Below are 56,929 nucleotides of genomic sequence, written 5' to 3' on the forward strand. Positions count from 1 at the left end.
GCACAGGGCCCCCCGCAAGAGGTTTTTGAAGAATCACCGCCCAGAGCCTTTCGCACCATGAAGAAGATCTCCCATTTCATCAACGGCCAGCATTTCGATGGCCGCAGCAGCCGCTACGCCGACGGCTTCAATCCGGCCACGGGCGAAATCTGCTCGTCCATTCCGCTGGCCTCGACCGAAGACGTGGCGCTGGCCGTCGCGGCCGCCAAGGCGGCGTTCCCGGCCTGGTCGGAAACCCCCGCGCTCAAGCGCGCCCGCATCCTGTTCAACTTCAAGGCGCTGCTGGACCAGCACCAGGACGAACTGGCCGAGCTCATCACCCGCGAACACGGCAAGGTGTTCTCGGATGCCAAAGGCGAAGTCATGCGCGGCATCGAGATCGTGGAATTCGCCTGCGGCATTCCGCAACTGCTCAAGGGCCAGTATTCCGACCAGATCGGCGGCGGCATCGACAACTGGAGCATGCGCCAGGCCCTGGGCGTGGTGGCCGGCGTAACGCCGTTCAACTTCCCGATGATGGTGCCGTGCTGGATGTTCCCGGTGGCCATTGCGTGCGGCAACACCTTCGTGCTCAAGCCGTCTGAACGCGACCCGTCGGCGTCCATGCGCCTTGCCGAACTGCTGACCGAAGCCGGCCTGCCCCCCGGCGTCTTCAACGTGGTCCATGGCGACAAGCTGGCCGTGGACGCGCTCATCGGGCACCCGGACGTCGAAGCCCTGTCGTTCGTGGGCTCGACCCCCATCGCCGAATACATTTATTCCGAAGGCACCAAGCGCGGCAAGCGCGTGCAGGCGCTGGGCGGGGCCAAGAATCACTTGGTTGTCATGCCCGATGCCGACCTGGACCAGGTTACCGATGCCTTGATGGGCGCGGCCTATGGCTCGGCCGGCGAACGCTGCATGGCGATCTCGGTGGCCGTGGCGGTGGGCGACGTGGCCGACAAGGTTGTCGAACGCCTGGCCCCGCGCGTGAAGGCGCTGATCGTCAAGGACGGCATGAACGCCGACGCCGAGATGGGCCCGCTGGTTACCGCGCAGCATCGCAACAAGGTCATGGGCTACATCGAAGACGGCATCGCGGCGGGTGCGGACCTGGTCGTCGATGGCCGTGGCCTGACCGTGCCCGGCAACGAAAAGGGCTACTTCCTGGGCGGCACGCTGTTCGACAACGTCAAGCCCGCGATGAACATCTATCGCGAAGAAATCTTCGGACCGGTGCTGTGCATCGTGCGCGTGCCCGACTTCGCCAGCGCGGTTGAACTGATCAACGCGCACGAGTTCGGCAACGGCGTGGCGTGCTTCACGTCGGACGGCGGCGTAGCGCGTGCCTTCGCGCGCCAGATCAAGGTCGGCATGGTGGGCATTAACGTGCCCATTCCCGTGCCCATGGCATGGCATTCGTTCGGCGGCTGGAAGCGTTCGCTGTTTGGCGACCACCACGCCTACGGCGAAGAAGGCATCCGCTTCTACTCGCGCTACAAGAGCGTGATGCAGCGCTGGCCCGACAGCATCGCCAAGGGCGCGGAATTCACCATGCCCGTGGCGAAGTAAGCCACGCGCGCGCCTTTACGTTTTCATCGCACTGTATTCAAGAAGGATGCATTACCCGGCTTTTGCATAGGGCGCGGCTTCGGCCGCGCCCGGCCAGTACCACGACACAGCAACATCAAACAACACAAGGGGATGCCTGATGCGCATCGGTATAGGCGGCTTTCAGCACGAAACCAATACGTTCGCGCCTTCGCGCGCAACGTGGGAAGATTTTGCCGAGAAAGGCGGCGGTTGGCCAAAACTGGTCAGCGGCCCCGCGATGTTCCAAGCCGTGGCAGGCGCCAACATTCCCGTGGCGGGCTTCATCGAAGCCATGAGCCAGCACACGCTTGTGCCCACCACCTGGGCCGCGGCCAGCCCGTCGGGCCCGGTCACCAAAGACGCTTTTGAACGCATCAGCGCGTTGATCTTGCAAGGCTTGTCCGACGCCCTGCCGCTGGACGGCGTCTACCTGGACCTGCATGGCGCCATGGTCACCGAACACCTGGACGACGGCGAAGGCGAACTGCTCAAACGCGTGCGTGATCTGGTCGGCCCCGATGTGCCCGTGGTCGCCAGCCTGGACCTGCACGCCAACGTCACGCGCGCCATGGTGCGCCACGCCGACGCGCTGGTCTGCTATCGCACGTATCCCCACATCGACATGGCCGAAACCGGGCAACGCGCCGCCGCGCTGCTGTCCCTGCGGCTGGCCGGCATGCCGCGCCCGTACGCATCCCTGCGCGCCCTGCCCTACCTGATTTCACTGTGCTGGCAGTCCACCGACATCGAACCCTCGCGCAGCCTGTACGCGCAAGTGGGCGAGATTGAATCGCGCGGCGCTACCAGCTTGTCATTCGCCACCGGCTTTCCCGCAGCTGACTTCCCCGAATGCGCGCCCACCGTGTGGGCCTACGGCGCGACGCAAGCCGAAGCCGACGCGGCCGCCGCTGAAATGGCGCGCGCCGTGCTGAACGCTGAACGCGACTTCGGCGGCAAGCTCTACACGCCCGATGAAGCCGTGGAAGAAGCCATGCGGATCGCGCGCGACGCCAACAAGCCCGTCGTCATCGCCGACGCACAAGACAACCCCGGCGCGGGCGGCAGTTCGGACACCACGGGCATGCTGCGCGCCTTGATCCGCCACGATGCGCGCGACGCCGCCATCGGCCTGATCGTGGACCCCGCCGCCGCGCTCGCCGCGCACCGCGCGGGCGTTGGAAACAAGGTACGGATTGCACTAGGTGGACACTCGGGTATTCCCGACGACGAGCCGCTGGACAGCGAATTCATCGTCGAGAAAACGTCAGATGGACGCTTCGATACGCACGGCGCTTTCTACCGCGGATTCCACATGGACCTGGGCCCCAGCGCCTGCCTGCGCATCGGCGGCGTACGCATCATCGTCGCGTCGAACAAGGTGCAGATGGCGGACCAGGAGATGTTCCGGTTCGCCGGCGTGGAACCCACGCGCGCCGCGATTCTGGTGGTGAAGAGCTCTGCGCATTTCCGCGCGGATTTCACGGCCATCGCGCAAACGATCCTGGTCTGCGCCGCCCCCGGCTCCATGCTGATGGATGCGGCAAAACAACCATGGACACGGTTGCGTCCCGGCATCAGAATGGCGCCTTGCGGGCCGGTGTTTTCCGGCCGGGCCGCAACCGCCTGACCCTCGTACGCCGCCATCGAGCGGCGCGTTAACGACGTAGCGGCCGACCGTGCCGCTCACACCGCTTCAAGGGGAATCTCCATGCTCAAGTTTGTCCGAGCGGCCGCGCTGGCCGGTGCAACGTTGATGATGGCTCACGGCGCGTACGCCGAAACCGTCATCAAGTCCGTCATGCACTCGCCGTTGCGCCTGACCGACCCGCACGCCACCACCGCGTACATCACGACGTGGCACGGCTACATGATCTACGACACCTTGCTGGCCACCGACGCCAACAACAAGATCCAGCCGCAAATGCTTGAGAAGTGGGAAGTCTCGCCCGACGGCAAGACCTACACGATGACCTTGCGCGACGGCCAGAAGTGGCATGACGGCAAGCCCGTCACGTCCGAAGATTGCGTGGCCTCGATCAAGCGCTGGGCCGCCGGTGACGGCATGGGCCGCACGCTGCTCAAGTTCACCGACAAGATTGAAGTCATCGACGACAAGAGCTTTCGCATCGTCATGAAAGAACCCACGGACCTGGCGCTGCGCGCCCTGTCCAAGCCCACCGGCACCGCGCCGTTCATGATGCCCAAGCGCATCGCCGAACAGGCCATCGGCAAACCCATCACCGACATGACCGGTTCGGGTCCGTTCAAGGTCATCGAATTCAAGCCGGGCGTGAAGACGGTGTACGCCAAGAACGCCGACTACGTGCCGCGCAAGGAACCCGCCAGCGGCCTGGCCGGCGGCAAGGTCGTGAACGTGGACAAGGTCGAATGGGACGTCATGCCCGACGCGCTGACGACCGCCAATGCGCTGCTGGGCGGCGAGATCGACTTCGTCGAACAGTTCCCGTATGACCTGCTGCCCATGATCGAAGGCAACCCCGACCTGAAGGAAGAATCGCTCAGCCCGGTCGGCTACTTCACGATGTACCGCTTCAACTTCAAGTACCCGCCCTTCGACAACAAGAAGATCCGCCAGGCCGCCATGTACGCCATCGGCCAGGAAGATGTGATGAAGGCGCTGGTGGGCAATCCCAAGTACTGGCAGACCTGCGCATCGCTGTGGGGTTGCGGCACGCCGATGGAGTCCGATATCGGCAAGGACATCGTGGTGCCGTCGAACATCGAAAAAGCCAAGGCGCTGCTGAAGGAAGCGGGCTACGACAACACGCCCATCCTGGTCATGCACGCGACCGACGTGGGCACGCTGTCGGCACAACCGGTGGTGATGGCACAGGCGCTGCGCAAGGCCGGCTTCAACGTCAACCTGGCCGCGATGGACTGGCAGAGCGTGGCCACGCGCCGCGCCTCGAAGGCCGCGCCGGCTGAAGGCGGCTGGAACATCCACAACACCAACTGGTACGCCACCGACGTGATGGACCCGGTACGTTCCGCGCCCGCCGCCGCCAACGGCGACAACGCCTGGTTCGGCTGGCCCGACATGCCGAAGGTGGAAGAACTGCGCACCAAGTTCGCCCTGACGTCCGACCCTGCCGAGCAGAAGAAGATCGCCGACGAACTGCAGCGCATCGGCATCGACGAAGGCCTGTACGTGCCGCTGGGCCAGATGTCCGTGCCCACCGTCTACTCGACCAAGCTCTCCGGCCTGGTGCATGCACCGGTCTTTGCGTTCTGGAACGTCAAGAAAGCTCCTTAAAGGGGCAAGCAGTTCAGGGGGAAATACATGCTGGCATTTGTCTCACGCCGGCTCCTCGCGACCATCCCCGTTTTGGTGATGGTCGCGGTGGTGGTCTTCGCGATATTGCGTTTCAGCCCGGGCGATCCGGCCATCATCATGGCGGGCGACGGCGCCACGCCTGAACGTATCGTCCAGATACGGCAGACGATGGGCCTGGACCAACCGGTCATCAAACAGTTCTTCATCTGGGGCGGCAAGCTCCTGCAAGGCGATCTGGGCACCTCGCTCATGTCGGGCGTGCCGGTCACCAAACTGATCGCGCAGCGCCTGGAACCGTCCATGAGCCTGGCGGTACTGACGTTGATCTTCACGTTGCTGGTGGCCATTCCGCTGGGCATCCTGGCGGCGTGGCGGCAAGGCAAGTTGCTGGACCGCGCCGTGATGGGCTTTTCGGTGCTGGGTTTTTCAGTGCCGGTGTTCGTCACGGGTTACCTGCTGATCTGGCTGTTCGCCATCAAGCTGGGCTGGTTCAACGTGCAGGGCTATGCGCCGCTGGCCAAGGGCTTCTGGCCCTATCTGCACCGGCTCATCCTGCCGTCACTGGCCCTGTCCACGGTGTATGTCGCGTTGATCGCGCGCATCACGCGCACCAGCGTGATCGAGGTCATGGGTGAAGACTTCATCCGCACCGCGCGTTCCAAGGGCCTGGGTGAAACCGGCGTGCTGCTCGGCCATGCGCTGCGCAACGCGGCCGTGCCCATCGCCACGGTGGTGGGCCTGGGCATCGCGCTCTTGATCAGCGGCGTGGTCGTGACCGAATCGGTGTTCAACATTCCCGGCCTGGGCCGCTTGGTGGTCGAAGCCGTGCTGGCGCGCGACTACCCCGTCATCCAGGGCCTGACGTTGTTCTTCGCGTTCGTCTACGTGTTCATCAATCTGGTTGTCGATTGCGCCTACACGGTGTTCGACCCGCGAATCAGGTACTAGGGCAGAGCCATGCAAACGCCAACCGATGCCGCCGCGCAAGCGGCCGCCGACCTTCCCGGAGGCGGCACTCCTCACGTCACCGCCTGGCGGCAAGTCCGCCAGGGCCTCAAAAGCTGGCCGGTCATGCTGGCGCTGGTGGTGCTGGTCGCCATCGTCGCCATCGCCGTGTTCGCCCCGCTGCTGGGCACGGTGGACCCCACATTCATTGACCCGGGCTCGCGCCTGAAGCAGCCCTTTACCAACTTCCTGCTCGGCACCGACGCCTTTGGTCGCGACGTCTGGTCGCGCGTAGCCTACGGCGCGCGCATCTCGCTGATCGCGGGCCTGGGCGCCGCGGTGGTCAGCGTCGTCCTCGGCCTGATCATCGGCGTCATCGCCGGCTGGTTCCGGTCGCTGGACGGGTTCATCATGCGCACCATGGACGCCATCATGGCCATCCCCGGCATCCTGCTGGCGATTGCCCTGGTGTCCGTCACCGGCGCCAGCATCATGACCGTGCTGATCGCCATCACGATCCCGGAAATTCCTCGGGTGGTGCGGCTGGTGCGCGGCCAGATCCTGACCGTGCGCGGCGAACCCTATGTGGAAGCCGCGCTGGCGCTGGGCACGCCCTTGCCCCTGCTCTTGTGGCGTCACATGGTGCCCAGCACCATCGCGCCGCTGACGGTGCAAGGCACCTACGTGTTCGCCTCCGCCATGCTGACCGAGGCCATCCTCAGCTTCCTGGGCGCGGGCATCCCGCCCGAGATCGCCTCGTGGGGCAACATCATGTCCGAAGGCCGCATGTACTTCCGCATGCTGCCCGGCCTGATTCTCTTTCCCGGCCTGTTCCTGTCGCTGACCGTGCTTAGCGTGAACATCCTGGGTGACGCCCTGCGCGACGCGCTGGACCCGAAAATGGTGCGCAGGATCTGATGCCGATGACCTACTCTCCTATCCCCCCCGCGGGCGACACCTCGTCCGCCATCCTGGCCATTCGCAACCTGTCGGTGGAAGTGGCCGGCGCGGGCAACCGCGTCGTGCGCAACCTTAGCCTGGACGTGCATGCTGGTGAAACGGTGTGCGTGGTTGGCGAATCCGGCTCCGGCAAATCGGTCACGTCGCTAGCCGTGATGGGCCTCTTGCCGCCCGGCGTCCTGTCGATCAGCGCGGGTTCCATCCGCGTGGAAGGCGAAGATGTTGCCACCGCGTCGCAACGGCGGCTGCGCGAAATGCCCGCGACCCGCATGGCCATGGTGTTCCAGGAACCCATGACCGCGCTGAACCCCGTGCACACCGTGGGCAAGCAGGTGGACGAAGTGCTGCGCCTGCACCGCAAGGGCATGAGCGCCGCCGAACGCCGCGCCAAGGTGCTGGACATGTTCCAGTCGGTGCACCTGCCGGATGTCGAACGCATCTTCGAGGCTTACCCGCATCAGCTTTCGGGCGGCCAGCGCCAGCGCATCGTGATCGCGATGGCGCTGATCCTGGAACCCAAGCTGCTGATCGCCGATGAACCCACCACCGCGCTGGACGTGACCACGCAAAAGCAGATCCTGGCGCTGATCAAGGAACTGCAGGTCAAGCACAAGACCGCGGTGCTGTTCATCACGCACGACTTTGGCGTGGTGGCCGAGATTTCGGATCGCATCGTGGTGATGAACCGCGGCGACCTGATCGAAAGCGGCACGCGCAATGAAATCCTGGCCGAACCCAAGCAGTCGTATACGCGCCGCCTGGTGTCGTCCGTGCCCAGCCTGGTGCCCAACCGCCGCGAGGCGCCCGACGGCCAGCCCGTACTGCACGTCAAGGGCCTGGGCCGCACCTATGCCGGGAAAAGCTCGCTGTTTTCCCGCACGGCCGCGCAGAACGTGATTGCCGCGTCCGACGTGAACCTGACGCTGCGCAAGGGAGAAATCCTGGGCATCGTGGGGGAATCCGGTTCGGGCAAATCCACGGTGGCGCGGTGCATCGTGCGCCTGATCGAGCCCACCGCCGGCCACATGATGATGGGCGGCGAAGACCTCAGCACGCTGTCCGGCTCGGCCTTGCGCCCGGTGCGCCGCCGCATCCAGATTGTGTTCCAGGACCCCTACCGTTCGCTGAACCCGCGCCGCACGGTGGGTGAATCCATCATCGAAGGCCTGCTCAACTTCGGCATGCCGCGCGACCAGGCCGTGAAGCGCGCGGGCGAAACGCTGACCGTGGTGGGCATGAGCCCCGACGCCATGCGCCGCTACCCGCATCAGTTTTCTGGTGGCCAACGCCAGCGCATCTGCATTGCGCGCGCGCTGGTGATGGACCCGGAAATCCTGGTGGCCGATGAAGCCGTGTCGGCGCTGGACGTGTCCGTGCAGGCGCAGGTGCTGGAACTGCTGGAACAGGTGCGCCAACGCACGGGCGTGGGCGTGCTGTTCATCACGCACGACTTGCGCGTGGCCGCGCAGATTTGCGACACGATCATGGTCATGCAGCGCGGCAAGGTCGTTGAGACCGGCTCGGCCGAAACCGTGCTGACCGACCCTCGGCATGAATACACGCGCACCTTGATCGACGCGGCCCCGGGGCGCGACTGGGACTTCCGCAACTTCCAGCCCGTTGCCACCACGCTGGCGCAAGCCGCGGCGTCTTGATGTGCTGATGCGCTGATCACCCGAACTGCCTTCCTTCGCAACACTGGAACCGAGATGTCACAACCGCATGAATTGTCCGCTCAGGAACTGCTGCAGGCGTATCGCGACAAGACCCTGTCGCCCGTCGAAGCCACGCGCTCCGTGCTGGAACACATCGAGCGCTGGGAACCCCACCTGAAGGCCACCTATGCGCTGGACCCCGAAGGCGCACTGGCGATGGCTCGCGCCTCTGAGGCCCGCTGGATGAAGGGCGAGCCGCAGTCGGCCGGCGGCTACTCGCTGGACGGCGTACCCGCCACCATCAAGGAAAACATCGCCACGCGCGGCACGCCCGTGCCCTTGGGCACCGCCGCCACCGAGCTGACCCCGGCGGCAGCCGACGCGCCGCCCGCCGCCCGCATGCGCGAGGCGGGCGCGGTGCTGCTGGGCAAGACCACCATGCCCGACTTCGGCATGCTGTCCTCGGGCCTGTCCAGCTTTCATGAACTGACCCGCAACCCCTGGGACCTGAGCAAGAACCCGGGCGGCTCCAGCGCCGGCGCGGGCGCGGCCGCAGCGGCCGGCTATGGCCCCTTGCACATCGGCACCGACATCGGCGGTTCGGTGCGCCTGCCGGCCGCCTGGTGCGGCATTGCCACGCTGAAACCCAGCCTGGGCCGCATCCCCATCGACCCGCCCTTCATGGGCCGCTGCGCCGGCCCCATGACGCGCACCATCACCGACACCGCGTTGATGATGGGCGTGCTGTCGCAGCCCGACGCGCGCGACCACATGAGCTTGCCCTTCCAGGACTTTGACTGGCTGAACCTGGCGCAAGACGTTAAAGGCCTGCGCATCGGCCTGCTGATGGACGCCGGCTGCGGCCTGCCGCTGGATCCGGAAGTACGCGACGCCGTGCAAGCCGCCGCGCAAGCCTTCGAAGCGGCGGGCGCCATCGTCACGCCGATGCTGCCGTGGATGACGCCCGACATGCTCGAGGGTGTGGACCGCTTCTGGCGCACGCGCTCGTCCATAGACCTGGCCGCGCTGCCGGAAGCCCGCCGCGCGAAGATACTGCCGTTCATCCGCGCCTGGGCGGAAAGCGGTGGCGGCCAAAGCGGCGAGGCCGTGTTCAAGAGCTACTACGAAACGCTGAACGTGCGCGCCAAGACCGTGGCCGCCTGCGCCCCCTTCGATTACGTGCTGTCGCCCGTGGCGCCGGTGGTGGCGTACAACGCCGAATGGCCGTCGCCCACCAATGAAGTCGCCACGACCATGCACCACATCGGCTTCACGCTGCCCTTCAACATGAGCGAACAGCCCGCCGCATCGGTTAACTGCGGCTACACGCGGGCGGGCCTGCCGATCGGTTTGCAGATTGCCGGCGCGCGCTTTGACGACCTGGGCGTGCTGCGCGTGGCACGCGCCTGGGAACAGATGCGCCCCGCGCAGCATCCTTGGCCGCAGCCCCCCAAGACGAACTGAGCTTCCCCTACCCTTTCCACAGGAATTCCCATGCGTTGGCTCTTGGCAATGATCAAGCACGAGACGAATACCTATTCGCCCGTGCCGACCCCGCTGGAACGATTTTTCCGCGGCAGTCCTGAAATCCTGGCTGGCGACCGCGCCATCAAGGCCTACGAGAACACCGACAGCGGACTGGGCGGGTATATCGAAGTAGCCCGTCGCGTGGGCGCGGAAATCGTTGTGCCCGTGGCGGCCGAGTCCTGGCCCAGCGGCCCCACCAGCGCCGACACCCACGAACGCCTGTGCAAGCTGGTGCTGGACCACGTCAAGCTGGGTGGCTTTGACGCCATCTTGCTGGACCTGCACGGCGCCATGGTGGCCGAAGGCGTGGAAGACGCGGAAGGCGACCTGCTGCGCCGCCTGCGTGAAATCGACCCGACCACGCCCGTGGCCGTCACGTTGGACATGCACGCCAACATCTACGACGACATCGTCAAGAACGCCACCGTCATCAGCGGCTTTCACACCTATCCGCACGTGGACATCCGTGAAGCCGGCGTACGCGCGGCCAACGTCATCGTCCGCACGCTCAAGGGTGAAATCAAACCCGTCATGAGCTGGGCCAACAAGCCCATGCTGCCGCACATCATGTGCCAGGGCACGCACGCCGCGCCCAACAAGCCGTTGCAGGAACGCTGCAAGGAACTGGAAGCGGGCGGCGTGCTGGCGGCGTCGGTCTTCGTGGGCTTTCCGCATGCGGACATCCGCGAAGCCGGCTTGAGCGCCGTGGTCTGTACGGACGGCAACCTGCAAGACGCTGAGAAGCACCGCGACGAACTGCTGGAACGCGCCTGGGCAGGCCGCGCCGACTGGGTCTTCCACCCTGAGCCCCTGGAACCCACCATCGCGCGCGCCAAACAGATCGAGCAAGGCCCCGTCGTGTTGCTGGACCACTTCGACAACACCGGCTCGGGCGGCACCATGGACACCACCACGGTGCTGGCCGAAGTGCTGCGCCAGGAACTCGACAACGTGGTGTTCTACGCCATTTGCGACCCCGACGCCGCACAGCAGGCCGCCGCCGCGGGCGTGGGCAATACCATCACGATCAAGCTGGGCGGCAAGCTGGCCATGCCCGCCATCAAGCAACCCAGCGAACCGCTGGAGGTGACGGGCCGCGTCAAACTGGTATTTGACGGCGTCTACCTGAGCCGGGGCCCCATGTACCGGGGCGTGCGCAACGACACGGGCCTGACCGTCGTCATCGACACCGGCCGGGTCGAGATCGTGGTGGTGTCGCGCCCCCAGGAACCCTTCGATATCAACTGCCTGCTGTCGGCCGGCATCGACCCGCTGCAAAAGCGCTATGTGGTGCTGAAAAGCCGGGTGCACTGGCGCGCGGGCTTTTCAGATATGGCGACGGAAGTCATCGAATGTACCGGCGTGGGCGTCACCACGTCCGATTACAGCCAGCTGGAATTCAAGAACGTGCGCCGCCCGATCTACCCGTTGGACCCGCTGTAAGGCACGTTATAAATCGCTGAATCCGCGCTAAAACCGCAGGATTGTCGACAAAAAGGCCAGCGCTGATCGCTGGCCTTTCATTTTGAAACCTCCCGTAACTGCGCGCACGGTCATGTGTCCCTTCGCGTCGGTATACTCCGGCGCGGGCCCTTACAGGCCCATGAATGCGTATATGCCGGCAGCCGCGCGTGGGCGACCACGCAGCGATGGCTTGGTGCCTAGCCTGCCGGGTATGACTCGACAATCAACGAAGAAGCAAAACGATGAAAAAGAGCGTAGCGATCACCCTCGGCGTGGTCATAGTGGGAGCGGGAAGCTGGATAGGCGCCACTTGGTACACCGGCAAACGCATAGAGGAAAGCTCGCAACGCCATCTGGCCGAAGCCAACGAAAAGCTGGCCAAGCTGACGCCGTTGTTCGGTCTGCGCATTGATCAGATCAAGTACGAACGCAGCCTGTTCTCGACCCAGGCGCGCTACGGCCTGTCGCTCGTGAAGAACGACAAGACCCTGGACGACATGCCCGCCGGCATGATTGAGTTCGACGCGGTCATTGAACACGGCCCCTTCCCCAAGACCGCGCTGTCGCGCGGCGCCTTCGCGCCCAAGCTGGCTTTCGTGCACGCCGAAATCGCCAAGACGGACAACCTGAAGGAAGTGTTCGCCCTGACCAAGGACGTCTCGCCCCTGATCAGCGACGCCATGATCAGCTACAGCGGCACCACCAGCTCCACGTCCAAGATTGCGCCGGTGTCGACGACCCTGGAAGGCAATTCGATCGACTTCAGCGGCATGCTGATCACCGGCACGTTCGACCGTTCGCTGGAAGCCGTCACCGCGCACGGCGTGATGGACAAGCTGGCCATCGACGGCTCGAAGAGCAATGACCCCGTCGTCATGGCCATCACCGGCATGACCATGGACGTCAACAGCCGCATGGGCAAGTTCGGCGTGTCCATGGGTGACTCCGATCTGAAGATCAAGCGCATCGACGTCACCCGCAAGGGCGACGACATCAAGCTGTCGCTGGACAACTTCGGCTACGGCGTGAAGCTGGCCGAAGACGACAAGAACATCAACGTGCAAGCCGCCTATCAAACGGGCGACATCACCGTGAACGACGTGGCGCTGGGTAACGGCCAGGCCGTGATCAAGCTGGCCAAGCTGGACGGCCAGGCCGTCAAGCAACTGTCCGACACCTACAACCAGCTGCTGCGCCAAATCATGGCGCAAACCGAAGACGAAGGCCTGAAGGACGAGCAGATCCAGACGATGTTGGACGCCGGCGGCAAGCTGCTGGCGGGCAACCCGTCGTTCAGCATCGACCCCATCAGCTGGAAGACGCCCAAGGGCGAAAGCAAGCTGAACTTCACGCTGGACCTGGCCAACCCGGCCGACATCAAGAACCTGACGCCGCAAGAGATCGCCGTCCAGGCCATCAAGCGCATCGACGCCACGCTGATCATCTCCAAGCCGATGGTGCAGGATCTGGCCGCGCAATACGCGATCAAGAAAGAAGGCCTGACGCCTGAAAAGGCGGCCGAAGAAGCCGACGAAAGCGTGCGCCAGATGGCAGGCATGGCCGAAATGCTGAACGTGGGCAAGAACGACGGCGACAACATCGTCGGCAAGTTCACCTTCGCTGACGGCATGGGTAACTTGAACGGCAAGGAAATTCCCGCCGACGAGCTGTTCAGCGGCCTGCTGGGCGCCACCGGCATGGGCGGCATGGACGATGATGACGAAGCCATGCCGGATATGGGCCAGGAAGAACCGGCCGCGGACGCAACGCCCGCCGTCGGCGTGATGCAGGATTTCGACCTGGACATCATCAGCAGCCTGCTGGACGACATGGGCATCACCGCCAACAAGCATGATGGCAATGAAGGCCCCGTGCTGCTGCTGGATGCCGGCAACACCGGCGCCAGCGAGCTGCGCCTGGAGTTCCTGTGCAACGACTTCACCGAAAAGTGCCTTGACCTGGTCATGACGGCCACGTACAAGACCAAGAAGCCGATGCCGCTGAAGGCCATCAATAGCTGGAACCAGGAATACCGCTGGACGCGCGCCTATCTGGACGACAAGAACCAGGCCGTGCTGCAGATGGACATGAACGCGGAAGGCGGCATCGGCAAGGACAACCTGCAGATCCTGCTGAACACCTTCATCAGCATCGCCGAAGACTTCAACACGGCAGTGCAGGCAGCGCCGGCCAAGTAAGGCTGATACCCGATCGGGCAAACGCCCAGCAAAAAGCCTCCATCTTGCGATGGAGGCTTTTTTATCGCCATTGCGTTACGCGTAAGCTTCGATCGGCAGGCAGGCGCAGACCAGGTTGCGGTCGCCGTAGGCGTTGTCCACACGGGCCACCGGCGGCCAGTACTTGGCCTCGCGCAGTGACGCCACCGGGTAGGCGGCCTGCTGGCGCGGGTAGTCGTGCAGCCATTCTTCGGCCAGCAGCATCTGCGCGGTGTGCGGCGCGTTCTTCAGCACGTTGTCGTCGCGGTCACGTTCACCACGTTCGACCTGGGCGATCTCCTCGCGAATCGAAATCATGGCGTCGATGAAGCGGTCAAGCTCGGCCACGCCCTCGGATTCCGTGGGCTCGACCATCAGCGTGCCCGCCACCGGGAAGCTCATGGTGGGCGCGTGGAAGCCGTAGTCCATCAAGCGCTTGGCGATGTCTTCGGCGCTGATGCCGCTGGTTTCCTTCAACGGACGCACGTCCAGGATGCACTCGTGCGCCACGCGGCCATTGCGGCCCGCGTACAGCACCGGGTAGTGGTCGCGCAGGCGGGTGGCGATGTAGTTGGCGTTCAGGATGGCCACTTCGGTGGCGCGGCGCAGGCCGTCGGCGCCCATCAGCGCGATGTACACGAACGGAATCGGCAGAATGCCGGCCGAGCCGAACGGCGCGGCCGAGACCGGGCCGACCTTGGCGTCGCCAGGCAGCTTGCCCTGCTCGTTCACCACGCCCGGCAGGTACGGCGCCAGATGCGCGCGCACCGCCACGGGACCCACGCCGGGGCCGCCGCCGCCATGCGGAATGCAGAAGGTCTTGTGCAGGTTCAGGTGCGACACGTCGGACCCGAACTTGCCCGGCTGGGCCACGCCCACCATCGCGTTCATGTTGGCGCCGTCCAGGTAGACCTGGCCGCCGGCCTGGTGGACCAGGTCGCAGATTTCGGTGACGGCTTCCTCGAACACGCCGTGCGTGGACGGGTAGGTGATCATCAGCGCGGCGAGCTTGTCGCCCACCTGTTCGATCTTGGCGCGCAGGTCGGAAAGATCGACGTTGCCGTTGGAATCAGACGCCACCACCACCACGTCCATGCCGGCCAGTTGGGCCGACGCGGGGTTGGTGCCGTGGGCCGAGGCCGGGATCAGGCAGACGTTGCGCTGATGCTGGCCGTTGGCCTGGTGGTAGCCGCGAATTGCCAGCAGGCCGGCGTATTCGCCTTGCGCGCCCGAGTTGGGTTGCAGGCTGATGTTGTCGTAGCCGGTGATTTCGCATAGCGCGGCGGACAGGCGGTCGATCAGTTCGTTGTAGCCCTGGCTTTGCGAGGCGGGCGCAAACGGGTGGATCAGCGCGAACTCGGGCCAGGTGATGGGGATCATCTCGGCCGTGGCGTTCAGCTTCATGGTGCACGAACCCAGCGGGATCATCGTGCGGTCCAGCGCCAGGTCCTTGTCGGCCAGCTTGCGCAGGTAGCGCAGCATGTCGGTTTCGGACTGCACGCTGGAGAAGACCGGGTGCTTCAGGATGGCGCTTTCGCGCGCGACCGATGCAGGAATGCCGCTGGCGGCGGCCGCGTCCAGCGCGTCGATGTCGAGTTCGACGTCGTCGCGTTCCAGGCCGGCGGCGAACACGTTGACCAGCGCTTGCAGGTCGGCAACGGTGACGGTTTCGTCCAGCGACACCGCCAGGCGTGCGCCATCGACGCGGCGCAGGTTGATGTGCTCGCACTCGGCGGCGGTCAGGATGGCCGGGGTGGCGGCGCCGGTTTCCAGCAACAGCGTGTCGAAGAAGGTGTCGTTCACGACCTTCACGCCCAGCTTGATCAGTTCACCACGCAGGATGGCGGTGCTGCGCTGCACGCGCTGGGCGATGCGGCGGATGCCTTCCGGACCATGCCACACGGCGTACATGCCGGCCATCACGGCCAGCAGCACTTGCGCCGTGCAGATGTTGGACGTGGCCTTCTCGCGGCGGATGTGCTGTTCGCGCGTTTGCAGCGCCAGGCGCATCGCCGGGTTGCCTTGCGCGTCTTTCGACACGCCGACCAAACGGCCGGCCATGTTGCGCTTGAAGGAATCCTTGCAGGCCATGAAGCCGGCGTGCGGGCCGCCAAAGCCGAACGGCACGCCGAAGCGTTGCGCCGAACCAATGGCGATGTCCGCGCCCCACTCGCCCGGGGCGGCCAACAGGGCCAGCGCCAGCAGGTCGGTGGCGCAAGCGACCACGGCGCCTTGCGCGTGGGCGGCTTCAGCCAGTTTGCGGTAGTCGGACACGGAACCGATGCTGTGCGGGTATTGCAGCAGCACGCCAAAGCACTCGGGCAGGCCTTCGGCCTCGTCACCGACGGCGATTTCCAGCCCCAGGCCTTCGGCGCGCGTACGCACGACTTCAATGGTCTGCGGATGCACGTGGCGCGAAATGAAGAACACCGGGCTTTGCGACTTGGCGCCACGGCGAGCCAGCGTCATGGCTTCGGCGGCGGCGGTGCTTTCGTCCAGCAGCGAGGCGTTGGAGATGTCCAGCCCGGTCAGGTCGGCGACCATGGTCTGGTAGTTCAGCAGGGCTTCAAGACGGCCCTGCGAGATCTCCGGCTGATACGGCGTGTAGGCCGTGTACCAGGCGGGGTTCTCAAGAATGTTGCGCAGCACGACGTTGGGCGTCTGCGTGCCGTAGTACCCCTGGCCGATGTAGTTGCGAAAGACCTTGTTGCGGCCGGCAATCTGCTTCAGCTCGGCCAGCACGTCGGTTTCGCTGCGCGAGGGCGGCAGCGCCAGCGGGGCCTGGCTGCGGATCTTGGCGGGCACGACTTCGTCGATCAGGGCGTCCAGGCTGGCGCTGCCAATCACTTGGAGCATGGCGGCCTGGTCGGCGTCGGACGGGCCGATGTGGCGGGGGATGAAGTCGGTATGGGTGTCTAGGGCGCGCGACATGGAGAGATCTCGGGGTGGTGGTGCATTTCGCGAGCCGGGCGCGCCACGAGGACGGCGCCCCCGGCTCGAACCGGCTTAACCGTTGGCGACGGCTTCGTAGCCGGCGGCGTCCAGCAGCTTGTCGGCGTCGGCGGCGTTCACCGGCTTGATCTTGAAGATCCAGGTGGTGAAGGCCGATTCGTTGATCAGGCTGGGGTTGTTTTCCAGTTCGTCGTTGAAGGCAACGATTTCACCGTCGACCGGGGCGTAGATGTCGGAAGCGGCCTTGACCGACTCGACCACGCCGGCGGTTTCGCCCGCCTTCAGCTTGGCGCCGACATTCACGTCGCCAACGAAAACCAGGTCGCCCAATTGGTCCTGGGCGGTGTCGGTGATGCCGACGACGAACACGTCGCCTTCAGCTTTGACCCATTCGTGGGACGAGGTGTACTTGCGATCGGTGGGCAGGCTCATGGGAAATCCTCTAGGGAATACGGGGTAGATGAATGGTGTTGCGCGCCTCGCGCGAACGCCGCGTGCGTATAGGCAGGCGGCCGGTCGCGCGAAGCTTCGAGTTTACGAGTGTTCGACGGCTTTGCCGTTACGGACGAAGGGCAGCTTGCAGACCAGGGCGGGCACCCATTTGCCGCGGATATCGACTTCGACCGTGTCGCCCGGACGCACACCTTGCGGCAGGCGGGCAAAGCCGATCGACACGCCCAGCGTGGGCGACATGGTGCCGCTGGTGAGTTCGCCCGTGCCGGCCGGCGTGCGCACGGCCATGTGGGCGCGCATCACGCCGCGCTCTTGCAGCTTCAGGCCGACAAAGGCGGCGGGGGTGGCGAATTGTTCCAGCGCGTCGCGGCCGATGAAGCGGCGCTCGGCGTTCTTCAAGGACACGGTCCAGGTCAGGCCGGCCTGGTCGGGCTGGGTCAGCTCGTCCATGTCCTGGCCGTACAGGTTCATGCCGGCTTCCAGGCGCAGCGTGTCACGCGCGCCCAGGCCCGCCGGGCGCACGCCCTGGGCGGCAAGGTCGCGCCACAGTTGCACGACGTCGGCGGCGGGCAGGACGATTTCAAAGCCGTCTTCGCCGGTGTAGCCGGTGCGCGCGACGAGCGTGTCGTCGCCCACGCGGGCGGCGACGAAGGGCGTCAAGGGTTCGGAGACGGCCTGCCAGGCCGGGCGCGCGGCCCAGACCTTGGCGCGGGCGTTGGGGCCTTGCACGGCCACCATGGCCAGGTCGCGGCGCGGGGTGATGGCGACGTCGAAGTTGCCGGCCTGCTTCACGCGCTGCATCCAGGCCACGTCTTTGTCGGCGGTGCCGGCGTTGACCACCACGCGCCATTCGTCGGCGGCGAAGAAATAGATGATCAGGTCGTCGATGACGCCGCCCTGCGGGTTCAGCATGCAGGAATACAGCGCCTTGCCGGGCACGGTCAGCTTGGCGACATCGTTGGCGACCAGGCGTTGCAGGAAGGCGTAGGCGTCGGGGCCAGCGACGTCGACATTCAGCATGTGCGACACGTCGAACATGCCGGCATCCTGGCGCACCGCGTGGTGTTCCTCAAGCTGCGAGCCGTAGGCCAAGGGCATGTCCCAGCCGCCGAAATCGACCATTCGGGCGCCGGAGGCGATGTGTTCGTCGGCCAGCGGGGTGCGTTTGAGGGTTGCGGACATGCGCGAGAACTCCGGGACGGCAATGCTTTGCCAGGGTTACGGAATGCCGGTCGTGACAAGGCTGATTGCGCTTGCACGGCATCGGCTGAATCTTCCGCCCCTCTGTCCTTTTGCCTGAGAGTTGCCCCGCGCGTGGCGGGTTTGCACCTTCGGCGCCTGGGCTGCTCGCTGTGTCCCGAATTTCGGGGCGGCGCCAGGTCTCTCCAGAGTACTGTTTTGCCGCATCCACACGGTGAAAAACCGGGACGGGGCAAGCATGTGCGGTATCGGTTACCTGAGCGATTCTGGGCGAATTGCGCCTTCGGCGGCGGCCCACTGAAACGGCCGCTCTCTCCCGCAAACATGCGTGACAGCGGCGCCAAGCATACAACGAAAACAAGCCTCGGAAAAGCGCGATTTCGGGGCTCGGCCCCTGGGCAAACCACTGCCGGGACCCGCGCCCAGCCTGACGCCAGCGCCGAAACTAACCCAGCGCCGTGTCCAGCAGCATCATCAGCACAAAGCCCAGCATCAGCCCGCACGTGGCGTAGACCTCGTGCCCCTTGCGGTGCGATTCGGGAATGATTTCATGGCTGATGACAAACAGCATGGCGCCCGCCGCGAAGCCCAGGCCCCAGGGCAGCAGCAACGCTGACCAGCCGACGATGGCGGCGCCCAGCACGGCGCCCAGCGGCTCGACCAGCCCCGACAACATCCCCAGCGCCACGGCGAAGGTTCGCGTGTAGCCGGCTGCCAGCAACGCCACCGCCACGACCAACCCTTCGGGAACGTCCTGGATGGCGATGCCGGTAGCCAGCGCGGTGCCGGCCACCGGATCGCCGCCCGCAAAGCCGACCCCGATGGCCAGGCCTTCGGGCAGGTTATGCAAGGTGATGGCGATGACGAACAGCCAGGCCCGGCGAATGCGGCGCGACTCGATGCCTTCGCGGCCCTTGATGAAGTGCTCGTGTGGCAGCGTGCGATCCATGATGAGCAGCACGGCGGCGCCCAACAGAATGGCCGCCCCCACCGTCAGCCCCGCGCCCCAGGGGCCCATGCCCTGGCTTTCGGCCGCCGCGATGCCCGGGGCCACCAGCGAAAACGCGCAGGCCGCCAGCATGACGCCGGCGCCGAAGCCGAACATGCTGTCCTGGACCTTTTGCGGAATGGTGCGGGCGAACAGAATGGGCAAGGTGCCCAGCGCGGTGGCGGCGGCGGCCACCAGGCCGCCCAGCAAGGCGTCGGCCACGTGCGGCGCGCGCACATCCAGATAGGCCCACAACTGGTGCAAAGCCAGGCATGACACCAAGACCGCCAGCGTCCAGACACTGATGCTGGTGGCCGCGGGACGCACGCGATGACGACTGAAGGTGTTCATGGGGCGGCTGCCTCCGTCACAGAGCGGGCTTAGCCCTTCGCAGCCGCATAGCGGCGAGCCACTTCGGACCAATTCACGACATTGTAAAAGGCGCCAATGTATTCAGGGCGACGGTTTTGGTACTTGAGGTAATAGGCGTGTTCCCAGACGTCCAGGCCCAGGATCGGGGTGTTGCCCTGCATCAGCGGGCTGTCCTGGTTGGCGCTGCTTTCCACCACCAGCTTGCCGGCGGGCGTGACCGAGAGCCAGGCCCAGCCGCTGCCGAAGCGGGTCAAGGCGGCTTTGGTGAAGGCCTCGCGGAAGGCGGCCAGGCCGCCCAGTTCGGCGTCGATGGCGGCGGCCAGCGCGCCATCGGGTTCACCGCCGCCTTCGGGCGACATCACGGACCAGAACAAGCTGTGGTTGGCGTGGCCACCGCCATGGTTGCGGACCGCGCCCCGTATGGCTTCCGGCAATTGGTCCAGGCGCGCGACCAGAGCTTCAACGGGTTCTTCCGTGCTGATCCCGGCGCCATCCAGCGCCGCGTTCAGGCTGGTGACGTAGGTTTGATGATGCTTGCTGTAGTGGATCTCCATCGTCATCGCGTCGATGTGAGGCTCCAGGGCGTCATAGGCGTAGGGCAGCGTCGGAAGGGTATAGGGCATGCATGTCTCCGTGGGACTGGTGCCTTTGCATCGAAAGGTGCCAGTCGAAATCGAAAACATAAATGATATGTATTTTTATTTGATAAAACAATGACGGCGTGGATGTTGGGCCATTACCGCAACATTAGCGCGCCATCACCGCGCCATCACTGCTTCATCACAGCGATGACGGCAACACCCAACTACAACACCAACTACAGCGCCTTGCCGCAGGCCACGCCCGAAGCCCAGGCCCATTGGAAGTTGTAGCCGCCCAGCCAGCCCGTCACGTCCACGGCTTCGCCAATGAAATAAAGGCCGGGGGTGGTTTTGGCTTGCATGGATTTCTGGTCCAGGCCGCGTGTATCGACGCCGCCGCGCATCACCTCGGCTTTTTTATAGCCGGCCGTGCCGCTGGGCACCAGCGTCCACTGATGGATGTCTTGCGCCAACGCGCGCAGCGTTTTGTCCGGCGCGTCGGCCAGGCGCATCGCGGCAAGGCCGGGCTTGCCGCCCTGCTCCGCCAGATGCAGCCAGCGGTCGGCCAGCCGCTTGGGCCATAACCCCGCCAGTACGGTATGCAATTGCTGCCGGTTGCCCGACTTGGAAGCCAGCAGTTCTTCGGCCAGGTCGCGGCCCGGCGCCAGATCGATGACGATGGGCTCGCCCGGTTTCCAATAGCTGGAAATCTGCAAGATGCCCGGCCCGGACAAGCCACGATGGGTGAACAGCAGGTCTTCCAGGAATTCGCCACGCGTCTTGCCCTGCCCCGTGTGCAGGCCCACTTCCAGCGCCACGCCCGACAGTTCGGACAGCGCCTGCCATTGCGCCGGGTCGAAGGTCAGCGGCACCAGCGCGGGGCGCGGCTCGACCACCTTCAAGCCGAATTGGCGCGCAATCTTCAAGCCAAAGTCGGTAGCGCCCAATTGCGGGATCGCCATGCCGCCCGTGGCCACCACCAGCTTGGCCGCGCGGATCACGCCCTGGCTGGTGCGCAGTTCGAACCCCTGCTCCCCATGGCTGATCTCGGCCACCGAACAGCCCATGCGCCACTGCACATTGCCCGCGTCGCACTCGGCGCGCAGCATGTCGATGATGGATTCGCTGGAATCGTTGCAGAACAACTGGCCACGATGCTTCTCGTGCCAGGCGATGTGATGGCGCTTCATCAGCGCCAGAAAATCCTGCGGCGTATAGGCCGACAGTGCCGAGCGGCAGAAATGCGGGTTATCGGACAGAAAATTGGCGGGTCCGGTCCCGATGTTGGTGAAGTTGCAGCGGCCGCCGCCCGAAATGCGGATTTTCTCGGCCAGGCGCTCGGCGTGGTCGACCAGCACCACGCGCAAGCCGCGCTGGCCGGCTACCGCTGCACACATCATGCCAGCGGCGCCGGCGCCGAGTACGGCTACATCAAACATCAGGACTCCAGACCCGCCGGGTCTTATTCTTCGATCAGGCAATCAACGTAGTAGCGCTTTTCGCCATCCGGACCCAGTTCATCGGCCAGGCCGTGAATATAGGTTTCGAAGCCGGGGAAGCGCTCGTTGAATTCACGCGCGAATTGCAGGTACTGCACGATGGTGCGGTTGAAGCGTTCGCCCGGAATCAACAGCGGAATGCCCGGGGGATACGGCGTCAGCAGCACGCCCGTGACGCGGCCTTCCAGCTTGTCGATGTCAACACGCTCAACCTCGCGGTGCGCCATGCGGGCGAATGCGTCCGACGGCTTCAGCGCCGGCACCATGTCGCTCAGGTACATCTCGGTGGTCAGGCGGGCGACGTCGCGCGCGCGGTAGGCTTCGTGGATTTCCTGGCACAGATCGCGCAGGCCCATGCGCTCGTAGCGGCGATGCACGCGGCAGAAGTCCGGCAGGATGCGCCACAGCGGCTGGTTGCGGTCGTAGTCGTCCTTGAACTGCTGCAACGCGGTCAACAGCGTGTTCCAGCGGCCCTTGGTGATGCCGATGGTGAACAGGATGAAGAACGAATACAGGCCGGTCTTTTCGACCACCACGCCGTGCTCGGTCAGGTATTTGGACACCAGCGCGGCCGGGATGCCGGTTTCGCCAAAGCTGCCCGACATGTCCAGCCCCGGCGTGATGACCGTGGCCTTGATCGGGTCCAGCATGTTGAAGCCTTCGGCCATTTCGCCGAAGCCGTGCCAGTGGTCGTTGGCTTCCAGGATCCATTCGTCGCGGTTGCCGATGCCTTCGGACACCAGGCGGTTCGGGCCCCAGACCTTGAACCACCAGTCGTTCTTGCCGAATTCCGATTCCACCTTGCGCATGGCGCGGCGGAAGTCCAGCGCTTCGCGGATGCTTTCCTCGACCAGCGCGGTGCCTCCGGGCGGTTCCATCATGGCGGCGGCCACGTCGCACGACGCGATGATCGCGTACTGCGGCGACGTCGACGTGTGCATCAGGTACGCCTCGTTGAAGACGTTGCGGTCCAGTTTGCGGGTCTCGGATTCCTGCACGATGATCTGCGAGGCCTGCGAGATACCGGCCAGCAGCTTGTGCGTGGAGTGCGTGGCGAACACCATCGCGTCCTGGCTGCGCGGGCGGTCCTGGCCGATGGCGTGCATGTCCTGGTAGAACTCGTGGAACGAGGCGTGCGGCAGCCAGGCTTCGTCAAAGTGCAGCGTATCGACATAGCTGCCGAGCTGTTCCTTGATCATTTCCACGTTGTAGATGACGCCGTCGTACGTGCTTTGCGTCAGCGTCAGGATGCGCGGATTCTTGTTCACCGCTTCGCGCGCGAAGGGGTTGGCTTCGATCTTCTTGCGGATGTTGTCCGGGTGGAATTCTTCCAGCGGGATCGGTCCGATGATGCCCAGGTGGTTGCGCGTGGGGCGCAGGAACACCGGGATCGCGCCCGTCATCGTGATGGCGTGCAGGATCGACTTGTGGCAGTTGCGGTCCACCACGACAACGTCACCGGCCGCGACGTTGGCGTGCCACACGACCTTGTTGGACGTGGACGTGCCGTTGGTCACGAAGAAGCAGTGGTCGGCGTGGAAGATGCGGGCGGCGTTCAGTTCGGACTCGGCCACGGGGCCGGTGTGGTCCAGCAGTTGGCCCAGTTCGTCCACGGCGTTGCAGACGTCGGCGCGCAGCATGTTTTCACCGAAGAACTGGTGGAACATGCGGCCCACGGGGCTCTTCAGGAAGGCGACGCCGCCCGAGTGGCCCGGGCAGTGCCAGGAATACGAACCGTCTTGCGCGTACTTGACCAGCTCGCGGAAGAACGGCGGCGGCAGCGAATCCACGTAGCTGCGCGCTTCGCGGATGATGTGGCGCGCCACAAATTCGGGGGTGTCCTCGAACATGTGGATGAAGCCGTGCAGCTCGCGCAGGATGTCGTTCGGAATGTGTTCCGACGTGCGCGTCTCGCCATACAGATAGATGGGGATGTCGGCGTTGCGGAAACGCAGTTCGCCGATGAACATACGCAAGTTCTTGATCGCGCTGGCCACGTCCTCGGGCGAGTCCACGTCGAACTCTTCATCGTCGATCGACAGGATGAAGGCGCTGGCGCGGCTTTGCTGTTGCGCAAACGAACTCAGGTCGCCATAACTGGTTACCCCGATCACCTCGACGCCCTCGGCCTCGATCGCTTCAGATAAGGCACGAATACCCAAACCGGACGCGTTCTCGGAACGGTAGTCCTCGTCGATGATGAAAATGGGGAAGCGAAATTTCATGCAGGCGCTCCTGGGGGCATGGCGGGTTCGGACGCGTAACGCGGCGCGAGTGTACTGCTAGTAAAAATCCGGCTGATGACAGACGGCGCGAGCCCCCGCCGACAGGCGGGAATGGCCGAATTGTAGGGCTGTTTTTCTTTCAGTCCTACGGGAAATCCCCAGATAGGCCGAACGGCCGTTGTCATCGCGCCAAAAGCGGCGGCTTTCGGCGCGGCGGCAGCGGCTACCAAGGGGAAAACCTACCGGATGGTGCAAGCCTCACCGGCCCGCAAGGCCGAGGTGAACTGCTCGAAGTAGGCGGGAATGGACTCGGTGGCCCCGTCCCGGATGCGGCGCTCGACCTTGGCGATGGCGCCAAAGCAGACTTCGGCCCCGGGGGCGCCGCATACGAGCACGACGGGGTCGTCGTCGTCGCAGACTTCATACAGGCCGCCATGCGCGCGGCGACCCACCTCGTAAAGGTAGGCGGCGGCGCCGACGGTCTGCATGGGGGTCAGGGGCAGGCTGCCCAGGTGGGCGGCCTCTAGCGCGTCATCAAGCGCATGGATGCTGGACAGGGAGTAGTCCAGCACGGCGCCGGTGGATTCGGCGACTTCGACAAAGTGTTGCGCGGCGTCCGCCACCCGCTCGACAAATGCACCCTGCACTTCGTCGAGATTGGCGTCCTGGTTTATCTTGAGGAAACCGAACATCGTTGGCTCCTTTGTGAAAACCGCAAGCGGCAATAGCCCGATTATAGGCGGCGGCTTTGCCTATACTGCCCCGCAAGGCCCACCAACGTTACCTATTCCCAACACTTGACGCCCATGCCCCTACCGCTAGTCAGACGCCTGACCACCCCGGATGCCCCGTCTTTACGACGCCTGCGCCTGGATGCGCTGATTGAAACGCCCGAATCGTTCGGATCAAGTTACGAAGAGGAACACACGCTGACACTGGAAGATATCCAGGCGTGGATCGCGCCGCAGAACGATGGCGCGATGTTCGGCGTCTTTGACGACGAGTCGCTGGTGGGCATCGTGGGCGTGGGCCGCCAGCGCAAGTTGAAGATGCGCCACAAGGCGCACATCTGGAGCATGTATGTCGCGCCCGCGCAGCGCGGCCTTGGCTTGGGCCGGCTGCTGATGCAAGCCGCCATTGCGCACGCGCGCACCATGCGCGGCATTCGCCAGGTGCAGTTGAGCGTCACCGCCAACAACGCGGCGGCAGCATCGCTGTACGCCAGCCTGGGGTTCGCGGAATACGGCACCGAGCGCGAATCGCTGTGCGTGAACGGCCAGCTTTATGACGAGACCTTGATGGCGCTGCCGCTCGACGGCAAGTAGCGCGCACGGGCGAGGATCGTTCAAGGTCTTGTCCGGCCTCGCAGCCCCGCCAGGCCCTGTCAGACCCGATCAGGCCCGATCAGACCCAATCAGGCCCGGTCATGCCGCCGAACCGCGCCGCCGCGCGCCATAGGCGCACACCTGATTGCGCCCGCCATCCTTGGCTTTGTACAGCGCCTGGTCGGCCGCCTTGATCACCGCTTCGGGCGCGCGCAAGGCGTCGCCCCGCTCGGCCACACCGATGCTGACGGTGACACGCATCGGTCGCGCATTGCGTCCACCACGCGCGCCGCGCCGACGCTGGCCGAGCTGGTCCGCCTTGGGCCGCGCCGGCTTATCGCGCAAGCGCATCTGGTACGCCTCGATGGCTCGCCTGACCGACTCCAGATGCGGCATGCTTTCGGCCGCCGTCTTGCCGGGGAACACCAGCGTGAATTCTTCGCCGCCGTAGCGATACGCCTGGCCGCCGCCCGGCACGCGCCGCAATTGCGAGGCCACCATGCGCAGCACCTGGTCGCCCACGTCATGCCCGTGGGTATCGTTGAACGCCTTGAAATGGTCCACGTCGGCCATCGCCAGCGTGTACACGCGGCCCATGCGCTGCAAGCGTTCGTTCAGCGCGCGCCGCCCCGGCAGACCGGTCAGCTCGTCGCGAAACGCCATGTGAAAGCCTTCGTGCGCCAGCGAGATGCACAGCGCGGTAAGCGCCGCGGCCGACATCAGGGCCAGTTCAATCGGGTGATGCTCGCCGCGCGGCAAGGCCCACGCCATGCACACAAAGCCCAACCATTGCCCCGCCTGCTGCGGACGCCCGTAGCGCAGCAGCAGCAAGGTCAGCGTCAAGCCGGTGCCCAGCAGCGCCACCAGGGCTTCAATGGGCACGCCCAGGCGCGCCAGCTTGCCTTGCACGGCCAGGGTGCCGAACACTTCCACCATGCCGTCCTTGCCGATCAGTGCAATGCCCGCCACACCGACGGCGATCAGCCCTGCGCGCAAGGCAAGGTCCAGCAGCATGTTGGAACGTTCCGCCCACAGCGCGTTGATGGTGTAAGCCACCGCCCACCACGCCAGCGCGGGCCCCAGCGCCCAGGGCGCTTCGCGCGCCAGCGTTGGCCACAACACGGTGGCGGCCAGCACGCACAGCATCAGCGCCAAGGTTTGCGAACGCTGGTACATCAGGCAGATCGCCGCGCCAATCAACGCCATCACCCAGGGCACGAACGGCACAATCAATGTGAGCGCCGGCGGCCATTCCCGCCACAGCATGAGCGCGACCGCGGCGGCGACTGGCAGCGCGGGATAAAACAACAGGGGCAGCCAGGGAATATGGGGGTAACGCACGGGGGTCGGGCCTTGCTCAGCTTGCAGAGATGACGTCGCCAAATCGGCAAACACATATATCCTTTTTACGGTCGCGGGCGGGGGTTCTTTAGCGCTTGCGCCGCAACACCGCGGACGCACCTTGTGCGTGATATGGTTTTCTTCCGTCTCACACAGGAACGCCTTCATGCAGCTTCTCGTCAATATCGATGTGCCCGATCTGGATCACGCCGTTGACTTCTATCAGCGCGCATTCGGGCTGACGCTGCATCGACGGCTGGGGCCGAAGGCGGCGGAAATGCACGGCGCCAACGCCCCCATCTACCTGCTTGAAAAAGCCGCGGGCACGCGCGCGACCAGCGCCTCGCCGCAATGGCGCGACTATGCGCGCCACTGGACGCCGGTGCATCTGGACGTGGTGGTGCCCGACGTGGACCGCGCGGTCGATCAGGCCGTGGCGGCCGGCGCGCACCTGGAAGACGCCGCCACGACCCACGCCTGGGGCCGCATCGCGCACCTGAGCGACCCCTACGGCCATGGCATCTGCATTCTGCAATTCCTGGGCCGGGGCTATGACGAGCTGGCGGACGACACCGACGTGCGAATCGCACCCGTTGCGGCCGCTGATTTCGACGCGCTGGCGGACATTCGCGTCGAGGCCATGCGCGACAGCCTGGAACGGGTGGGCCGCTTTGACGCCGACCGGGCACGCGCGCGGCTACGCGACAACTTCCGCCCGGATTGCACCTGGTGGATAGAACAGGGCGGACAACGGGTGGGGTTTTATGCACTGCGGCCAGAGGGCCAGGGCCTGCGGCTGGACCACTTGTATCTGGTACCCGCCGCGCAGGGCCAGGGCTTGGGCGGCCGTGTCCTGCAAGGCATTCTGGAAGACGCCGACCGGCGTGGGTTGCCGGTCAGCGTGGGCGCGCTACGCGGTAGCGACGCCAACCGGTTTTATCGCCGGCACGGCTTCGTGCAGACCGGCGAGACCGAATGGGATATTGACTACCTGCGCGAGTGTCCGCGTCAGGAACTACGTCAGTAACGACGCCAGTAAGGGCATCAACAACTGCATCAGCAACCGCTCAACGGCCAGCGCGCGGCGCCCGCGCGCTGAGCCATCAGGTGCGCGGCAAGGTCACGCCGCGCTGGCCCTGGTACTTGCCGCCCCGGTCCGCGTACGAGGTCTCGCAGACTTCGTCGCTTTCCAAAAACAGCATCTGCGCGCAGCCTTCGCCGGCGTAGATCTTGGCGGGCAGCGGCGTGGTGTTCGAGAATTCCAGCGTGACGTGGCCTTCCCATTCGGGTTCCAACGGCGTCACGTTGACGATGATGCCGCAGCGCGCGTAGGTGCTCTTGCCCAGGCAGATGGTCAGCACGCTGCGCGGAATGCGGAAGTATTCCACCGTGCGGGCCAGGGCGAAAGAGTTCGGCGGGATGATGCAAACATCACCCTTGAAGTCCACGAACGAGCCTTCGTCGAAGTTCTTGGGGTCGACGATGGTGGAATTGATGTTCGTGAAGATCTTGAATTCGTCGGCGCAACGCACGTCGTAGCCGTAGCTGCTGGTGCCGTAGCTGACGATGCGCCCGCCATTGGCCGTGCGGACCTGGCCCGGTTCAAAGGGTTCGATCATGCCGGCGTCGGCCTGACGGCGGATCCAGCGGTCGCTTTTGATGCTCATGGTGGCAATGGTGCTAAAGGGGATGAAGTGGGGGCCATTTTACTCAGTTCCCCCAGAACGTCCGGTAGACCAGGGCAATACCGTTCACTGATCCGCCCTTCAGGTCCACCGACAACCCGCGCGCCAGCCGGTAACTGGCCCGGCCCACGGTATCGCTACCCGCCAGCCCCTGCTCGACGCTCAGCGTAATGCCGTTGGCGAACGATTTGCTGGCCACCAGGAACTGGGTGGCCAACTGGCTGTTGCTGTCCCGGTTTACGTTACCCGCCACGGTGCGGTCGGGCAGGATGCTGCCCGAACTGCCAATGTTGCCGGTACGCACGCTGACGTCGTCCAGTCCGAACTGCTTGTAGAACGGCTGCCCGCCCCCCAGCAGCGCGGTGCCCACCGATACCAGCAGCGCCGCGTCGCTGCCGCTTTCGTCGGGCCCCCGGCCCAGCAGCAGCCACGACAGCTTTTCCACGTCGCTGACATCGGGGTAGGACACCAGGTCGATACGCGGACGCTGGGCGGTGCCCACCACCTTGACACCGGCTTCCACCTGTTCGCCCGTCCGCAACGCCTCGATATCCAGTATCGGGTTGTCCAGCCGACCTTGGAACGTCAGCGTGCCACGGGTCAGCCGCAGCTTCTGGCCATAGGCCTCGATGCCGCCGCCCCGCGTGCGCAAGGCGCCCACACCCGTCAGGCGACCGTCATTCAGCAGGATCCGGATGGAACCGAGCAGGCCGGCGTCCAGCCCCATGCCCGTGATGTAGAAGCGCGGCCCCATGTCGAACTTCAGGTTCATGCTGGTTTGCAGCGGCGTGGATACCGTGGCGCCGTCCTCGCCGGCGCGGATGACTCTCACGTCGTCGTCCAGCGACGGCACGCCCTGCAGGATTTCCAGGCTGAACCAGCCGGCGTCGGCTTTCAGGTCGCCCACGATATCGATGCGCGGCATGGCCGCCGTCAGGTTGATGGTGCCGGAGACCATGGCGTAGCGGTCCGAGCGTTGCAGCGCCGGGAAGCGGTACAGCGTCAGCTTGATGTTGCCGCCGCCATCCATGATGTTCCACTGCCCGCTCGCCTCGGCGTAGCCGCCCTTGGCCTCCGGGTTGGTCGTGATCCATTCCTTGGTGCGCCATTCGGCGGGCATCACGCGCAGCGCCGCCGGAAAGCGCAGGCTGTCCAGCACCAGGCGCTGACCATCCAGCCGCGCCGACAGCGTGCCGTCGACCAGGCGCACGCCGTCGTCGATGCGCACCACGCGCAGCTTGTCGCCCCGGATGGTGCCGGTGGCCGCCCATTTTCCGGCCAGCGTGCCTTGGACATCGATATTGGCCTTGACCGCGCCGCCCACTTCCATCGTGTCGCCCACGAACAGGCTGACCCAGGCCAGGTCGGCAATGTCGGCGTCGAGTTTGGCGCGCAGGGGCTGGCGCTCGTCCAGGGCCATGCCGCCGTTGGCGTCCATGCGCAGCACGGCCGTGCCGGTGCCGCTGACGGTACCCATCTTATTGGTGGCCAGGTTGATCTTGGCGTCCAGGCGGCTGGCGTTGGGGGACGTGGGCGTAGCGGTCAGATCCAGCACCAATGCCTTTAACCCGAGCGGAATGGGCGGGTCGCCGGGAATCAGCAGATCGCCTTCACGGCGGGCGATGCGGGCCTTGCCGGCCAACCGGCCGTCGAATTTAAGGTCCCACAGCAAGTCCAGCGCAATGCGGCGCTGGCCCTCGGGCACCATGGCGTTCACGCGCGACGGGCCCTTGCCCAGTTTGCTGGCGGCGTCGGGGTCGATGGCGCCGATCACCTGGCGGGCCATGGCGGCGGTAATGACCAGGTTGTCGGCCTGGCCGGCGGTTTCCCAGCGCTTGCCACCCCCGCGCGAGCCTTGGTGCGACAGGGTCAGCCGTTCCTTGCCCGGCAAGGTCACGCTGAGCACGGTCTGCCCGACCTGCCATTGCCATTGCGGATGCACGGCCGAGGGCAGATAGGCCAAGGACACCGGCCGGTCCGCCGCCACGGTGAAGCCGGCGGTATCCGCCGTCAGCCGCGAAAAGGCGCCGCGCCAGCCGACCAGGGCCGAGTCAGGCTGGCCTGCCGGGCCCTTGCCCCAGCCACCGGTGAAGACAATATTGGCCTTGGCGGGGGCTTGGCCCAGGACGCCCGCGCGCGTTTTGGCGGGCGTATAGCCGGCGCTCAGCTCGCCGCGATGCGCGGCCACGGTGCCGGCGACATTGCCCTTGAGTTCCGCGCCACCGGGGATGCCGGGCCAGAAAGCGTCCAACTGGGGCGCTTGCGCGTCCAGGGTCAGGGTGCCGTCATTGGCGTCCATCTCGCCCGATGCCTGGATGCGGTTGCGGCCCAGTTTCAGGTCCACGTCCAGACCGTGGATACGCAGCCCGGCCAGCGGGTCGGCGGTGGGGGACGGGGAGGTGGTGGCCGCCGCAGCATCGGCTGCCGCAGCATCGGCTGCCGTGGCATCGGCTGCCGTGGCATCGGCTGCCGTGGCATCGGCCACCGCAGCAATATCCACTTGGGCCTTGAGGCTGCCGGTCAAGGGCTGCTTGTTCCAGCGGGTGCCGTCTTCAAAGCGCAGGTCGACGGCGGCGTGGCGCAACTGGCTCAGGTTTTCGATGTCTGCCTGCACGTCGCCGCGCACGGTCAGCACCGCCGGCGGAATGGACTCACCCAGCCAGGGCGCCAAATCAAGTCGCTGCGCGCTGAAGGTGCCCACGATGCGTTCGCGGCCCGCCCCCTGCTGCGCCGGGTTGGATTGCAGGTCCAACTGCGCGGCCAGGGCCGATTTGTCGGGCAGCTGGACGTTGACCCGGGCGCTGCGCAACACCAACGCCGTGCGCGGCGCCAAGTCAGCTACTACGTTCAGCAGCAAGCCGGAACCGTCGCCGTCCAGCTTGGCCTGGACACCCTCCATCGACCCGGCGGCATCGGCGCGCAGCACCACTTGGCAGGCGGGCGGCGGCGGGCCTGCCAACTGGGACGAGCCGGCGGACGGGGCGCCGACCTTGGCGGGTGCCGACGACCCGGTCTTGGCATCGGCCTGGAGCTTGGGATCTGCCGGGCGCTTGGGATCGGACTTGGCGTTGGGATCGGACTTGGCTTTGGAGTCGGGCTTGGCGTTCGCTTCGGATGGCGACTTGGGCGACTTGGCATCGGGCTGCTTGCCGGCCGCCGTCTGGCTTGCCGCCATCACGCCGCTTAATTTGTCTGCTTGGCACAAGGGAGAGTCGGGGCCGGATCCGCGCGCGGTCACGTCCAGGCGCGCGGCGAAGGGCCAGGGGTCCGCCATGCCTTGGAGTTCGGCCTCGCCGGACACCTGCGCCTCGCCCATCTCGTGGCCGACGCGCAGCGAGGCAATGCGCAACTGCGCGCCCTGCTTGCCGGCCGCGAACGTGGCGCTCAGGTCGCCCAGCGTGACCGGCAGAGGCTGACCATCCTGTTCCAGGTGGAAGTCACCTAACGCAACGCGGTCCACCGCGATATCCACGGGCAGCGACGGCAGCGTAAACGGTTCGCCGTCATCCTCGAGGGCAGGCGCGTCGGCCTGGGTCGTCAAGGCCACGCGCACCGAGCCCGCCGATACGTCGCGCACATGCAGCCGCCGGTCGCCCAGCGCGCGCCAATTCACCTGCAGATGCAGCTCGCTGACGTCGATGCGCGTACCGCCGCCAACATCCAGGTCCAGCTTGCCCACGGTTACGCCGCGCAGCAGCGAACCCTGTACGTCCAGCGCCTGGCCGTCCAGTTGTTGCGCGGCCGTCGTCAACAGCAGCCGCGTTCCGTTCTGCGACCCCACCAGCCAGAACAGAAAGCCGGCTGCCAACAACAGCAGCATCGCCAAGCCGGGCAACCACCACACCAGCACCTGGCGCAGGAACTTGCGCAACATCCTCAAAACGCGATCCCCAACGAAAAGTGCAGACGCAGGTCGCGCTCACGCTGGCCGTAAGCCACGTCCAGAGACAGCGGGCCGGCGGGCGTGCGCACCCGCGCGCCCACGCCGTAGCCTAGGGCCAGCGACATGTCGCCGAACGATTCCGCGGCATCACCCGCGTCCAGAAACACACCCATGCCCCAGCGCTCGTCGAAGTAATGGTCGTATTCGATGCTGCCGACAACCAGCGTGGGCGCGCCCACCACCGCGTTGTCGCGCTGCACGCCGATGCTCTGGTACTTGTAGCCGCGAATGGACCGCGCGCCACCCGTGCGAAAGCCGAAGTCGTCAGGCACCTGCACCTTGCTGCTGGACCACACCCGCCCGACCTCGCCGCGCACGGTCAGCACGTCCAGCTTGCCGATGGGCCACCATTTCTGCGCGCGCAGCCGGGCGCGGGTATAGGGTTCGCCGGTGTCCAGCGTGACGCCCACGCCGCCGCCCACGGCGATCAGGTTGCCCTCGCGCGGGTTGTACTTGTTGTCCACGTCGCGGCGCAGCCATTCGGCCGTGGCGGTCAGCGTGGGCAAGGTGTATTCGTCGCCGCCATCGATCTTCACGTGATCTTGCGCCAGCAACAGGCCCCAACGGGTTTCGTATTCCACGCGGCTGTCGCCCGCGCCCTTGCGCTCTTGCAGGCGCGTGGCGCCCAGGGCATAGCGCGTCACTTCCAGACCCTGGATGTCGGAATGGTCGGCCAGGACGCCGATTGAATCCTTGTAGCCGCGCTCGGTCGGCGGCAGCAGGAAGTCGGCGTAGGCGCGCTGGCGCAGCCGGTCCACGCCGAAACCGGTTTCCATGGTGACGGGCTGGCCAAACACCACGTTCTGCCGGTACAGCGATTCCACCCGCACGCCCGCTTCGTCGTCCAAGCCGATCGAGGCCGTGAAGCGCTTGGGCGGCGCTTCGACCACGCGCACCTGCACCGGCAGGGTCACTTCGCCGTCGGAATCATAGGTGGGCGGCGGAGGCGGGACGGCGCCGGATACGGACGGGGCGCCCGCCGGCGTTTCCGCGGCCAGGTCGGTGGAGCCCGGTGCGCGGGCACGATCGACATTCACGTCGGTCGCCTGCGACTGGGCGCTGCCGGGGGTCTCCAGCGACACGAATGCGCCGCGAAAGAAGGCGGTGGATTGCAGGTCCTGCTGCCAGGAGTCCAGCCGGTTCTGGTCATAGGCCGCGCCCACGGAATAGCGCACGTAGCGCTCGACCAGCTTGTTGGGCACGCGCTTCAAGCCTTCGGTATTCAACTCGCCCATGCGAACCTGGGGCCCACTGTCGATCGTGACGTGCAAGGCGGCCGAGGCCGTGTCGGCGGTGATGTCGGCCTGCGAGGCCGTCATGCGCGCCAGCATGAAATCGCGCGTGGAAACGTCGTCCAGCAACGTCGACTTGGCGCGGTTCCAATCGCTATTGATGAACGGCTGGCCGGCCTTGAGCTGCCAGTCGTCGCGCAGCTTCTGCACGCGCTGGGCATATTCTGGCCGCGTGATGCGGCCCGTGAATGTCAGGTCCACGGACGAGACGGTCGTGCGCTTGCCCGCCACGATGCCGATATCCCAGGTTTCTCCGCCGATGTCGGTACCCGCCTCCAGCGTCACCTTGGGTGAAAAATACCCCTGCGTGGCCAGCGCGGCCAGCGTCGCGTCGCGCGCGCGCCGACGCAGCCGGTTGATTTCCCCGCCGTCCTGGTCTTCGGCCAGACGCGCAATGGCGTCAACCGCCTCGGTAATCGCCGTCAGCGCGGCCGGGGGCACGCCCCCTGGGTCCACGATGATTTCCGGGCGCTTGGCCAAGGCCTCGCCCGACACCACGCAGAGTCCTGCCAGAAAGGCGCGTGCTGCCCACCGCATGCGTCACGTCGGCTGCTGGACGACGATGGACGGGAATTTTCCGGCCATGTCGCGCGGAAGCGCCGCGACGCCCGCTGCAAGCTTGCGCGCAATGCCGCGATAAAGCGCGGCGGCTTCGCTACCCGCGTCCGACACCACGGTGGGTTTGCCGGCATCCGTCTGTTCGCGGATGGCCAGCGTCAAGGGCAGGCTGCCCAGCCAGGGCGTCTGGTACTGCTCGGCCATGCGCTGGCCGCCGCCCTCGCCAAAGATATGTTCGGCGTGCCCGCATTGCGAGCAGATGTGGATGGCCATGTTTTCGACCACGCCCAGAATCGGCACGTCCACCTTCTGGAACATGCGCAAGCCCTTGCGGGCGTCCAGCAGCGCCACGTCCTGCGGCGTGGTGACGATCACCGCGCCCACCACCGGCACCTTCTGCGCCAGCGTCAGCGCCACGTCGCCCGTGCCGGGAGGCATGTCGACGATCAGGTAATCCAGGTCGCGCCAGTTGGTCTGGCGCAGCAATTGTTCCAGCGCCTGCGTCACCATGGGGCCGCGCCAGATGGCCGGCGAATCGGCGTCGATCAGGAAACCAATGGAATTGGCCTGCAAGCCATGGCCCGTCAGCGGTTCCATGCTTTTGTTGTCCAGGCTTTCGGGGCGGCCCGAAATGCCCAGCATCGTCGGCACGCTGGGGCCGTAGATGTCGGCGTCCAGCACGCCTACCTTGGCGCCATCGGCCGCCAGGGCCAGCGCCAGGTTGACGGCGGTGGTGCTCTTGCCCACGCCGCCCTTGCCGGAGGCCACGGCAATGATGTTGCGCACGTTGGGCAGCGGCTTCAAGCCCTTCTGCACCGCGTGCGCGGCAACCTTCCAGGTAATGGTGATTTGCGCATCGGGCACGCCGGCGGCGGCCAGGGCGGCGGCGGCAATGGCGGCGACTTCATCGCGCACGCCATCGGCGGGGTAGCCCAATTCCAGCGTGACGGCGGGGCGGGCGCCCGCCAGCTGGATGTCACGATCTTTTACAGAAACGCCCAGGTCCAAACCCGTGTTGGGGTCGCGCGCGGCGCGCAAGGCGGCGCGGATGTTATCTATCGTTATACTCATGTCACTATGGTTCCGTAGGCAGCGCGGCTTCTGCGGGCCGCCATCCCCTAAAGGATAGCGGATACGCGGGAACCTTTCGCTGCGTTTTGCATCCGACCTTCATGACCAACACACTTATCCGCTTCTTCCGTGCCGTCCTATTCGCCGCCCTGGCCTTGATCGGTATGGCGATGGCGCTGGTCTTCATGCTCTCCACGGCGCTTGCCGTGGCGATCCTGTACGTGGTCGCCAAGGTGCGTGGCAAACCTTTCGGCGTCCGCGCCTACTGGAGCCAACGCCAAGGCGCCCGACCGGGTCCATTCCAGTCCGCCACCGCCCCGTTCGCCACGCAGCCGCGTGGTGATGTGATCGACGTCGAAGCACGCGAAATCCGCTAACGGCGGCGCTGCATGACGGCTTGCGCCGCACGCGGCGCAAGCTTGTCGTTGCACGGTACGCCCTCGAGGCCTGTTAGCCGCGCGCTGCCAGCCCCAGCGCCACGCCTTGGCCGCTTCCCCTTCAACCCGCCCGAATCGCAGGCTTGCGATCGGCGGGTTGTGTCGTTAGCGGCCGGCGTCGCGGGCAAGACTTCGCCATTGCCCTAAAATGGCCCGCCAATCCCCTTTTTCCTTCAACCTCTGTCGACAACCATGTCTCGCACCCTTTTTGTCACCACAGCGCTGCCCTACGCCAACGGCTCCTTCCACATCGGCCACATCATGGAATACATCCAGGCTGATATCTGGGTCCGTTCGATGCGAATGGCGGGCCACACGGTGCATTTCGTGGGTGCGGACGACGCGCACGGCGCGCCGATCATGCTGAAGGCCGAAAAAGAAGGCATCTCGCCGCAGGCGCTGGTGGCCCGCTACGCCGCCGAGCGCCCGCAGTACCTGAATGGCTTTCACATCCGTTTCGACCACTGGCATTCCACCGATTCCGCCGAGAACGTCGCGCTGTCGCACGACATCTACCGCGCGCTGCGTGCCCAGGACCTGATCGAAACGCGCTCCATCGAGCAGTTCTACGATCCGGTCAAGGGCATGTTCCTGGCCGACCGCTATATCAAGGGCGAATGCCCCAAGTGCCACGCCAAGGACCAATACGGCGATTCCTGCGAGGTTTGCGGCGCCGTCTACGCGCCCACCGAACTCATCAACCCGTATTCGGCCCTGACCGGCGCCACGCCCGTGCTGAAGTCGTCCGACCACTTTTTCTTCAAGTTGTCGGACCCGCGCTGCGTGGAATTCCTGCAGCAATGGACCACGGGGTCCAACGCCAACGGCGGCAAGCACCTGCAGCCTGAAATGCTGGCCAAGACCCGCGAATGGCTGGGCGCCGAAGACGGCGAGGCCAAGCTGGGTGACTGGGACATTTCACGCGATGCGCCCTACTTCGGCATCGACATCCCGGATGCGCCGGGCAAGTATTTCTACGTGTGGCTGGACGCGCCCGTGGGCTATCTGGCGTCGTTGAAGTCGTATTGCGCGGTCAAGGGGCTGGATTTCGACGCCCTGCTCGACCCCAATGGCAGCACCGAACAAGTCCACTTCATCGGCAAGGACATCGTCTACTTCCACGCGCTGTTCTGGCCCGCGATGCTGAAGTTCGCCGGCCGCAAGACGCCGGATCAGGTGAATGTGCACGGTTTCATCACCGTCAGCGGTGAAAAAATGTCCAAGAGCCGCGGCACCGGTATTTCGCCGCTGCGCTATCTGGAACTGGGCATGAACGCCGAGTGGATGCGCTATTACATCGCCGCCAAGTTGAATGCCCGCGTCGAAGACGTGGACTTCAACCCGGAAGATTTCATCGCCCGCGTCAACAGCGACCTGGTCGGCAAATACGTCAACATCGCCAGCCGCGCCGCCAGCTTCATCACCAAGCACTTTGACGGCGTGCTGGGCTATTCCGGCGACACCACGGCGCTGTCGGCGGAATACGCCGAACAGGCCGAATCCATCCGCGCCGCGTTTGAAGCCCGCGAATACAACCGCGCCATCCGCGAAATCATGGCCTACGCCGACCGCATCAACCAGGCGTTTGACACGGCTCAGCCGTGGGTGCTGGCCAAGGGCCTGGCCACCGCCGACGACGCGCAAAAGGCCGCGCTGCAAGACATCTGCTCGCGGTCGCTGGCGGGCTTCAAGGCCTTGTCCGTGATGCTGGCCCCGGTGCTGCCGTCGCTGGCCGAGCGCGTTGCGCTTGAGCTGTTTGGCGCACAAGCCCCATTCACCTGGGCCGACGCCGCCGTGCTGCCGCAGCGCGTGGCGCCGTTCAAGCACCTGATGCAGCGCGTTGAGCCCCAGATGCTGGAAGACCTGTTCGAGCCGCCCGCCGCTCCCGTGGTGGTGCCCGGCGGCGAACCGGTTGCCGAGACCATTTCCATCGACGATTTCGCCCGCGTCGACCTGCGCATTGCGCAGATCGTCAACTGCGAACACGTCGAAGGCTCGACCAAGCTGCTGCGCCTGACGCTGGACGTGGGCGAAGGCCGTCATCGCAACGTGTTTTCGGGCATCAAGTCGGCCTATAAGCCCGAAGACCTGATCGGCAAGCTGACCGTCATGGTGGCCAACCTGGCCCCGCGCAAGATGAAGTTCGGCGTATCCGAAGGCATGGTGCTGGCCGCCAGCCACGCCGACGAAGCGGTGGATGCCGGCATCTACGTGCTGGAACCCTTCCCCGGCGCCAAACCCGGCATGCGCGTCCGCTGATCGGGATGCGCTAGCAACGCCACTGACCAGCCGGCTCGCGCAACCTCCGCGAGCCGGTTTTTTTCACAAAGCGCGCGCCGCGTCCTCACCCTGCCATGGATTCAGCACACTGACGCCACAGGGAAGGAAGTCGGCCGCGTCGCGGGTGACTACGGTCATGCCGTGGACCAAAGCGGTGGCCGCTATCAGCCCATCAAACAAGGGTTGCGAGTCCGGAATGTGCAATTGCGCGCCGCGTAACGCGACGGCCTCGTCGACAGGCAGCACCCTGCCTTGAAAAGTCGGCAGAACGTGCAAGTCGAGCCAGGACCTGAGGACCGCGCCTTGTCGCGGATCTCGCCGCTCCAGGCGAAGCACGCCGATTTCCAATTCGTGGACCGTGATCACCGACACGTAGAGCTCGTTGATGTCTACGCTGTTGGCCCAATGCAAAACCCGTTCGTAGGCCTTGCCTGAAGGGACCTTGCGCAATTCCGACACCACATTGGTGTCCAGGATGAACCTCACGAGAAGTCCGCGACCCGTGGGAGTCGTTGGCGAATCGGAATCTTGAAGTCGATGTCACCCGCCTCCGGCATCGCCAGCAAATCCGCAATACTGCCTTGTGGGCGCGCGATGGCCGGCCACGCCTCGGCGCATTCAGATGCTGGCGTCGCGGCATTGCGCACGTCTGCGGCGACGCGCGTCCGGCGTGTGATCAGGAATATTGTCATGGAGCCCTCTGGAAAAGTCGTAGCAGAGGGCAAGATACCGCGACCGCATGGCTAATGGTCGCAATACGGGGAACCAATCAGACGAAGTTACCTTCGTACCTGCCGCAGAAAGCGTCAATGACTAGGCGCCAAGCCCGGATCCAGCGAATGGCGTTCGTCGAAGACGAAGCATTTGCCGTCATAGCCCGGGCCGCCCGTTTCCTCGAAGTACTTGAGGATGCCACCGTCCAATTGGTACACGTTCTGGATGCCCGCCTCGTTCATGTAGATGGCGGCTTTTTCGCAGCGGATGCCGCCCGTGCAGAAGCTGACGACGGTCTTGCCTTCGAGTTCGGCGCGGTGCGCCTGGACGGCGGCGGGAAACTGCGTGAAGCGTTCGATGCGCCAGTCGATGGCGTTGTGGAACGTGCCTTCGTCCACTTCGAAGGCATTGCGCGTGTCGAGCATCACCACAGGCCGGCCGGCGTCGTCGGCGCCCTGGGCAAGCCAGCGCGCCAGCGTCTTGGCGTCCACGCCCGGCGCGCGGCCCGATTCGGGGCGGATCGTGGGGTGGTCCATGCGGATGATCTCGCGCTTGATCTTCACCAGCAGCTTGCGGAACGGCACGACTTCGCTGTGGCTGAACTTGACTTCCAGGTCGGCGAAACGGGGGTCGGCGCGCAGCGCTTGCAGGAAGGCGTCGATGCCCTCGGCCGAGCCGGCCAGGAACAGGTTGATGCCCTCTTCGGCCAGCAGGATGGTGCCCTTGAGCGCGCAGTCTCCGGCCACCGTGAGCAGGTGGGCGCGCAGGTCGGGCAGGGAATCCAGCGAAACGAATTTATAAGCGGCGATATTGACGACGGAAGTCATGGCAAAGCGATGGAAAGCGGACGGCGAAGCCCGTAATCATAATCGCTGGGCGGGTCAAGCCGCCCACGGCCCGGCGGGTTTTCGACGGCTGCGGCTTGATCCCGCTCAACGGCGGCCGAAGTCCAGCGTGTCGCCGGAGCTTAATACCCAGGTCATGCGCTGCGGGTTGTTGGTGTTGTCCAGCGACATGGCGGTGATGCGCGTCAGCCCCGCCAGGAAGTCCTGTTCCAGCTTCATCGTCTGCGGGGCGCAGGCCATCATGGTGGCCACGGGGTTCGCCCGCACGATGAGTTGGCCGTTGGCCACCGTATAGGGCGCGTTGTATTGGTTGCAGCCCGCAAAGCCCGACATGCTTGGGGTGCCCTGAACATGGGCAAAGCTGGCTGTCAGCGGCCGGGAATTCGATGAAGGGTGCGGAATGGTTCGCAAGCCGCCGCCCGGCAGGGTCCAGCGGGCCAGGTCCCAATTGGTCTGCACCAGCACGTCCGACGCCGAAGCCGGTTGAAAGCGCGGGTCCTGCCCGTTTGCCGCTCGATACGGCGCGGCGCAGGCGGCCAGGCCAAAGGACAACACGCACGGCGCCAGCCAGCGCAAGGAAGCGGTAAAGGACATGAACGGTCTCCCGGAATCAGCAAGAGCAAGGCAAGCCGCGCCCCGACAAGACGCCGGGCGCGGACAACGCCACATTATCGCCGGGGCCGCAGCATTGGGACGACAGGCTTACGGCGTGGGAGGATCCTGGCGGCGCTCGAATTCCAGCACGTCGCCGCCACGCAGGTTGAACGTCAGGTGCCGTGGGGCGCCGCCACTGTCCAGCGTGAAGGTATCGATGGCGGTCAGGCCGCGCAGGTAGTCCGCTTCAAGCTTGGCGCGTTCGGGCGGCACGCAGGCCATGCGGGTGGTGGCCGGGGCGTCGATGAAGAGCTTGCCGCTTTCCAGCTTGTAAGACCCCATATAGCGGTTGCAGCCGGCAAACCCGTTGACGCGGTACTGCTTGCCTTGGGCCAGGAACGTCAGCCGCACCGGTTCGCCGTTGTCGCCGTGGGGAATGTCGCGCAAGCCGCCGCCGGCCTGCGCCCAGCGAACCAGTTCCCAACTGGTTTGGGCCAACGAGTCCGCGCTGGTGGCGGCATTGGCCGCGGCGGCGCCTTGCGGGCGCGCGCCTCCGGTGGACCCCGCGCAACCCGCCAGTGTCGCGGCCAACAGGCTCAGGCATAGCAGCCGGCAACGCGAAGACAGATGGGTAAGCATGGGTAGGTCTCCTGAAGGTTTCGACCCCCCGACTGTAACCGGGCCAGGCCTGTGTCGTCCTTGTATCTCACCCCTACAGCGGTATCCAAAAGCAGCAAGCTGCGTCAGCGGTCTCACGCCGATGATGCGGGTAGCTGCATCGAATGCCGCATGGTGGCGGCTGCAAGCGGCGCGCAGAATCATTCCAGATCAGGGTGCCGGCAACCCTGGCAGCACAGGAAAGAAAGTCGATTACAGACGCATCAAGCAACGCAGGTGTCCGGTCCGAGGGGGCCGCAAACAACAACTACCGGGGGAGACACGGCGATGGGCTTCTTAAGAACCTTACTGGCACTTTCAGTGGTGCTGGATCATCTGGGCGGCAGTTACACCGACAACCTCGTCGGCGGCCGACTGGCGGTGCAACTGTTTTACGTGATCTCGGGTTTCCTGATCTCGTATGTACTGACTGCCACCGACAACTACCAGGGCGCGACGGGCAAGTTCTACGCGAATCGCTTCCTGCGCCTATTTCCCATCTACCTGGCCGTGGCGGCGCTGACGCTCGCGGCGCATGTGCTGAGCGGCGGGGCCTTCTTCCGCATCTATGACGCCCTGCCTTTTTCCGCCGAGCTGTTCCTGGTGGTGTCCAACTTGTTCATCTTCGGGCAGGACTGGCTGATGTTCTTCGGCATCCAGGATTCGGCCCTGGCCTTCACGGGCAGCTTCGCCAAGAGCGACGTGCCGCTGTATCAAGGGCTGCTGGTGCCGCAGGCCTGGACGCTGGGTGTGGAGATGAGCTTCTATCTGGTGGCGCCTTTCGTGCTGGGTTCGCCACGGCGGCTGTTGGCTTTGCTGGCTGCCTCGCTGGCCCTGCGCGGGGTGTTGATCGCCACCGGCATCGGCTTGAGCGACCCTTGGACCTACCGATTTTTCCCGACCGAGCTGGCGCTGTTCCTGATCGGCTCGCTATCGCATCAGGTGCTGCTGCCGCTGTTCAAGGCGTGGACCCGCCGCGTGAACCGCCTGCCGGAAATCGGCACCGCCGTGCTGTTCGCCTACACGCTGCTGCACTTCTCGATCAGCATCAGCCCCACGGTGCGCGACGGCCTGGCCGTGCTGCTGTTCGCCGCGCTGATGCCGCTGGCGTTCCTGTTCCAATCGCGGCATCGGCTGGACAAGGCGATCGGCGAACTCAGCTACCCGATCTATATCTGCCATTCACTGGTGATCCTGGTGTTCGGTTGGCTGCTTAACGACATCCAAACGCATCAGCCCACGCTGTTCGCGGCACTGGTGGTTGCGGGCAGCATCGGATTTTCAGCGCTGTTGAATGGCCTGGTCGCCGATCCCGTGGAACGCTTGCGCAGCCGTCTGCGCAGCAAGCCGCAAGCCGGCGCGCCGGTACCGGTTCCGGCACCAGCACCGGTTCCCGATCTGCGTCGGCGCCCGCAAAGCGCGGCGCAGCCCATCGGGACTATTCACCGCGTGCCTTGATGTAGGCGGCCAGCACCAGTTCTATCTGCCGCTTTTCTTGCAAGCTCAACCGCGAATAGGTGGCGTACGACACCGATTCGAACGGCCAGCCGGGCTGTGGAGAGACTCCGTCTTCGGCGGCTGCGGCCGGGTCCGCGTAACCGGAATTCAGCATCGGACCTTCTCCGGTGCTGAGCCACATCGGGCTGACCCGCAAGGCGCGGGTCAATTTGATGAGGGCATCGCTGGAGGGATGCAGGCGCTGGCCGCTTTCGTAGTTGCCGATAGCGCTTTGCGAGAGGTTGCTTGCGACCGCCAAGTCCTTTTGAGTCCATCCCTGAAGCATTCTTGCGCTGCGCAGACGATGGCTAAACGTGTCCAATCGATCAACCTGAGACATTAATATGAATTTATTTATTTAATTAAAACATCTCATTACAACCGCCAAATAAACGGATTGCACCCCAATTTGCGGGTTAATCCGTAAATCGCACTATTTGCGCGCTTGCCTGCCGGCTCGACGTTCGCCGCCCGCCCTGTCCGACACTGCCCATTTCTAAAAATCTCCATACCTGGCATTGACTTAACTAACCTGCCCCATCGGTACAACCCACGAGCAAGGCCGGTGCCACTGGACCGCTTGCCAAAAAATCCGGGTCGAGTTTATGGGCGATTTGGTATGGAAAATAGAAAATAATGTATCGGTAATACTTAATATCTCCTGACCCTCAGCGCGCAAGGACCCGAAAACAATCACCGTTTCAAGCGCTTCCCCAGGGGGACAGATCTGCGCGCAGTTACCATCAGAAACTACAGAAACGTATCTTCACAAAAAAACACGCCCGTGTTTAAATGAAACACGGGCGTGACTTCAAGACGGCATTTGGTCCACCGGCCCTGACGGCCAGCATGGGACAAGCAACCGGCCGGATTCCCCGCCCACATTCAAAAAACCACCGCCGCACGGTCTCGTCATGGCGCGCCGTCTTACGCCGCGCCCCTCATTGGAAGCATCAATGAATAACACGCTGGATGTCATTTTCCTTGGCAATGACGATGCCAAGCACACCAGGCTTGTGGACGCCTTATCGCATTTGGGTTTCTGCGTACGCCGCTGTCATGACTTGATCGACGTCTACGACCGCTACTCCCGACGCCCCAGTCCGCTGGTGGTATTGGACGCGCCGCTTTCCGATATCCACAATGCCGCCGTGCGCTTGCGAGCGGTGGACCGGGGCTTGGGCATCGTGGCGATTGCCGCCTTCACCGACTCTGAAAGCCGCATCCGCACGTTGCTTTGCGGCGCGGATGCCTGCCTGCCCCCTGACGTAACCGGTCTGGAATTGGCGGCGGCGCTGCAAGCGTTGGTGCGCCGCGCAGTGGGCCTGGACGGCATGGAACCCACCGCCGACGCGCACGCCGAAGAGCCCACGCAGGAAGCCTGGCGGTTGGCAAACAAGGGTTGGACCTTGATCAGCCCGAATGGCCGCACACTAGGTTTGACGACCGGAGAACGAGATTTCCTGTCGCGGCTGGTGACGGCGCCGGACCGCAAGGTCAGCCGCGACGCCTTCTATGCCGACGGGGCCGACGATGCCGATAGCGGCATCACACGCCGACGCTTCGTGGATGTGATGATCAGCCGTCTGCGTCGCAAGGCGGCTGCCAATCAAATGACCTTGCCGATTCGCGCTGTGCATGGCTGGGGCTATATGTTCGCCGCGGACATCACGCTGGATCTGGACTATCGGACTTCGGGGGAAGACAGCCGGCAAGAGGGGCTGGAAGAATGGCGCCGCGAAACCGAGGATGCGGACGCGGCAAATTGAGATGGCCCGTGAGGCCTTGCCTGTTCATCGTTGAACACTGAACACAGGCGAAAAAAACGCGGCGCTGCCCCCGAGAGGTAAGACGCCGCGCTAAAACAACACGTGAACCCGGAGTCATCAGCCGGCACTGATGCCTTCTACCTGGATCACGCGATTCCAACATTCGTGCCTCATACTGCTCACGCACGGTCCGACCGTGAACCTGCGCCGGGTCTCTAGTCCCCACGCAAGCTGCAACGTGATCAACGCCTGGATCTCGGGCCTGCCCCGACGACTGGCCGACCTTCCATCCATATCAGCGGTTTTCCACTTCGATAGCCGCGTGATGAACGAAGTTTATGACTTGGCCCGGGAATCCAGTAATTCTTTGTTGATAGTCTTCCATACCTATTTGATATAGCAGGGCCTCCGGTCGCATCGTCCTAAAATGCGGACTAAAGGATCAGTCCAATGCCCCTGAACTCGCTTTCGCTGTCACGCCGGCTCAAGAAATTCCGCGCGCTGTTCTCGCCCAACTGGTGCCTGGCCATCTTGGTCGCGCTGGACGGCTATGCCTTCATGCACCCCGTGCTGAAGGAAGTACGCGCACGCGAATATTCGTTTTGGCTTGCGCTGGACAACTGGCACGAAGTGATGCGCGTGGTCGGCCTGCTGGAAATCCCACGGCTGGTGCTGGGCGTGGGGCTGCAAGTGATTGCCATCGGGCTGATCCTGAAAGCGCGGATCGCGTGGGCGTTCTCGCTGGTGCTGCTGATCGGTATCGGCACCTTTGCGATTCTTGGCGAGGCCGGGCGCGCGGGGCTGGGCGTGTACACGCTGGTGCTGCTGATTGCGCTTATCGTCTACTGGCGGCGCTTTGACCGCGCGAGCGTCACGGCGGGTTCGCTGTTTGCATTGGTCAGCGTGCTGTCGCTGCTGATCTACGCAGTCTTCGGCACGCTGTACCTGGGCAACGAATTCAACCCGCCGGTGCAGGATATGGGCACCGCGTTCTACTTCGCCATCGTGTCCATGTCCACGGTGGGTTATGGCGACATCACGCCGCACAGCATCACGGCCAGGCTGTTTACCGCGTCGATTATCATTCTTGGCATTACCGTGTTCGCCACGTCCATCAGCGCGATTGCCGGCCCGGTGATCGGCGGCAATTTGAAACGGCTTGTCAAAGGCAGGTTTTCCACCGCCATGAGAAAAAACCACATCATCATCGCGGGCGCCACGCCGCTGGCGCTCAGCGTCTATGCCGGGCTGCGCCGCCGGGGCGACGAAGTCACCGTGATCGTGCCGCCCGGCACGCCGCACGAATACCCCGCCGCCACGGACCTGATCGAAGGCGATCCGTCCAGCGTGGAAGTCTTGCACAGCGCGGGCGTGACGCGCGCGCGCTACGTGCTGGCGCTGCGCGACGACGACGCCGAAAACGCATTCATCGTGTTGGCGGCCAAGGAAGCCACGGGCGAAGGCGGCGCGAAGACGGTGGCGTTGGTCAACACCAGCAAGCACTTGGAGAAGATCCGGCGGGTGCAGCCGGACCTGGTGTTTTCGGTGCAATTGCTGGGCGCGGAACTGCTGGCGCGCGCCATCAACGGCGAACCCATGGATGGTCAAGCCATTACGGATCTGTTCTTCGCCAAGGTCGAGCCGCAGGCGAAACCCGCCTGACTTTTCCGGCTGCCCTTCTTTGCCGGCTGCCCTTCTTTTCCAGCTGCCCTTCTTTTCCGGCTGCCCTTCTTTGCCGGCTACACATGCCGCAGCCACCGCAAGTACAGCCGCTACGCCGCCTGCGCGCCGGGTGGGGAATGCTGTGCATACCACGGCACGAAATCGGCCGACGGCATGGGCCGCGCAAACAAATATCCCTGGATGAAGGCCACGCCGCGCGTGGTCAGATAACCAAACTGCTCTTGCGTTTCGACCCCTTCGGCCACCACCGCCAAGTTCAGGCGATGCGCCAGCGTAATGATCACGTCGAGCACCGGCGCGTCTTCGCCGGTCGGCAGGATCGCATGCACGAAGCCCTTGTCGATCTTCAGATAATCCACCGGGAATTTCTGCAGGTACGACAGCGAGCAATGGCCGGTGCCGAAATCATCAATGGCCACGCGCACGCCCGCCGCGCGCAGCGCATCGATATTGCGGCGGGCCTGGCCGCTGTCCGAGATCAGGCTGCGCTCGGTGATCTCAAGCACGATCAACGGCCGGCGCGCCGCGACCTTGTTCATGAACGCCTGGATGTCGGGCACCAACGCACTGCTGGACAGATGTTCGGGCGCGATGTTCACGCCCACATGAAAGTCAGGCGGCGTCGCCCAGGACTGCATGTCGCGCTCGATCAAGCGCAGCAGGTGCTGCGTCAAGGGGATGATCATGCCCTCTGCCTCGGCCGCCGCGATGAAGATGTCCGGGCGCACGAAGCCCACGCCGGGGCGGTTCCAACGCATCAGCGCTTCGACGCCTTCGCACTGCCCCGTCAGTTGCCCATACACGGGTTGATAGTGCACCTAGAATTCATCAGCCAGCATGGCGCGGCGCAACTGCTCCTTGAAAGACAGCCGGTTCAATTGCAGGCGATAGGCCGCGAAAGCCAAGCCCGCGCCAATCAACAAGGCCGCGGGCAGATAGCCCAGCAAAAGCTGCCGCCAGGCGTCGATCAGGCTGGCGGTGGGCGCCTTCACATGGATGGTCAGCGCCACGCGCCCATTGTTGCGCGTGACCTCGTCATACACGGGTTCAACGCCCGCATCGGACGCGTGCCAGGAATCGCTGCGGATCGGCGCCCCCTTGCCCACGATCAGTTCCAGGCGATAGTCGCCCAAGGTGGCGACGGCGTTGAGCAAGTCCAGCACGTAGCGGCCATCCACGGCGACGGCGCCGCTGTATCCGGGCGCGCCCGGTTTGCCCAGCAGGATGGCCGGGCGATCCGGCGCCAACGGCGTGCCTGCCACGGAAAACAGCCAGCGGTCGGGCGTGCCGTCAATGGGCCATTGGCGAAAGTCGCCTAACTGGAAATCCACTTCGCCGACGGCCGACGAACAATAGATGTGCCGGTCGTTCGACAAGACCAGGGACCGAAAATACGGGTTTAGCGTGCCCCAGCGGCGCAGTTGGGGCAACACGTCGGCACAGGGCTGCGGCGTCAGGTCCGCCACCTGGTCCAACACGGGCCAGGCCTGCGCCAGGATGTTCTCGACTTGCACGCGCACGATCTGCGCGGCCGCTTCGGCTTCCGTGCGCTGCTGCTTCTTGGCATAGAACCAGGTCTCGACGGCGCACAACACAACCGGAAGCACCAAGGCAAAGGCCACCGGCAGGTATCTCCAGGAAGGCACGCGAACCGTCATTCCTGATGTGGGCAAAACCGCCTCGCTGAAAAGTCCAAGCAGCGCCAATACGGCGTCGCTGAATGACACACCAAGCATGGAGTAACGTCAAGTTACTTTGGCGCCATCTCGGCGCTGTCTCGGCGCTGTCTCGGCGCTGTCTCGGTGCGCGCGCCACGATAACTTGCGCCAGGTCATACATGGCAAAGAGACGCCGGACGCAGACTGGTGTTACGGGTCCGCGCTGGGCTATTGTTGACGAACGCCACGCCCAGCGCGCCGGCTGCCCCCAACCTGACGGCTTGAGGACTGATTCGTTACCCCTTACCCACTTCGACAAGGACGGATGATGAAGAAACCTACTGCCTCCACACCCCAAGGAATCGCCGGCGCCAACGCCGCCTACTGCGAACGGCTGGCGCAGCTTGCGCAAGACAGCCAGCAACGCTGGCTGGAACTTGGCCGGCGCCTGGCCGACGAGAACGCCAACAAATACTTGTCCGCGCTGGCTCCGCTGCAGCAGCCCGGCAGCTGGCAGAACATCGCGCCCGCGTGGGGCGAGATCACCCGCAAGCAATGGCAAAGCCAGTTGGAAGCCAGCCAGGCCATCACGCACGCGGCGCTGCAGGAACAAGCGGCGCTGGCGGCCGGGCTGGGTGAAGCCATGAGCGGCTGGTTCAAAGTTGCCACCGGCGGCGGCATGACACTGGCCTCGTCGCCGATGACGCAAATCTGGTCGGCCATGTCAGACCAGATGGCCGCTGCTTGCTCGGCCATGCGCGACGCCAGCCAAGCAGGAGCCCACCATGACGGTTAAACGCACAGCACTGGTGACGGGCGGCGCGGGTGGCCTGGGCCAGGCCATCGCGCAGGCCTTGCACGACGCCGGCCACGACGTCATCGCGACCTATCACACCAGCGAAAACGCCGCGCGCGCCTGGGCGGAAGAAGAAGCATCGCGCGGCCGCCGCTTCGCGCTGTACCAGGTGGACGTCGGCGACCACGCCTCGTGCCAGGCGCTGATGCAGCGGCTGGAACAGGACGAGCGCAGCATCGACATCCTGGTCAACAACGCGGGCATCACGCGCGATGCCCGGCTGGCCAAGATGAGCCTGGAACAGTGGACCGAGGTCATGCACAGCAACCTGGATTCCCTATTCCATATGACGCAGCCGCTATGCGCCGGCATGGCCGCGCGTGGATGGGGCCGCATCGTGAACATTTCGTCCGTGAACGGCAGCAAGGGCGCGTTCGGCCAGACCAACTACGCCGCGTCGAAGGCCGGCATTCATGGCTTCACCAAGGCGCTGGCGCTGGAACTGGCCAGCAAGGGCGTCACCGTCAACACCGTGTCGCCGGGTTACCTGGACACGCGCATGGTGCAGGCCGTGCCCGAAGACGTCTTGAAGGAAAAGATACTGCCGCAGATCCCGGTCGGGCGGCTCGGCCAGCCCGAAGAGGTTGCCGCGCTGGTGGCGTTCATGTGCAGCGACGCCGCCGGGTTCATGACCGGCAGCAATGTCGCCATGAATGGCGGCCAGCACATGTACTGATCATCTGGTCCGACCTGCTTGAAGCGCCCGCCCACGGCCTCCGTCGGCGGGCGCGGTTGTTTCAGGGGTGGAACAAAGGTGCAACCCACCCTTCCAAACTGCGTTTGAAACAGCAGGTAACGGGTTAACCCCATATTGTTGACGCGGCCCGTGCCTCGTATATTTGCATCCACTTGAGCAGGATTGGATGCAATCTGTAGTTTTAGTATCCAGAAGCCTGCCCTCGTATGCAAGCCGAGGGCACTGCCCCCGGCCTTACCAGCACCGCCGGCCCCCACGCGCATCAGACGCGGGGCCGGCAATCCTTCGAGGGGAACACACCATGAAATTCAACGTCCGCCCGCTGCTGGGCGCCTCCTGCCTGATGTTGTCGCTGGCCGGCGCCGGCGCACAGGCGCAGGAAACCGTGAAGATGGGCGCGGTCCTGTCCTTGACCGGCGCCAACGCCACCGTCGGTGAAGATGTGCGCCGCGCCGTGGATCTGGCCGTGGAAAAGGTCAATGCCGACGGCGGCGTGATGGGCAAGAAGTTCGCCGTGGTCATCGAAGACTCGGGCGGCAACCCCACCACCGCCTTGAACGCCGCGCGCAAGCTGGTCAGCGTGGACAAGGTGCCGGTGGTGATCGGCGAATACTCGTCGGGCATTTCCATTCCGCTGGGCCAGTACCTGGTGAAGGAAGGCGTGACGCACATCAACATCGCCAGCACCAGCGTCAAGATCCGTGACCTGGGCGCCACGTCCTTCAACCTGATCGGCCTGGAAGACAAGGGCAACCGTTTCTCGGCCAAGGACACCTGGGACCAGGGCTACCGCAACGTGGCCATCATTGCGCCCAACAACGCCTACGGCCAGGGCGTGGCGCATGGCTACAAGGAAGAATTCGAAAAGCTGGGCGGCAAGATCGTGACCGAAGTGCTGTACACGGCCGGCCAGTCCACCTACCGCCGTGAGCTGCAACAGATGTCGCGCAGCAAGCCCGACGCCTACATCTACACCGCCTACGGCCAGGAATCGGCCGTGATCAACCGCGAGGCCTTTGAGCTGGGCCTGCGCAAGACGCCCTGGTACGGCATCTTGCTGAGCATGTGCCTGAGCGACACACCGGCCAACATCGCGCAAGGCCAGATCGGCATGGAAGTGGGCTCGGTGCTGGGTCCCAAGGGCCGCGAATACGCCGAAGCCTTCAAGGCCCGCTACAAGGACGGCTTCAAGACGTCTTACACCGGCTACGCCTATGACGCCGTGCTGCTGACCGCCGCCGCCATGAACCAGGCCAAGTCCACCGCGCCCGCCGACATCCAGGCCGCGCTGACCCAGTTGGGCCAGAAGGGCTACGAAGGCGTCACCGGCTTCATCAAGTTCGACAGCGACCGCCAGCGCATCGACCCGCCCTACGCCAAGCTGAAGTCCGATCAAGGCAAGATCGTCGTCCGTTGATAAGGCCTTGGCCGGCGCCGTTGGGGAATGGCGCCGGCCTTTTTTTCGCGCCGCATTCCCCAGCCGGCTTTCCCAGCCGGCTTTCCCCACCGTCTTTCGAGTCAACAAGATGACCCAGATTCTCGTCGACACGCTGCTACGCTGTTCCGACCTGGCGCTGATCGCGCTGGGCTTGAGCATGGTGTATGGGCTGGTCAAATTTCCGAACATCGCCCACGTGCAATACGCCATGGTGGGCGCCTACCTTACCTATGCGCTAAGCGCCGTGGCCCTGCCCTTGCCGCTGGCGCTGCTGGCCGCAAGCCTGCTGACCGGCGCCATGGCGCTGACCTTCCACCTGCTGGTGTTCCGCCGCCTGCTGCGCGCGGGGCCGGCCATCACCATGATCGGCTCGCTGGCGCTGTCCATGCTGCTGATTGCGTTCTGTCAGGGCATCGCCGGGTCGTTCCCGCGGATGTTCAACCTGCCCCTGTCCGAGCCGATCTGGCTGGGGGATGCCAGCGTTACCGTGACGCAAATCGCCGCCGTGTCGACCACCGCCGTGTTGCTGGCGGGCTTTACGCTGCTGTTGTTCTACACCCGCGCCGGCCGCGCCATGCGCGCGCTGTCGTGCAACCCCGCGCTGGCCGATGCCAGTGGGCTGAACGCCTCGCGCATTACCTGCCAGGTGGCGTTTGCCAGCGGCGCGCTGGCCGGCCTGGGCGGCGGCTTGCTGGCCTTGTCCACGGGCGCGCACATCAACCTGGGAACGGACCTGCTGCTGCCCGTGTTCGCCGCCGCCATTCTGGGCGGTCTGGGCAACCCCTTGGGCGCGGTCGCGGGCGCGTTCCTGATTGCGTTGACCGAAACGCTGGTGACCAACCTGAACTTCGGCTGGCTCTACGCCAAGCCCGTGGCGTTCCTGCCCGTGGCCTATATCAGCGCGGCGTCGTTCCTGATCCTGCTGCTGGCCTTGCTGTTCAAGCCCTACGGCCTGTTTGACCGCGAGGTGCGCCGTGTTTGATTTCCTGATCTCTTCGTTGACCTTCGGCGCCATCTTCGCCTTGATGGCCTTGGGCCTGAACTTGCAGGCAGGTTTGGCCGGCTTGCTGAACTTCGGCCACATCGCGTTCGCGGGCATCGGCGCCTACGGCACCGGTATCGCCGTGCACGCGGGCTGGCATCCGGCGCTGGGCGCCGTGGCGGGCGTGGCCGTCGCCATGGCGCTGGGCTGGGGCATTGCGCGGCTGGGCAAGCAATTGGCGGCCGACTACTGGGGCATCGCCACGCTGGCCATTGCCGAGATCATCCGCACCATCGCCACCAACGAACTCTGGCTGACCAATGGCGCGCAGGGCATCAGCGGGATTCCCGCCGTGTTCGGCGGCATGGACGGCAAGAGCGGAGCGCTGGCCTTCCTGGGCCTGGTGCTGGTGTTGGCGGCAGCCGCCGCCGTGCTGCTGCGGCGGCTGGCCTACAGCCGCTTCGGCCGCGCCTTGCGGGTGATGCGCGAAGAACCGAAGCTGGCGGCCTGCATGGGCTATGACCTGATGTCCTTGAAGTCCCGCGCCGTGATGGCGGGCGCGGCGGTCACGGCGCTGGCAGGCTCGCTCTACGCGCACTACATGAGCTTTGTCGGCCCCGACTATCTGCTCGCGTCGGAAACCTTCCTGCTCTGGACCATGTTGATGATCGGCGGCATCGGCAATTTCTCCGGCGTGGTGCTGGGCGTGGTGCTGGTACAGACCGCCTACACGCTGGTGCCGTTCGCCAAGGATGCATTCGGCTTTGGCTCCGACATTGCCGGCGCGCTGCGTCTGGGCTTGATCGGATTCATTCTGCTGGGATGCCTGTTGTGGCGCAGCGAAGGGCTGCTGCCGGAAAAGATGAGGAAAATGCCATGACCACCCCATATGCATTGCAGGTCGATTCGGTGGCCAAGGCGTTTGGCGGCAATCGCGTGCTGGAAAAAGTGGGCTTTGCCATCCGCCCCGGCGAAATCGTGGGCCTGCTGGGCCCGAACGGTTCCGGCAAGAGCACGCTGCTGAACACCATTACCGGTTTCGAATCCATCGACGCCGGCAGCGTTCTATTCGAAGGCCGGCGCATCGACAAGCTCAGCGCGCACCAGATTGTCCGTGCCGGTATCGCGCGCAGCTTCCAGTTGCCCTCGATGCCGCGCAAGATGTCGGTGGCCGAAGTGGCCATGGCCGCGTCGGTGGAACACCACGGTGTCTGGGAAAGCCTGTTCGGCACGCGGGCGGCGCGGCAGGCGGAAGCCCGCGCGCGGGCGCAGGCCGACGCGCTGCTGGACCAACTGCTGCTGACGCCGGTGCGTGATTTATCCGCCGCCGCGATCTCGGGCGGCCAGAAAAAGCTGCTGGGCATCGTCTGCGCGCTGATGGCGCATCCACGCATGCTGATGCTGGACGAGCCCACCGCGGGCGTCCATCCGAATCTGCGCAGCGACATCGTCGGCGCCTTGCAGCGCCTGAACCAGGCCGGCATGACGATCGTGATCGTCGAGCATGACATGCATTTCATTCGCGAAGTCTGCCACCGCTGCATCGTGCTGGACCGGGGCCACATCGTGGCCGACTGCCGGCCCGACGAGCTGGCCTCCAATGAGCGCGTGCTGGAAGCGTATCTGGGCGGCGCCGCCGCCAAGCCCGCCGCCGGCGCCAATGCCTCGCCCGTGTTGCGCATGGAGGCCGCGTGATGAGAGAAAAAATGATCGAAGTGGACAACGTCGTCGCCGGCTACACGCGCGACGTGGACATCCTGCGCGGCATTTCACTGTATGCCGGCAAGGCGGAAATCGTGACGCTGCTGGGGCCGAACGGCTGCGGCAAATCGACCCTGTTGAAAACCATCGCCGGGTATCTCAAACCGCGCGAGGGCCGCGTCATGCTGGGCGACAAGGACATCTCGCGCTTTCCGGTGCACGAGAAAATTCTGCGCCATGGCCTGGGTTTCGTGCCGCAGACCGAGAACGTCTTCACCGCGCTGTCCGTGCGGGAAAACCTGCTGGTGGGCGGCAATGCGCTGGACAAGGCGCAGTGCGCGGCGCGCGTGCGTACTTTGTGCGAGCACTACCCCGTGCTGCAACGCAAGCTGGATGCCCCCGCCGCGTCCCTGTCGGGCGGCGAACGGCAAATTCTGGCGCTGGCGCGCGCGCTGATGCCGTCGCCCGGCCTGCTGCTGCTGGACGAACCCTCGGCCGGCCTGTCGCCCAAGACGCTGGGCGAAGTGTTCGAGGCCATCCAGCGCATCCGCGCCAAGGAAGACGTGACGATTCTGATGGTGGAGCAAAACGCCATGGAAGCGCTGCGGATATCCGACCGGGCGTATGTGCTGTCGATGGGCACCGTTGCCATCACGGGCGAGGCGCAGGCGCTGATGAACGACGCGCAGGTGCGCGAGCTTTATCTGGGCGGCCGCGCGGCGTAGCCGAGTCCCGTCGGCACGTCTTGAAGGCCCGCCCCGCGCGGGCCGTTCAGCCGTTCAGCCGTCCTGGCGCATGCGGTGCATGGCCACCAGGTTCTTCTTGGTTTCAATGATGTGCGCTTCAACCAGGCTTGCCGCCAAGGCGCCGTCCTGCTGACGGCAGGCTTCCAGGATGCGGTAATGGTCCGACTGCGGGCCTTCCTTGCCGGTGGCCTGCGACATCATCTCGTGCGTGTAGCGGTCGGTATTCAAGCCGTATTCCTCGATCAGCCGACGCAGCCGCGTGTTGTTCGCGGGCGCGCACAAGGCCAGATGGAAGCGGCGGTTCAGTTCGGCCCATTGCGACACGGAATCGGCCTCGTCGTAGGCCTTGAGAATGGCTTCCAAGTTGTCCAGATCGGCCCGCGCCATGTTGGGCACGGCGGCGCGCACGGCATAGCCTTCCAGCGCGATACGGATGTCGAGCAGTTCGCAGATCTGGTCCACGTCCATGCGGATGACAACCGCGCCCCGGTTCAGGTGATACGCCACCAAGCCTTCGGTTTCCAGTTGGCGCAGCGCTTCGCGCACGGGAATGCGGCTGGCCTGGAAGCGCGTGGCCAAGGCGTCCTGCTTGAGCGGGGTGCCCGCGGGCAAGGCGCCCGTCAGGATTTCGTAACGCAACTGGTCGCGGATGCGGTGCGGCAACGCCTGGGCTTTACCGGACGTGCCCTTCGTTTTGGTCATGCTCATAACTATCGGGTATCTCTGGGCGAAGGACGGCGGCCTGCGGCAAGCGTCGATGAAGGTTGTTCCAACAGCGGGCTCCCATCGTAGCCGAATGGACCGCTTGCGGGAACCGTGTCCCGGCCGAGGCCAGAATCCGCCGCCATAGCCTGGGCCTGCCAACCTGATCTGCTTATTCAGGGCCATGCACGCTCCCGGAATATTGCCGGAGCACAGCGCGCCAGCCCGCGTCTTGCCTGGCTTTGGAGGCGCAGTCGGCCAAACTGATCCGCTTTTTTATCTGAATTCTGAATCTGTACTACTTCGCGCGCCGGATCTACCGTTCAAAGCGTAGGACACCGCTTATCAGGAAGACCGCTATGCATGGCGACGCGCTATTGCTTGCCCGAATACAGTTCGGGTTCACCATTTCTTTTCACATCGTCTTTCCCGCCATCACGATAGGCCTGGCCAGCTATCTGGCCGTGCTGGAAGGCTTCTGGCTGCGCACGGGCAAGCCCGTCTATCGCGACCTTTACCACTTCTGGACCAAGATCTTTGCCGTCAACTTCGGCATGGGCGTGGTGTCCGGCCTGGTGATGGCGTACCAGTTCGGCACCAACTGGAGCTTTTTCTCGGACTTCGCCGGCAGCGTCACGGGGCCGCTGCTGGCCTACGAAGTGCTGACCGCCTTTTTCCTGGAAGCCGGCTTCCTGGGCGTGATGCTGTTCGGCTGGACGCGCGTGGGCCCGGGGTTGCACTTTTTCTCGACCATCATGGTGGCGCTGGGCACGCTGGTGTCGGCCACGTGGATCCTGGCGTCCAACAGCTGGATGCAGACGCCCGCCGGCTACGAGATCCTGGACGGGCGCGTCGTACCCACCGACTGGCTCGCCGTGATCTTCAACCCGTCGTTCCCCTACCGCCTGGCGCACATGGGCATCGCCGCGTTCCTGGCGACCGCGTTGATGGTGGGCGCGTCCGGCGCGTGGCACCTGCTGCGCGGTGACCGCAGCCCCGCCGTGAAGAAGATGTTCGCCATGGCGATGGGCATGCTGTTGCTGGTGGCGCCGCTGCAAGCCGTGGTGGGCGACTTTCACGGCTTGAACACGCTGAAGCACCAGCCCGCGAAGATCGCCGCTATTGAAGGCCACTGGGAAAACGAACCGGGCGCGGGCGTGCCGCTGACGCTCTTCGGCATTCCCGACATGGAACGCGAAGAAACGCGCTTTGCGCTGAACGTCCCGCGCCTGGGCAGCCTGATCCTGACGCATAGCTGGGACGGCCAGTTTCCCGGGCTGAAGTCGTATCCGCCCGAAGACCGGCCCAACGCCACCGTGGTGTTCTGGTCGTTTCGCATCATGGCCGGGCTGGGCATGCTGATGATTCTGCTGGCCGGCTGGGCGCTGTGGACGCGCTGGCGCGGTCGGCTGTATGAGTCGCGCGCGCTGCAACGCTTTGCGCTGTGGATGGGGCCGTCGGGCATCGTTGCGATGCTGGCCGGCTGGTACGTGACCGAGATCGGCCGCCAGCCGTGGATCGTCTACGGCGTGATGCGCACGGCCGACGCGGCCACGCCGCATGGCGTCGGCGAACTGACGCTGACGCTGGCCTTGTTCGTGGCTGTGTACCTGCTGGTGTTCGGCGCGGGCGTGTCGTACATGCTGCGCCTGATCCGCATGGGCCCCAGCCCCGCCCCCGGCCACGCGCCGCTGTCGGGCGGCCCAGGTGAACCGCGCCAACCCTCGCGCCCGCTGTCCGCCGCCTCCACGCTGGCGGGCATCGAACCCGCGCCTCGCAAGCCTTCCGGAGTCTGACGCCATGGGCATCGACCTTGCATTGATATGGGCCGTCATCATCCTGTTCGGCGTGATGATGTACGTGGTCATGGATGGCTTTGACCTGGGCATCGGCATCCTGTTTCCGCTGATCCGTGACCGCGATGAACGCGACGTCATGGTCAACACGGTGGCGCCCGTCTGGGACGGCAACGAAACCTGGCTGGTGCTGGGCGGCGCGGGCCTGATGGCGGCGTTTCCGCTGGCGTATTCCGTGATTCTCAGCGCGCTGCACTTGCCGCTGGTGTTCATGCTGCTGGGCCTGGTGTTTCGGGGCGTGGCGTTCGAATTCCGCTTCAAGGCCGATGAACATCATCGCCCCTACTGGGACTTGGCTTTCGTGTTCGGCTCGGTCACGGCGACCTTCTTCCAGGGCGTGACGCTGGGCGCCTACATCGAAGGCATTGCGGTGGTGGGGCGCGCCTACCAAGGCGGCGCGTGGGACTGGATCAGCCCGTTCTCGCTGTTCACCGGCCTGGGGCTGGTGGCGGGCTACGCCTTGCTGGGCTGCACCTGGCTCATCATGAAGACCGAAGGCCGGCTGCACCGCCACATGTGTGCGATCGCGCGGCCGCTGACGTGCGCGCTGCTTGCCGTGATCGCGGTGCTAAGCGTGTGGACGCCCTTGGCGCAACCGCATATCGCGCAGCGCTGGTTCAGCCTGCCCAATATGTTCTGGTTTCTGCCTGTACCAGTACTGGTGGCCGCCGCCGGCTTCGACCTGATCCGGCGCGTGC

General features: G+C 64.9%; 47 protein-coding genes and 2 riboswitches (1 of these 49 running past the window's edge). Of the genes, 25 read left to right on the top strand and 22 right to left on the bottom strand.

The features are described from left to right. Positions 1-57: 57 nt before the first annotated feature. The 9 genes from ACE04A_RS22395 to ACE04A_RS22435 all read left to right on the top strand — a co-directional run bounded on the left by ACE04A_RS22395 (position 58) and on the right by ACE04A_RS22435 (position 13,616). Positions 58-1,551 (top strand): CoA-acylating methylmalonate-semialdehyde dehydrogenase, encoded by a 1,494-nt coding sequence (locus ACE04A_RS22395; protein WP_427969231.1) that lies wholly within the window; start codon positions 58-60, stop codon positions 1,549-1,551. 139 nt (positions 1,552-1,690) lie between these two features. Continuing rightward, on the top strand, positions 1,691-3,199 hold the full coding sequence (locus ACE04A_RS22400; protein ID WP_438859103.1) for a M81 family metallopeptidase: 1,509 nt from the start codon (positions 1,691-1,693) through the stop codon (positions 3,197-3,199). 81 nt (positions 3,200-3,280) lie between these two features. Beyond that, positions 3,281-4,846, top strand: a complete 1,566-nt coding sequence (locus ACE04A_RS22405) for an ABC transporter substrate-binding protein (protein ID WP_259250324.1) — start codon at positions 3,281-3,283, stop codon at positions 4,844-4,846. A gap of 27 nt (positions 4,847-4,873) precedes the next feature. After that, positions 4,874-5,815, top strand: coding sequence for an ABC transporter permease (locus ACE04A_RS22410; protein WP_259250325.1), 942 nt, complete (start codon positions 4,874-4,876; stop codon positions 5,813-5,815). Between the two features lie 9 nt (positions 5,816-5,824). Next, positions 5,825-6,730 carry an ABC transporter permease gene (locus ACE04A_RS22415; RefSeq protein ID WP_259250326.1) on the top strand — a complete coding sequence of 302 codons (906 nt, stop codon included), beginning with the start codon at positions 5,825-5,827 and terminating at the stop codon, positions 6,728-6,730. Between the two features lie 5 nt (positions 6,731-6,735). Beyond that, entirely contained in the window at positions 6,736-8,427 is a 1,692-nt protein-coding gene (locus ACE04A_RS22420; protein ID WP_485820537.1) for an ABC transporter ATP-binding protein, read from the top strand. A gap of 54 nt (positions 8,428-8,481) precedes the next feature. Further along, the gene (locus ACE04A_RS22425) at positions 8,482-9,891 is read left to right on the top strand and encodes an amidase (RefSeq protein WP_448716474.1); all 1,410 of its coding nucleotides are present in this window, start codon (positions 8,482-8,484) and stop codon (positions 9,889-9,891) included. A 30-nt stretch (positions 9,892-9,921) separates the two neighbouring features. Next, positions 9,922-11,397 carry a M81 family metallopeptidase gene (locus ACE04A_RS22430; protein WP_485820538.1) on the top strand — a complete coding sequence of 492 codons (1,476 nt, stop codon included), beginning with the start codon at positions 9,922-9,924 and terminating at the stop codon, positions 11,395-11,397. Positions 11,398-11,660: 263 nt separating this feature from the next. Continuing rightward, entirely contained in the window at positions 11,661-13,616 is a 1,956-nt protein-coding gene (locus tag ACE04A_RS22435; RefSeq protein ID WP_485820539.1) for a DUF945 family protein, read from the top strand. A 75-nt stretch (positions 13,617-13,691) separates the two neighbouring features. Here the strand turns inward: ACE04A_RS22435 and gcvP are convergent, their stop codons facing one another. The 8 genes from gcvP to ACE04A_RS22475 form a co-directional block, all read right to left on the bottom strand. Then, positions 13,692-16,565 (bottom strand): aminomethyl-transferring glycine dehydrogenase, encoded by a 2,874-nt coding sequence (gene gcvP, locus ACE04A_RS22440; protein WP_448716478.1) that lies wholly within the window; start codon positions 16,563-16,565, stop codon positions 13,692-13,694. A gap of 75 nt (positions 16,566-16,640) precedes the next feature. Beyond that, positions 16,641-17,018, bottom strand: coding sequence for a glycine cleavage system protein GcvH (gcvH, locus tag ACE04A_RS22445; RefSeq protein WP_264616313.1), 378 nt, complete (start codon positions 17,016-17,018; stop codon positions 16,641-16,643). 102 nt (positions 17,019-17,120) lie between these two features. Continuing rightward, positions 17,121-18,221 (bottom strand): glycine cleavage system aminomethyltransferase GcvT, encoded by a 1,101-nt coding sequence (gene gcvT, locus ACE04A_RS22450; RefSeq protein WP_448716480.1) that lies wholly within the window; start codon positions 18,219-18,221, stop codon positions 17,121-17,123. A gap of 92 nt (positions 18,222-18,313) precedes the next feature. Then, a riboswitch (glycine riboswitch) is annotated at positions 18,314-18,438 on the bottom strand. Positions 18,439-18,472: 34 nt separating this feature from the next. After that, positions 18,473-18,568, bottom strand: a riboswitch (glycine riboswitch). Positions 18,569-18,684: 116 nt separating this feature from the next. Beyond that, the gene (locus ACE04A_RS22455) at positions 18,685-19,578 is read right to left on the bottom strand and encodes a ZIP family metal transporter (protein ID WP_259250340.1); all 894 of its coding nucleotides are present in this window, start codon (positions 19,576-19,578) and stop codon (positions 18,685-18,687) included. Positions 19,579-19,607: 29 nt separating this feature from the next. After that, entirely contained in the window at positions 19,608-20,222 is a 615-nt protein-coding gene (locus ACE04A_RS22460; RefSeq protein ID WP_438859254.1) for a superoxide dismutase, read from the bottom strand. 194 nt (positions 20,223-20,416) lie between these two features. After that, on the bottom strand, positions 20,417-21,619 hold the full coding sequence (locus ACE04A_RS22465; RefSeq protein ID WP_391437617.1) for a BaiN/RdsA family NAD(P)/FAD-dependent oxidoreductase: 1,203 nt from the start codon (positions 21,617-21,619) through the stop codon (positions 20,417-20,419). Positions 21,620-21,642: 23 nt separating this feature from the next. Then, positions 21,643-23,904 carry an arginine/lysine/ornithine decarboxylase gene (locus ACE04A_RS22470; RefSeq protein WP_046805107.1) on the bottom strand — a complete coding sequence of 754 codons (2,262 nt, stop codon included), beginning with the start codon at positions 23,902-23,904 and terminating at the stop codon, positions 21,643-21,645. Positions 23,905-24,143: 239 nt separating this feature from the next. Continuing rightward, complete coding sequence (locus ACE04A_RS22475; protein WP_485812279.1) at positions 24,144-24,596, bottom strand: hypothetical protein; 453 nt, start codon at positions 24,594-24,596, stop codon at positions 24,144-24,146. A gap of 114 nt (positions 24,597-24,710) precedes the next feature. On the opposite strand from ACE04A_RS22475, the gene ACE04A_RS22480 reads away from it, so the two are divergent. Further along, positions 24,711-25,229, top strand: a complete 519-nt coding sequence (locus ACE04A_RS22480; protein WP_448716482.1) for a GNAT family N-acetyltransferase — start codon at positions 24,711-24,713, stop codon at positions 25,227-25,229. Between the two features lie 99 nt (positions 25,230-25,328). On the opposite strand, the gene ACE04A_RS22485 is transcribed toward ACE04A_RS22480, so the two are convergent. Beyond that, complete coding sequence (locus ACE04A_RS22485) at positions 25,329-26,570, bottom strand: GGDEF domain-containing protein (RefSeq protein ID WP_259250351.1); 1,242 nt, start codon at positions 26,568-26,570, stop codon at positions 25,329-25,331. Positions 26,571-26,736: 166 nt separating this feature from the next. On the opposite strand from ACE04A_RS22485, the gene ACE04A_RS22490 reads away from it, so the two are divergent. After that, entirely contained in the window at positions 26,737-27,597 is an 861-nt protein-coding gene (locus ACE04A_RS22490; RefSeq protein WP_485820540.1) for a GNAT family N-acetyltransferase, read from the top strand. A gap of 76 nt (positions 27,598-27,673) precedes the next feature. Here ACE04A_RS22490 and dcd read toward each other — a convergent pair whose 3' ends face one another. The 4 genes from dcd to apbC are packed head-to-tail and all read right to left on the bottom strand — an operon-like array spanning position 27,674 to position 35,119. After that, positions 27,674-28,237: a dCTP deaminase gene (dcd, locus tag ACE04A_RS22495; RefSeq protein WP_006221748.1), complete on the bottom strand. Its 564-nt coding sequence runs from the start codon at positions 28,235-28,237 to the stop codon at positions 27,674-27,676. A 43-nt stretch (positions 28,238-28,280) separates the two neighbouring features. Continuing rightward, positions 28,281-32,129 (bottom strand): translocation/assembly module TamB domain-containing protein, encoded by a 3,849-nt coding sequence (locus ACE04A_RS22500; RefSeq protein ID WP_485820541.1) that lies wholly within the window; start codon positions 32,127-32,129, stop codon positions 28,281-28,283. 2 nt (positions 32,130-32,131) lie between these two features. Then, positions 32,132-34,027 (bottom strand): autotransporter assembly complex protein TamA, encoded by a 1,896-nt coding sequence (locus tag ACE04A_RS22505; RefSeq protein WP_485820542.1) that lies wholly within the window; start codon positions 34,025-34,027, stop codon positions 32,132-32,134. Positions 34,028-34,030: 3 nt separating this feature from the next. Then, positions 34,031-35,119: an iron-sulfur cluster carrier protein ApbC gene (gene apbC / locus ACE04A_RS22510; protein WP_448716487.1), complete on the bottom strand. Its 1,089-nt coding sequence runs from the start codon at positions 35,117-35,119 to the stop codon at positions 34,031-34,033. Between the two features lie 101 nt (positions 35,120-35,220). Here apbC and ACE04A_RS22515 point away from each other — a divergent pair, with 101 nt between their 5' ends. Both ACE04A_RS22515 and metG read left to right on the top strand, forming a co-directional pair. Beyond that, entirely contained in the window at positions 35,221-35,496 is a 276-nt protein-coding gene (locus tag ACE04A_RS22515) for a hypothetical protein (RefSeq protein ID WP_050448114.1), read from the top strand. A gap of 252 nt (positions 35,497-35,748) precedes the next feature. After that, positions 35,749-37,815 (top strand): methionine--tRNA ligase, encoded by a 2,067-nt coding sequence (gene metG, locus ACE04A_RS22520; RefSeq protein WP_259250363.1) that lies wholly within the window; start codon positions 35,749-35,751, stop codon positions 37,813-37,815. Between the two features lie 63 nt (positions 37,816-37,878). On the opposite strand, the gene ACE04A_RS22525 is transcribed toward metG, so the two are convergent. From ACE04A_RS22525 to ACE04A_RS22545, 5 genes are all read right to left on the bottom strand, one after another. Beyond that, positions 37,879-38,322, bottom strand: coding sequence for a type II toxin-antitoxin system VapC family toxin (locus ACE04A_RS22525; protein WP_100854402.1), 444 nt, complete (start codon positions 38,320-38,322; stop codon positions 37,879-37,881). Then, positions 38,319-38,528 (bottom strand): hypothetical protein, encoded by a 210-nt coding sequence (locus ACE04A_RS22530; RefSeq protein WP_448716489.1) that lies wholly within the window; start codon positions 38,526-38,528, stop codon positions 38,319-38,321. The genes ACE04A_RS22525 and ACE04A_RS22530 overlap by 4 nt, the downstream gene beginning before the upstream one ends. 114 nt (positions 38,529-38,642) lie before the next feature. Further along, positions 38,643-39,377, bottom strand: coding sequence for a sulfurtransferase (locus ACE04A_RS22535; RefSeq protein ID WP_448716490.1), 735 nt, complete (start codon positions 39,375-39,377; stop codon positions 38,643-38,645). Positions 39,378-39,482: 105 nt separating this feature from the next. After that, positions 39,483-39,989, bottom strand: coding sequence for an META domain-containing protein (locus ACE04A_RS22540; RefSeq protein ID WP_448716492.1), 507 nt, complete (start codon positions 39,987-39,989; stop codon positions 39,483-39,485). A 108-nt stretch (positions 39,990-40,097) separates the two neighbouring features. After that, complete coding sequence (locus ACE04A_RS22545) at positions 40,098-40,628, bottom strand: META domain-containing protein (protein WP_259250368.1); 531 nt, start codon at positions 40,626-40,628, stop codon at positions 40,098-40,100. Between the two features lie 306 nt (positions 40,629-40,934). On the opposite strand from ACE04A_RS22545, the gene ACE04A_RS22550 reads away from it, so the two are divergent. Next, the gene (locus ACE04A_RS22550; protein WP_448716493.1) at positions 40,935-42,104 is read left to right on the top strand and encodes an acyltransferase family protein; all 1,170 of its coding nucleotides are present in this window, start codon (positions 40,935-40,937) and stop codon (positions 42,102-42,104) included. On the opposite strand, the gene ACE04A_RS22555 is transcribed toward ACE04A_RS22550, so the two are convergent. Further along, complete coding sequence (locus ACE04A_RS22555; RefSeq protein ID WP_259250372.1) at positions 42,085-42,483, bottom strand: helix-turn-helix domain-containing protein; 399 nt, start codon at positions 42,481-42,483, stop codon at positions 42,085-42,087. The genes ACE04A_RS22550 and ACE04A_RS22555 overlap by 20 nt on opposite strands. Positions 42,484-43,099: 616 nt before the next feature. On the opposite strand from ACE04A_RS22555, the gene ACE04A_RS22560 reads away from it, so the two are divergent. Both ACE04A_RS22560 and kch read left to right on the top strand, forming a co-directional pair. Next, a complete protein-coding gene (locus ACE04A_RS22560) occupies positions 43,100-43,912 on the top strand; it encodes a winged helix-turn-helix domain-containing protein (protein ID WP_279995734.1) in 813 nt (270 codons plus the stop codon). Between the two features lie 450 nt (positions 43,913-44,362). Beyond that, positions 44,363-45,574, top strand: a complete 1,212-nt coding sequence (gene kch / locus ACE04A_RS22565) for a voltage-gated potassium channel protein (RefSeq protein WP_259250375.1) — start codon at positions 44,363-44,365, stop codon at positions 45,572-45,574. 110 nt (positions 45,575-45,684) lie between these two features. Here kch and ACE04A_RS22570 read toward each other — a convergent pair whose 3' ends face one another. Together ACE04A_RS22570 and ACE04A_RS22575 are read right to left on the bottom strand one after the other, a co-directional pair. After that, positions 45,685-46,413, bottom strand: coding sequence for an EAL domain-containing protein (locus tag ACE04A_RS22570; RefSeq protein ID WP_485820543.1), 729 nt, complete (start codon positions 46,411-46,413; stop codon positions 45,685-45,687). Beyond that, complete coding sequence (locus ACE04A_RS22575) at positions 46,414-47,241, bottom strand: CSS-motif domain-containing protein (protein WP_485820544.1); 828 nt, start codon at positions 47,239-47,241, stop codon at positions 46,414-46,416. A 340-nt stretch (positions 47,242-47,581) separates the two neighbouring features. Between ACE04A_RS22575 and ACE04A_RS22580 the strand changes: the two genes are divergently transcribed. From ACE04A_RS22580 to ACE04A_RS22610, 7 genes are all read left to right on the top strand, one after another. After that, a complete protein-coding gene (locus ACE04A_RS22580; RefSeq protein WP_310508916.1) occupies positions 47,582-48,049 on the top strand; it encodes a hypothetical protein in 468 nt (155 codons plus the stop codon). After that, positions 48,039-48,785 carry an acetoacetyl-CoA reductase gene (phbB, locus tag ACE04A_RS22585; protein WP_448716498.1) on the top strand — a complete coding sequence of 249 codons (747 nt, stop codon included), beginning with the start codon at positions 48,039-48,041 and terminating at the stop codon, positions 48,783-48,785. The genes ACE04A_RS22580 and phbB overlap by 11 nt, the downstream gene beginning before the upstream one ends. Before the next feature lie 322 nt (positions 48,786-49,107). Further along, positions 49,108-50,223, top strand: a complete 1,116-nt coding sequence (locus ACE04A_RS22590) for an ABC transporter substrate-binding protein (protein ID WP_100854390.1) — start codon at positions 49,108-49,110, stop codon at positions 50,221-50,223. A 109-nt stretch (positions 50,224-50,332) separates the two neighbouring features. Beyond that, entirely contained in the window at positions 50,333-51,226 is an 894-nt protein-coding gene (locus tag ACE04A_RS22595; RefSeq protein WP_259250386.1) for a branched-chain amino acid ABC transporter permease, read from the top strand. Next, positions 51,219-52,106: a branched-chain amino acid ABC transporter permease gene (locus ACE04A_RS22600; RefSeq protein ID WP_127185815.1), complete on the top strand. Its 888-nt coding sequence runs from the start codon at positions 51,219-51,221 to the stop codon at positions 52,104-52,106. Before ACE04A_RS22595 ends, ACE04A_RS22600 begins: the two co-directional genes overlap by 8 nt. Next, positions 52,103-52,921, top strand: a complete 819-nt coding sequence (locus ACE04A_RS22605; protein WP_259250391.1) for an ABC transporter ATP-binding protein — start codon at positions 52,103-52,105, stop codon at positions 52,919-52,921. The genes ACE04A_RS22600 and ACE04A_RS22605 overlap by 4 nt, the downstream gene beginning before the upstream one ends. Positions 52,922-52,932: 11 nt before the next feature. Continuing rightward, positions 52,933-53,652 carry an ABC transporter ATP-binding protein gene (locus ACE04A_RS22610; protein WP_259251500.1) on the top strand — a complete coding sequence of 240 codons (720 nt, stop codon included), beginning with the start codon at positions 52,933-52,935 and terminating at the stop codon, positions 53,650-53,652. A 54-nt stretch (positions 53,653-53,706) separates the two neighbouring features. Here ACE04A_RS22610 and ACE04A_RS22615 read toward each other — a convergent pair whose 3' ends face one another. Further along, positions 53,707-54,375 carry a GntR family transcriptional regulator gene (locus ACE04A_RS22615; protein ID WP_279995730.1) on the bottom strand — a complete coding sequence of 223 codons (669 nt, stop codon included), beginning with the start codon at positions 54,373-54,375 and terminating at the stop codon, positions 53,707-53,709. A gap of 359 nt (positions 54,376-54,734) precedes the next feature. Between ACE04A_RS22615 and ACE04A_RS22620 the strand changes: the two genes are divergently transcribed. Both ACE04A_RS22620 and cydB read left to right on the top strand, forming a co-directional pair. Beyond that, positions 54,735-56,171 carry a cytochrome ubiquinol oxidase subunit I gene (locus tag ACE04A_RS22620; protein WP_259250396.1) on the top strand — a complete coding sequence of 479 codons (1,437 nt, stop codon included), beginning with the start codon at positions 54,735-54,737 and terminating at the stop codon, positions 56,169-56,171. Positions 56,172-56,175: 4 nt separating this feature from the next. Continuing rightward, on the top strand, positions 56,176-56,929 hold the 5' portion of the coding sequence (gene cydB / locus ACE04A_RS22625) for a cytochrome d ubiquinol oxidase subunit II (RefSeq protein ID WP_259250398.1). The gene runs 254 nt beyond the window's last position; 754 of the gene's 1,008 nt are visible here — the first part of the coding sequence; it begins with the start codon at positions 56,176-56,178; the stop codon falls past the right edge of the window.

This window comes from Achromobacter colocynthidis, from assembly GCF_057334535.1.

What these genes read in the sequence shown, in the direction of transcription:
- ACE04A_RS22395 (WP_427969231.1), top strand. Translation starts at nt 58, where the DNA reads ATGAAGAAGATCTCCCATTTCATCAACGGCCAGCATTTCGATGGCCGC.
- ACE04A_RS22400 (WP_438859103.1), top strand. Translation starts at nt 1,691, where the DNA reads ATGCGCATCGGTATAGGCGGCTTTCAGCACGAAACCAATACGTTCGCG.
- ACE04A_RS22405 (WP_259250324.1), top strand. Translation starts at nt 3,281, where the DNA reads ATGCTCAAGTTTGTCCGAGCGGCCGCGCTGGCCGGTGCAACGTTGATG.
- ACE04A_RS22410 (WP_259250325.1), top strand. Translation starts at nt 4,874, where the DNA reads ATGCTGGCATTTGTCTCACGCCGGCTCCTCGCGACCATCCCCGTTTTG.
- ACE04A_RS22415 (WP_259250326.1), top strand. Translation starts at nt 5,825, where the DNA reads ATGCAAACGCCAACCGATGCCGCCGCGCAAGCGGCCGCCGACCTTCCC.
- ACE04A_RS22420 (WP_485820537.1), top strand. Translation starts at nt 6,736, where the DNA reads ATGACCTACTCTCCTATCCCCCCCGCGGGCGACACCTCGTCCGCCATC.
- ACE04A_RS22425 (WP_448716474.1), top strand. Translation starts at nt 8,482, where the DNA reads ATGTCACAACCGCATGAATTGTCCGCTCAGGAACTGCTGCAGGCGTAT.
- ACE04A_RS22430 (WP_485820538.1), top strand. Translation starts at nt 9,922, where the DNA reads ATGCGTTGGCTCTTGGCAATGATCAAGCACGAGACGAATACCTATTCG.
- ACE04A_RS22435 (WP_485820539.1), top strand. Translation starts at nt 11,661, where the DNA reads ATGAAAAAGAGCGTAGCGATCACCCTCGGCGTGGTCATAGTGGGAGCG.
- gcvP (WP_448716478.1), bottom strand. Translation starts at nt 16,565, where the DNA reads ATGTCGCGCGCCCTAGACACCCATACCGACTTCATCCCCCGCCACATC.
- gcvH (WP_264616313.1), bottom strand. Translation starts at nt 17,018, where the DNA reads ATGAGCCTGCCCACCGATCGCAAGTACACCTCGTCCCACGAATGGGTC.
- gcvT (WP_448716480.1), bottom strand. Translation starts at nt 18,221, where the DNA reads ATGTCCGCAACCCTCAAACGCACCCCGCTGGCCGACGAACACATCGCC.
- ACE04A_RS22455 (WP_259250340.1), bottom strand. Translation starts at nt 19,578, where the DNA reads ATGAACACCTTCAGTCGTCATCGCGTGCGTCCCGCGGCCACCAGCATC.
- ACE04A_RS22460 (WP_438859254.1), bottom strand. Translation starts at nt 20,222, where the DNA reads ATGCCCTATACCCTTCCGACGCTGCCCTACGCCTATGACGCCCTGGAG.
- ACE04A_RS22465 (WP_391437617.1), bottom strand. Translation starts at nt 21,619, where the DNA reads ATGTTTGATGTAGCCGTACTCGGCGCCGGCGCCGCTGGCATGATGTGT.
- ACE04A_RS22470 (WP_046805107.1), bottom strand. Translation starts at nt 23,904, where the DNA reads ATGAAATTTCGCTTCCCCATTTTCATCATCGACGAGGACTACCGTTCC.
- ACE04A_RS22475 (WP_485812279.1), bottom strand. Translation starts at nt 24,596, where the DNA reads ATGTTCGGTTTCCTCAAGATAAACCAGGACGCCAATCTCGACGAAGTG.
- ACE04A_RS22480 (WP_448716482.1), top strand. Translation starts at nt 24,711, where the DNA reads ATGCCCCTACCGCTAGTCAGACGCCTGACCACCCCGGATGCCCCGTCT.
- ACE04A_RS22490 (WP_485820540.1), top strand. Translation starts at nt 26,737, where the DNA reads ATGCAGCTTCTCGTCAATATCGATGTGCCCGATCTGGATCACGCCGTT.
- dcd (WP_006221748.1), bottom strand. Translation starts at nt 28,237, where the DNA reads ATGAGCATCAAAAGCGACCGCTGGATCCGCCGTCAGGCCGACGCCGGC.
- ACE04A_RS22500 (WP_485820541.1), bottom strand. Translation starts at nt 32,129, where the DNA reads ATGTTGCGCAAGTTCCTGCGCCAGGTGCTGGTGTGGTGGTTGCCCGGC.
- ACE04A_RS22505 (WP_485820542.1), bottom strand. Translation starts at nt 34,027, where the DNA reads ATGCGGTGGGCAGCACGCGCCTTTCTGGCAGGACTCTGCGTGGTGTCG.
- apbC (WP_448716487.1), bottom strand. Translation starts at nt 35,119, where the DNA reads ATGAGTATAACGATAGATAACATCCGCGCCGCCTTGCGCGCCGCGCGC.
- ACE04A_RS22515 (WP_050448114.1), top strand. Translation starts at nt 35,221, where the DNA reads ATGACCAACACACTTATCCGCTTCTTCCGTGCCGTCCTATTCGCCGCC.
- metG (WP_259250363.1), top strand. Translation starts at nt 35,749, where the DNA reads ATGTCTCGCACCCTTTTTGTCACCACAGCGCTGCCCTACGCCAACGGC.
- ACE04A_RS22530 (WP_448716489.1), bottom strand. Translation starts at nt 38,528, where the DNA reads ATGACAATATTCCTGATCACACGCCGGACGCGCGTCGCCGCAGACGTG.
- ACE04A_RS22535 (WP_448716490.1), bottom strand. Translation starts at nt 39,377, where the DNA reads ATGACTTCCGTCGTCAATATCGCCGCTTATAAATTCGTTTCGCTGGAT.
- ACE04A_RS22540 (WP_448716492.1), bottom strand. Translation starts at nt 39,989, where the DNA reads ATGTCCTTTACCGCTTCCTTGCGCTGGCTGGCGCCGTGCGTGTTGTCC.
- ACE04A_RS22545 (WP_259250368.1), bottom strand. Translation starts at nt 40,628, where the DNA reads ATGCTTACCCATCTGTCTTCGCGTTGCCGGCTGCTATGCCTGAGCCTG.
- ACE04A_RS22550 (WP_448716493.1), top strand. Translation starts at nt 40,935, where the DNA reads ATGGGCTTCTTAAGAACCTTACTGGCACTTTCAGTGGTGCTGGATCAT.
- ACE04A_RS22555 (WP_259250372.1), bottom strand. Translation starts at nt 42,483, where the DNA reads ATGTCTCAGGTTGATCGATTGGACACGTTTAGCCATCGTCTGCGCAGC.
- ACE04A_RS22560 (WP_279995734.1), top strand. Translation starts at nt 43,100, where the DNA reads ATGAATAACACGCTGGATGTCATTTTCCTTGGCAATGACGATGCCAAG.
- kch (WP_259250375.1), top strand. Translation starts at nt 44,363, where the DNA reads ATGCCCCTGAACTCGCTTTCGCTGTCACGCCGGCTCAAGAAATTCCGC.
- ACE04A_RS22580 (WP_310508916.1), top strand. Translation starts at nt 47,582, where the DNA reads ATGAAGAAACCTACTGCCTCCACACCCCAAGGAATCGCCGGCGCCAAC.
- phbB (WP_448716498.1), top strand. Translation starts at nt 48,039, where the DNA reads ATGACGGTTAAACGCACAGCACTGGTGACGGGCGGCGCGGGTGGCCTG.
- ACE04A_RS22590 (WP_100854390.1), top strand. Translation starts at nt 49,108, where the DNA reads ATGAAATTCAACGTCCGCCCGCTGCTGGGCGCCTCCTGCCTGATGTTG.
- ACE04A_RS22595 (WP_259250386.1), top strand. Translation starts at nt 50,333, where the DNA reads ATGACCCAGATTCTCGTCGACACGCTGCTACGCTGTTCCGACCTGGCG.
- ACE04A_RS22605 (WP_259250391.1), top strand. Translation starts at nt 52,103, where the DNA reads ATGACCACCCCATATGCATTGCAGGTCGATTCGGTGGCCAAGGCGTTT.
- ACE04A_RS22610 (WP_259251500.1), top strand. Translation starts at nt 52,933, where the DNA reads ATGATCGAAGTGGACAACGTCGTCGCCGGCTACACGCGCGACGTGGAC.
- ACE04A_RS22615 (WP_279995730.1), bottom strand. Translation starts at nt 54,375, where the DNA reads ATGACCAAAACGAAGGGCACGTCCGGTAAAGCCCAGGCGTTGCCGCAC.
- ACE04A_RS22620 (WP_259250396.1), top strand. Translation starts at nt 54,735, where the DNA reads ATGCATGGCGACGCGCTATTGCTTGCCCGAATACAGTTCGGGTTCACC.